The 57,671-nt window shown below is 64.0% G+C and carries 42 protein-coding genes and 1 pseudogene (1 of these 43 running past the window's edge); 10 read left to right on the forward strand and 33 right to left on the reverse strand.

From position 1 onward, the window contains the following. Positions 1 to 603: 603 nt before the first annotated feature. The 21 genes and pseudogenes from UCMB321_RS31305 to UCMB321_RS02960 form a co-directional block, all read right to left on the reverse strand. A complete protein-coding gene (locus UCMB321_RS31305; RefSeq protein WP_040063723.1) occupies positions 604 to 951 on the reverse strand; it encodes a DUF6124 family protein in 348 nt (115 codons plus the stop codon). A 554-nt stretch (positions 952 to 1,505) separates the two neighbouring features. After that, complete coding sequence (locus UCMB321_RS02865) at positions 1,506 to 1,949, reverse strand: hypothetical protein (RefSeq protein WP_040063724.1); 444 nt, start codon at positions 1,947 to 1,949, stop codon at positions 1,506 to 1,508. 28 nt (positions 1,950 to 1,977) lie between these two features. After that, positions 1,978 to 3,204 (reverse strand): beta-ketoacyl-ACP synthase, encoded by a 1,227-nt coding sequence (locus UCMB321_RS02870; protein ID WP_040063725.1) that lies wholly within the window; start codon positions 3,202 to 3,204, stop codon positions 1,978 to 1,980. Continuing rightward, positions 3,204 to 3,932: a 3-oxoacyl-ACP reductase FabG gene (gene fabG, locus UCMB321_RS02875; protein WP_040063726.1), complete on the reverse strand. Its 729-nt coding sequence runs from the start codon at positions 3,930 to 3,932 to the stop codon at positions 3,204 to 3,206. Before fabG ends, UCMB321_RS02870 begins: the two co-directional genes overlap by 1 nt. Continuing rightward, the gene (locus UCMB321_RS02880; RefSeq protein WP_040063727.1) at positions 3,929 to 4,387 is read right to left on the reverse strand and encodes a hotdog family protein; all 459 of its coding nucleotides are present in this window, start codon (positions 4,385 to 4,387) and stop codon (positions 3,929 to 3,931) included. The genes fabG and UCMB321_RS02880 overlap by 4 nt, the downstream gene beginning before the upstream one ends. Then, the gene (locus UCMB321_RS02885; RefSeq protein WP_040063728.1) at positions 4,384 to 5,580 is read right to left on the reverse strand and encodes a beta-ketoacyl-[acyl-carrier-protein] synthase family protein; all 1,197 of its coding nucleotides are present in this window, start codon (positions 5,578 to 5,580) and stop codon (positions 4,384 to 4,386) included. Before UCMB321_RS02885 ends, UCMB321_RS02880 begins: the two co-directional genes overlap by 4 nt. Beyond that, positions 5,577 to 6,059: a hypothetical protein gene (locus tag UCMB321_RS02890; RefSeq protein ID WP_040063729.1), complete on the reverse strand. Its 483-nt coding sequence runs from the start codon at positions 6,057 to 6,059 to the stop codon at positions 5,577 to 5,579. The genes UCMB321_RS02885 and UCMB321_RS02890 overlap by 4 nt, the downstream gene beginning before the upstream one ends. After that, entirely contained in the window at positions 6,056 to 6,790 is a 735-nt protein-coding gene (locus UCMB321_RS02895; protein WP_040063731.1) for a class I SAM-dependent methyltransferase, read from the reverse strand. Before UCMB321_RS02895 ends, UCMB321_RS02890 begins: the two co-directional genes overlap by 4 nt. Next, positions 6,787 to 8,034: an NAD(P)/FAD-dependent oxidoreductase gene (locus tag UCMB321_RS02900; RefSeq protein ID WP_425338523.1), complete on the reverse strand. Its 1,248-nt coding sequence runs from the start codon at positions 8,032 to 8,034 to the stop codon at positions 6,787 to 6,789. Before UCMB321_RS02900 ends, UCMB321_RS02895 begins: the two co-directional genes overlap by 4 nt. 118 nt (positions 8,035 to 8,152) lie before the next feature. Continuing rightward, positions 8,153 to 10,456: pseudogene (locus UCMB321_RS02905) on the reverse strand (MMPL family transporter); the annotation flags it as partial. Further along, positions 10,440 to 11,039, reverse strand: a complete 600-nt coding sequence (locus UCMB321_RS02910; protein WP_040063734.1) for an outer membrane lipoprotein carrier protein LolA — start codon at positions 11,037 to 11,039, stop codon at positions 10,440 to 10,442. The pseudogene UCMB321_RS02905 and the gene UCMB321_RS02910, both read right to left, overlap by 17 nt. Beyond that, complete coding sequence (locus UCMB321_RS02915; RefSeq protein WP_040063736.1) at positions 11,036 to 11,461, reverse strand: acyl-CoA thioesterase; 426 nt, start codon at positions 11,459 to 11,461, stop codon at positions 11,036 to 11,038. Before UCMB321_RS02915 ends, UCMB321_RS02910 begins: the two co-directional genes overlap by 4 nt. Next, entirely contained in the window at positions 11,454 to 12,998 is a 1,545-nt protein-coding gene (locus UCMB321_RS02920) for an HAL/PAL/TAL family ammonia-lyase (RefSeq protein ID WP_040063737.1), read from the reverse strand. The genes UCMB321_RS02915 and UCMB321_RS02920 overlap by 8 nt, the downstream gene beginning before the upstream one ends. Further along, complete coding sequence (locus UCMB321_RS02925) at positions 12,979 to 13,917, reverse strand: lysophospholipid acyltransferase family protein (RefSeq protein WP_040063739.1); 939 nt, start codon at positions 13,915 to 13,917, stop codon at positions 12,979 to 12,981. Before UCMB321_RS02925 ends, UCMB321_RS02920 begins: the two co-directional genes overlap by 20 nt. After that, positions 13,914 to 14,648, reverse strand: a complete 735-nt coding sequence (locus tag UCMB321_RS02930) for a glycosyltransferase family 2 protein (protein ID WP_040063741.1) — start codon at positions 14,646 to 14,648, stop codon at positions 13,914 to 13,916. The genes UCMB321_RS02925 and UCMB321_RS02930 overlap by 4 nt, the downstream gene beginning before the upstream one ends. Next, on the reverse strand, positions 14,641 to 16,311 hold the full coding sequence (locus UCMB321_RS02935) for an ApeI family dehydratase (RefSeq protein WP_040063742.1): 1,671 nt from the start codon (positions 16,309 to 16,311) through the stop codon (positions 14,641 to 14,643). Before UCMB321_RS02935 ends, UCMB321_RS02930 begins: the two co-directional genes overlap by 8 nt. Beyond that, a complete protein-coding gene (locus tag UCMB321_RS02940) occupies positions 16,308 to 16,853 on the reverse strand; it encodes a COG4648 family protein (protein WP_040063744.1) in 546 nt (181 codons plus the stop codon). The genes UCMB321_RS02935 and UCMB321_RS02940 overlap by 4 nt, the downstream gene beginning before the upstream one ends. Beyond that, complete coding sequence (locus UCMB321_RS02945; RefSeq protein ID WP_040063746.1) at positions 16,850 to 17,104, reverse strand: acyl carrier protein; 255 nt, start codon at positions 17,102 to 17,104, stop codon at positions 16,850 to 16,852. Before UCMB321_RS02945 ends, UCMB321_RS02940 begins: the two co-directional genes overlap by 4 nt. 9 nt (positions 17,105 to 17,113) lie before the next feature. Continuing rightward, positions 17,114 to 17,389 carry a phosphopantetheine-binding protein gene (locus UCMB321_RS02950; RefSeq protein WP_040063748.1) on the reverse strand — a complete coding sequence of 92 codons (276 nt, stop codon included), beginning with the start codon at positions 17,387 to 17,389 and terminating at the stop codon, positions 17,114 to 17,116. Continuing rightward, positions 17,358 to 18,176, reverse strand: coding sequence for a lysophospholipid acyltransferase family protein (locus UCMB321_RS02955; protein ID WP_040063749.1), 819 nt, complete (start codon positions 18,174 to 18,176; stop codon positions 17,358 to 17,360). Before UCMB321_RS02955 ends, UCMB321_RS02950 begins: the two co-directional genes overlap by 32 nt. Beyond that, positions 18,152 to 18,871, reverse strand: a complete 720-nt coding sequence (locus UCMB321_RS02960) for a beta-ketoacyl synthase chain length factor (RefSeq protein ID WP_040063750.1) — start codon at positions 18,869 to 18,871, stop codon at positions 18,152 to 18,154. The genes UCMB321_RS02955 and UCMB321_RS02960 overlap by 25 nt, the downstream gene beginning before the upstream one ends. 361 nt (positions 18,872 to 19,232) lie before the next feature. Between UCMB321_RS02960 and UCMB321_RS02965 the strand changes: the two genes are divergently transcribed. Continuing rightward, a complete protein-coding gene (locus tag UCMB321_RS02965; protein ID WP_040063752.1) occupies positions 19,233 to 20,006 on the forward strand; it encodes a ParA family protein in 774 nt (257 codons plus the stop codon). Positions 20,007 to 20,024: 18 nt separating this feature from the next. Here UCMB321_RS02965 and trxC read toward each other — a convergent pair whose 3' ends face one another. From trxC to putA, 6 genes are all read right to left on the reverse strand, one after another. Next, on the reverse strand, positions 20,025 to 20,459 hold the full coding sequence (trxC, locus tag UCMB321_RS02970; protein ID WP_040063753.1) for a thioredoxin TrxC: 435 nt from the start codon (positions 20,457 to 20,459) through the stop codon (positions 20,025 to 20,027). Between the two features lie 180 nt (positions 20,460 to 20,639). Continuing rightward, positions 20,640 to 22,103 (reverse strand): protein adenylyltransferase SelO, encoded by a 1,464-nt coding sequence (gene selO / locus UCMB321_RS02975; RefSeq protein ID WP_040063755.1) that lies wholly within the window; start codon positions 22,101 to 22,103, stop codon positions 20,640 to 20,642. A 99-nt stretch (positions 22,104 to 22,202) separates the two neighbouring features. Continuing rightward, entirely contained in the window at positions 22,203 to 25,553 is a 3,351-nt protein-coding gene (gene mscK, locus UCMB321_RS02980) for a mechanosensitive channel MscK (RefSeq protein WP_040063757.1), read from the reverse strand. 36 nt (positions 25,554 to 25,589) lie between these two features. After that, a complete protein-coding gene (locus UCMB321_RS02985; RefSeq protein WP_040063758.1) occupies positions 25,590 to 27,332 on the reverse strand; it encodes a potassium/proton antiporter in 1,743 nt (580 codons plus the stop codon). A gap of 183 nt (positions 27,333 to 27,515) precedes the next feature. Then, a complete protein-coding gene (locus UCMB321_RS02990) occupies positions 27,516 to 29,318 on the reverse strand; it encodes an acyl-CoA dehydrogenase (protein ID WP_040063759.1) in 1,803 nt (600 codons plus the stop codon). Between the two features lie 232 nt (positions 29,319 to 29,550). Beyond that, positions 29,551 to 33,504, reverse strand: a complete 3,954-nt coding sequence (gene putA, locus UCMB321_RS02995; protein WP_040063760.1) for a trifunctional transcriptional regulator/proline dehydrogenase/L-glutamate gamma-semialdehyde dehydrogenase — start codon at positions 33,502 to 33,504, stop codon at positions 29,551 to 29,553. A gap of 455 nt (positions 33,505 to 33,959) precedes the next feature. Here putA and putP point away from each other — a divergent pair, with 455 nt between their 5' ends. Further along, positions 33,960 to 35,444 carry a sodium/proline symporter PutP gene (gene putP / locus UCMB321_RS03000; protein WP_040063761.1) on the forward strand — a complete coding sequence of 495 codons (1,485 nt, stop codon included), beginning with the start codon at positions 33,960 to 33,962 and terminating at the stop codon, positions 35,442 to 35,444. A gap of 74 nt (positions 35,445 to 35,518) precedes the next feature. Here putP and UCMB321_RS03005 read toward each other — a convergent pair whose 3' ends face one another. Both UCMB321_RS03005 and UCMB321_RS03010 read right to left on the reverse strand, forming a co-directional pair. After that, positions 35,519 to 36,787, reverse strand: coding sequence for an O-acetylhomoserine aminocarboxypropyltransferase/cysteine synthase family protein (locus tag UCMB321_RS03005; protein ID WP_040063762.1), 1,269 nt, complete (start codon positions 36,785 to 36,787; stop codon positions 35,519 to 35,521). 170 nt (positions 36,788 to 36,957) lie between these two features. Continuing rightward, positions 36,958 to 37,452 carry a DUF2165 family protein gene (locus UCMB321_RS03010; RefSeq protein ID WP_040063763.1) on the reverse strand — a complete coding sequence of 165 codons (495 nt, stop codon included), beginning with the start codon at positions 37,450 to 37,452 and terminating at the stop codon, positions 36,958 to 36,960. 151 nt (positions 37,453 to 37,603) lie between these two features. On the opposite strand from UCMB321_RS03010, the gene UCMB321_RS03015 reads away from it, so the two are divergent. Next, a complete protein-coding gene (locus tag UCMB321_RS03015) occupies positions 37,604 to 38,440 on the forward strand; it encodes a 23S rRNA (adenine(2030)-N(6))-methyltransferase RlmJ (RefSeq protein WP_040063764.1) in 837 nt (278 codons plus the stop codon). Between the two features lie 142 nt (positions 38,441 to 38,582). Here the strand turns inward: UCMB321_RS03015 and msrA are convergent, their stop codons facing one another. From msrA to aceE, 4 genes are all read right to left on the reverse strand, one after another. Beyond that, a complete protein-coding gene (gene msrA, locus UCMB321_RS03020) occupies positions 38,583 to 39,230 on the reverse strand; it encodes a peptide-methionine (S)-S-oxide reductase MsrA (RefSeq protein WP_040063765.1) in 648 nt (215 codons plus the stop codon). 78 nt (positions 39,231 to 39,308) lie between these two features. Beyond that, positions 39,309 to 42,002: a putative bifunctional diguanylate cyclase/phosphodiesterase gene (locus UCMB321_RS03025; RefSeq protein WP_040063766.1), complete on the reverse strand. Its 2,694-nt coding sequence runs from the start codon at positions 42,000 to 42,002 to the stop codon at positions 39,309 to 39,311. A gap of 328 nt (positions 42,003 to 42,330) precedes the next feature. Beyond that, on the reverse strand, positions 42,331 to 44,289 hold the full coding sequence (aceF, locus tag UCMB321_RS03030) for a dihydrolipoyllysine-residue acetyltransferase (RefSeq protein ID WP_040063768.1): 1,959 nt from the start codon (positions 44,287 to 44,289) through the stop codon (positions 42,331 to 42,333). Between the two features lie 11 nt (positions 44,290 to 44,300). Continuing rightward, positions 44,301 to 46,946, reverse strand: a complete 2,646-nt coding sequence (gene aceE / locus UCMB321_RS03035) for a pyruvate dehydrogenase (acetyl-transferring), homodimeric type (protein WP_040063769.1) — start codon at positions 46,944 to 46,946, stop codon at positions 44,301 to 44,303. 382 nt (positions 46,947 to 47,328) lie between these two features. On the opposite strand from aceE, the gene glnE reads away from it, so the two are divergent. From glnE to UCMB321_RS03070, 7 genes are all read left to right on the forward strand, one after another. Then, on the forward strand, positions 47,329 to 50,268 hold the full coding sequence (gene glnE, locus UCMB321_RS03040; RefSeq protein WP_040063771.1) for a bifunctional [glutamate--ammonia ligase]-adenylyl-L-tyrosine phosphorylase/[glutamate--ammonia-ligase] adenylyltransferase: 2,940 nt from the start codon (positions 47,329 to 47,331) through the stop codon (positions 50,266 to 50,268). Between the two features lie 55 nt (positions 50,269 to 50,323). Continuing rightward, complete coding sequence (gene waaF / locus UCMB321_RS03045) at positions 50,324 to 51,358, forward strand: lipopolysaccharide heptosyltransferase II (RefSeq protein WP_040063773.1); 1,035 nt, start codon at positions 50,324 to 50,326, stop codon at positions 51,356 to 51,358. Next, positions 51,359 to 52,414 carry a lipopolysaccharide heptosyltransferase I gene (gene waaC, locus UCMB321_RS03050; RefSeq protein WP_040063775.1) on the forward strand — a complete coding sequence of 352 codons (1,056 nt, stop codon included), beginning with the start codon at positions 51,359 to 51,361 and terminating at the stop codon, positions 52,412 to 52,414. Between the two features lie 5 nt (positions 52,415 to 52,419). Next, positions 52,420 to 53,535 (forward strand): glycosyltransferase family 4 protein, encoded by a 1,116-nt coding sequence (locus UCMB321_RS03055; RefSeq protein WP_040063776.1) that lies wholly within the window; start codon positions 52,420 to 52,422, stop codon positions 53,533 to 53,535. Positions 53,536 to 53,540: 5 nt separating this feature from the next. Further along, entirely contained in the window at positions 53,541 to 54,347 is an 807-nt protein-coding gene (gene rfaP / locus UCMB321_RS03060) for a lipopolysaccharide core heptose(I) kinase RfaP (RefSeq protein ID WP_040063777.1), read from the forward strand. Positions 54,348 to 54,386: 39 nt separating this feature from the next. Then, on the forward strand, positions 54,387 to 55,841 hold the full coding sequence (locus tag UCMB321_RS03065) for a lipopolysaccharide kinase InaA family protein (protein WP_040063779.1): 1,455 nt from the start codon (positions 54,387 to 54,389) through the stop codon (positions 55,839 to 55,841). A gap of 167 nt (positions 55,842 to 56,008) precedes the next feature. Then, positions 56,009 to 57,671, forward strand: partial view of a carbamoyltransferase family protein gene (locus UCMB321_RS03070; RefSeq protein ID WP_040063781.1) — the 5' portion only. The gene runs 95 nt beyond the window's last position; the window shows 1,663 of its 1,758 coding nt (coding positions 1-1,663); its start codon is at positions 56,009 to 56,011; its stop codon lies beyond the right edge, outside the window.

Below are 57,671 nucleotides of genomic sequence, written 5' to 3' on the forward strand. Positions count from 1 at the left end.
CCCTCGTCGCGGCCCCTCCTGGAAGCCCCAACCATTGCCATTTCCAGCGTAACCTCCCCCGGTGCCAGAACCGAAGCTCTGTGGTCTTCCCGCAATGATATACAAGGGCTTGATTTCAAAAGCTTGTCCGGCTACATATCTCTCGTCCGCCATTATTAAGTCTCCGTGTGATAGTCACCCCGTTGGAAGTGTTTACTGTCGTTTATTTCTGGAGAAGTTTTCGTGAGATATGTATTGGGGTTTTGAGTGAAAAGGCTCTCTGTTCTGCAAGACAATGGCTACAAGTATTTTTTCTAGGAAGATCGCTGATTTTTAGGTGTTCGTACTTAAGGAAGCGCTGGATTTATTCGGTTTGCGCCCCTGAAATACATCGCAGATCTTGAATTATCAGACGGCAATACTTGGTTTTTTGAATAAATTAGCGCTTCCTTTAAAGGAATTTGAAGCGGACACGGTCTTGTGGCGAGCGGGCTTGCCCGCGCTGGGGCGCGAAGCGGCCCTAAAACCTGTAATTGCGATGCATCAGGTAGAACGCAGTGCCTGGTTTTGCGACTGCTACGCAGCCGAGCGCGGGCAAGCCCGCTCGCCACAAGGGGGCAACGTCTAGTGCAGCGGCAGGTTATCCAAGGACTGATCCAGCTCGGCTTTCGCCATTTCCACCAGATGCATGGCCGAGAACGCCAGCGCCCGTTTGGAACCGCTGAGACCATCGCCGGACTCGTAGGCGGTGGCCGCCGCGCAGGTCAGCAGCTCGGAGACGTGAACCAGGGATTCTTCCAGGCTTCGAGCGGGTTTGGCGTTGGGCAGACGAATAGTCTCCGGCGATGGAGGCGTTGGGCTGGGCAGATAGTGATCAAGGGCACGCTGGATGGCGGCTTGGTCCTTGAGTCGGTCGACAGAGGGGAAGACGTTGGAATCCTGAACGGGCTTACCGGGGGTAACTTTGCTCATAATTAAGCTCCAGACTAATAAAGATAGCCTGACATTTATCGAGCTTGCAGACTCGGCCGCTGATTTGGTAGCGACAAGTCCCAGGCTAGCGGCGCGATGAGCAACCCGCAAGGCGTTGGGATTTTCTAGGAAATGTCCCGCAAGGGAAAGGGAATCGTCTGCCAATTTCAGATAAAAAGCGGGAGCGCTTCGTGCCGATCGCAAGCTCGTGCTTACAGTGAGGGCAATGGTGGCAGCTGTGCGCAGGTGTGCAAGACCGAGGATATAGGACTCGGCAGACCCGAAGGTCTCCCACGCACAGCCACCATAGCAATCCAGCGTCGAACACCAGTCTACTGAACGACGCGAAAATTGTGGGAGCCGGCTTGCTGGCGATGGCATCCTCAAGAGCGCCACAGAATGCAACCGAACACGTAGACCCGTGGATCGCCAACGATAGCGATGGTGAATGTCACATCGCAATCGCCGGCAAGCCAGCTCCCACAGGGATCGCGTTCAGATCAACTGGCGGATTTCAGCTTACTGAAGCTTCGCCAGATCACCCTTCAACACTGTCACTGGGAAATCGGCTGCGCCTCACCAACCCCAATGGCACGCGCCGTGGGTTGCTCATGATGGGCGCGCAGCTCGGCCAGGATGTCCTGGTCCAGAAAGGTTACCCAGCGGATGTAGTTCCGATGGATCTTGCCGTCCCGGTAATCCATGCCGCTGCTGTCGCGGTAGGTGATGTTGTAGCCATTGGCGCTGTAGTTGATGTCGATCTCGACGTGGAGTTTCTCACGCACGGTGATCTCGGCCTGGACCTGGGCCGGGTTGACGCGCTGCACGCTCCATTCACGCTTGGCCAGGGCAGTGATAATCGCCTGTTTCACCTCCTCCTGGCTGGCTTGTACTTGCGGCGCGAGGGTGCGGGTCGGGGTGACGATGGGTTTGCTGGTACAGCCCGCCGCCATCAACAGGGTCAGGGCGACAAGTGCAGCACGAAGCAGGGAAGACATTCCGTTTTCTCCAGAGGGTTTCAAGAAATCAGCGCCAGCGCCGGAACACCAGCGAGGTGTTCACGCCGCCAAAGGCAAAGTTGTTGTTCATCACATACTCGTGGCTCATCTGCCGGAACTCGCCGCGCAGGTAATCCAGCTCGCCGCAGTGCGGGTCGATCTGGTCGAGGTTCAGGGTATGGACGTAGCTGTCACGGTTCATCATCTCGATGCTGAACCAGGATTCCAGTGCGCCGCAGGCACCCAGGGTGTGGCCGAAGAAGCTCTTCTGCGAACTGATGGGCATGCGGCTGCCGAACAGACTGTTGGTGGCCAGGGTTTCGGCGATATCACCCTGTTCGGTGGCGGTGCCATGACCGTTCACGTAGCCGATGGCGTCCGGCGTCAGGCCGGCATCTTCCAGGGCCAGTTCCATGGCCCGGCGCATGGTGCCCTGCTCCGGCCGGGTGACGTGCTGGCCGTCGGCGTTACTGCCGAAACCGACGATTTCCGCATGGATATGCGCACCACGGGCCAGGGCATGCTCCAGCTCCTCGAGCACCAGCATGCCTGCGCCTTCACCGATCACCAGGCCATCACGGCCGCTGTCGTAGGGCCGCGGGCTGCTCTGCGGCGCATCGTTTTTCAGGCTGGTGGCGTAGAGCGCATCGAACACCATGGCCTCGGTGGGACACAGCTCCTCGGCACCGCCGGCCAGCATCAGCGGCAGGCGCCCGAACTTGATCGCCTCGTAGGCATAGCCGATGCCCTGGCTGCCGCTGGTGCAGGCGCTGGAGGTGGGGATCAGGCGCCCGGTCAGGCCAAAGAAGATGCTGATATTCGCCGCCGTGGTGTGCGGCATCATGCGCACGTAGGAGTTGGCGTTGAGACCTTCGGCCACGGAGTGGATCAGCATCATGCCGAAGGCCCTGATCTCGTCGGTGCTGCCGGTGGACGAGCCGCAGGCCACGCCCATGCGCCCGTCGCGGATAATGGGGTTGCCCAGCAGGCCGGCGTCGGCCAGGGCCATTTCCGCCGCGCCGACGGCGAAGCGCGAGACCCGCCCCATGCTGCGCAGTTGCTTGCGGGTCCAGTGCGACGGCACCGCATGGTCATCGATAGGTCCGGCCAGGCGGGTGTTCAGCTCGCTGAAGCGCTCCCACTCGGGCATGTAGCGGATGCCACTGCGGTTGGCCCGGAAGTTGGCCTCGATGCGGGTCCAGTCGCTGCCCAGGGCGGTGATGCCGGCCATGCCGGTGACGACGACACGCTTCATCAGCACAGGCCTCCGTTGACCGCCAGCACTTGCCGGGTGATGTAGGCCGCCTCCGCAGACATCAGGAAGTTCACCGCGCCGGCGACTTCTTCCGGGGTGCCCATGCGTTGCGCCGGGATCATTTTCAGCAGTTCTTCCACCGGCACGTTTTCATCGAGCATGACGGTGTCGATCAGGCCCGGGGCGACGCAGTTGACGGTGATCTTGCGTTTGCCCAGCTCGATGGCCAGGGCCTTGGCGGCGCCGATCAGGCCGGCCTTCGAGGCGCTGTAGTTGACCTGCCCGCGGTTGCCGATCAGCCCGGATACCGAGGTGATGCAGACGATGCGCCCGGGAGCGCGCCGGCGGATCATCGGCATCATCACCGGGTGCAGGACGTTGTAGAAACCGTCGAGGTTGGTGCGCAGGACCTGGTCCCAGTCGTCTTCGGAGAGGGCCGGAAACGCGCCGTCACGGGTCAGTCCGGCGTTCAGCACCACGCCGTAGTAGGCCCCATGGGCTTCGACGTCGGCCTCAAGGCGGCTGCGACAGGCTTCACGGTCGGACACATCGAATTGCAGCACCCGGGCCTGGCGGCCCAGTGCCTGGACTTCGGCCTGCACGGCCTCGGCATCGGCGCGACCGCTGCGGCAATGCAGCACCAGGTCAAAACCGGCCCGGGCCAGGCGCAGGGCGATTGCACGGCCGATACCGCGGCTGGAGCCGGTGACCAGGATGGATTCAGTCATGAGGACTCCTGTGATTCGGATAGATAAGCGGCGGCCTGGGGCGGACGGAACACGTTCAGGCGCGCGGTGGCATGGATGTCGGGACCGGTCAGGTGGCATTCGAACACGCCCATGCCGTTGTCGTCTTCCAGCGTGCGCAGGGCATGGATGGTCAGTTCGCTGCCGGCGGGAAAGCGTTCCACGTTGCAGTCGAACTTGCGCGTGCCGAGCAGGAAACCCAGCTCCACCGGCCGGCCTTCGTCACGGGCGTGGCAACCGGCATAGGCGGCAACGCTCTGGGCCATCAGTTCGATACCGACCCAGGCCGGCAGGCTGCCGTCCTCGCGGTTGAACAGGCCGTCCGGGCGCACGGTGAGGCGAGTGTGGATCTGTTCTTCATCGAAGGACAGGACCTGGTCGATCAGGATCATGTCCCCGGCATGGGGCAGCAGTTCGGCGAGCGGCCAATCGATCATGGGGCGTCTCCGATAATCAGGCTGACGTTGTTGCCGCCGAAGGCAAAGGAGTTGCTCATCAGGCGGCGCAGTGGTTGGGGGGCGAGGCGGTCGCCCGGCCTGACCCAGTTCAGGGGCGCCAGCGCGGGATCGGCCTGGCCGTCCCAGATGTGCGGCGGCAGGAGGCCGGACGGGTTGTCGGCACTCAGGCTCAACCAGCAGAACGCCGCTTCCAGCGCGCCGGCGGCACCCAGGGTGTGGCCGGTCATGGGCTTGGTCGAGGAGCATGGCAGGCCTGCCGGGAACAGGCTGGACACGGCCAGGCTCTCCATGGCGTCGTTGTGCTGGGTCGCGGTGCCGTGCAGGTTCAGGTAGCCGATGTGCTCCGGTTGCAGGCCAGCCTGCTTCAGGGCCTTGTCCATGGCTTGCACGGCGCCCCGGCCCGTCGGGTCGGGGGCGGAAATATGGTGGGCGTCGCTACTGGCGCCGGCACCGAGCAGCGCAATGGCAGGGCCGTCGTCGGCCTGCCGGGTCATCAGGAACAGCACCGCCGCTTCGCCGATATTGATGCCGCTGCGGTTCACCGAAAACGGGTTGCAGCGCTGCGCCGACACCGCTTCCAGTGCGCTGAAGCCCCTGAGCGTCAGCGCGCAAAGGCTGTCGACGCCGCCGCACAGCACCGCGTCGCACAGGCCCTGGTCGAGCAGGCGCCGGGCACTCATCAGGGCCCGGGCACTGGAGGTGCAGGCGGTGGAGATCACGTAGGCCGGGCCGCGCAGTTGCAACCAGTCGGCGAGGAAGTTCGCCGGGTCGCTCAGCTCCTGCTGCTGGTAGTCATAACCCTCGGGGAAGTGCTGGTCGCGCAGGTAGCTGGCGATACCACGACTGGCTTCGTCGATGCCCGAGGTGCTGGTGCCCAGGACGATGCCGATGCGTTCGCGGCCATAGGTGTCGATGGCACGCTGGATCGGCTCGGCGATTTGCCGCGTGGCCTGCATCAGCAGTTGATTGTTGCGGCTGGCATGGGCGCCCAGTTCAGCGGGAATCGCCGGCAGTTTGCCGCGCACGGCGGCGACCGGCAGGCTGCGTTCCAGTACCCAGCCGCTTTCCGGGCGCATGCCCGAGCAGTCGCCGGCAAACAGCTTGCGCGCCACGCTCTGCTTGTCGCGGCCCAGGGCGCAGATCACGCCGAGGGCGTTCAGGTAGGCGGTCATGGGGCGGTCTCGCTCAACGGACTGATCCGGTACTGCAGGCTGTCCGGCAGGCTCAGGGTGAACTCCAGCGCCCGGCGATAGCTGACCTGCCAGCGGTCGCCCAGGGCACGCTGCTGCGGCTGCTGGCGGGCAGTCGGGTAGCTGGCGGGCAACTCGCCCGGCGGCGTCAGGGCAAAGAGTAACGCAGCGAACAGCTCGCGTGCTTGCGGATTGGGCGGCAACAGGCCATCGGCCTGCCAATCACCGTCCAGCAGGCGCTGGCGGGCCAGGGGAATGCCCAGCGGGTCCATCAGCGACCAGCGCAGGCCGTTCGCCTCGCGCTGGATCACCAGCAGCCAGTCCTGGCGCTGCCCGGCCTGTTCGCGCTCGATGTGCAATTGCAGCGGCAGGGCCAGGGTCGGCGCCTGCACGGGCAGCGGTGCCCGGCTGGCGCAGGCGCTCAGCAGCAGGAGGCAAGCCAGCAACAGGGCACGGATCATTCGGCAAGCCCGCCGAGCGGTTTGCGGGCGACCAGGTTGACCAGGGTTTCCTCACGCTGGCCCACCGGCGGCGGGTTCTTCAGGCGCAGGCGTTCCAGCAGCCCGAAGTCCTTGGCCCGGCTCCACCACAGGTACGGGTAGGAGACGTTCCGCGGGGTGAATTCGAAACCCTGGTCGCGGATCATCTCCAGGTACTGTGCCGCGCTTTTCTGCACATGCATCGGGTGGCGGAACAGCCAGCGAATCACCCAGGTGTCGATATAGGCTTCGGTGGACTCGGCGAACAGCAGGTAGCCGCCTGGCTTGAGCACCCGATAGAACTCGGCCAGGGCGCGGTCCTGCTGCACCAGGTGATGGAAGGTCTGGTGGCAGAACAGGATATCGACGCTTTGCGAAGGCACCTCGAGGCTCGCGCAGTCACTGCCGATCAGTTCGACTTCCAGGCCACGGCGCTGTGCTTCTTCGCCGCTGAGTTTCAGGCTGTGGGGATCGGCGTCGAGGCCGATCAGTCGCGCCGGGGCGAAGACCTGTTGCAGATACTGGAAGGACTTGCCCTGGCCGCAACCGACGTCGAGCAGCACCGGGTTGGCCGGCGGGGCTTCGCTGAACAGGCCGCGCAGATCGTTGATCGCCACCCGCAGCACGTGGTGCTGCCAGGTGTGGCTGCGCAGGAACCAGAAACCGAAACGGGTTTCCTCGACGTAGGTGTCGCTCAGGTAGGTATTGCTCATCTCGGGGTGCTCGCGCAGATTTCAGACAGCATCCGCAGACGGCGCCGGGGTTCACTGACAAAGGGGTTACGCTCGTCCCAGGCATAGCCGGCGAGGATCGCACTGATCATCGCGCGGATTGCCGGGGAACTGCCAGGATGGAAGATCACATCCTGGAAGGTCCCGGCGTACCAGCCTTCGACGTAGCAACGGAAGGTATCGACACCGCGCTTGAGCGGTTCGGCGAACTGGCGCTGCCAGTCGACGCTTTCGCCTTGCAGTTGGCGGTGCAACAGGCCGGCGGCCATGCTCGCCGAACGCATGGCGATGGTCACGCCGGAGGAGAATACCGGATCGAGGAACTCCGCGGCGTTGCCCAGCAGGGCGAAGCCCGGTCCGTGCAGGGTCTTCACGTTGGCCGAGTAGCCGCCGATGCTCCGCGCCGGGGTGTCCCACACGGCGTTTTCCATCACGGCCTGCAGGCTCGGGGTCTCGGCGACGAAGCCCTTGAGGCAGGCATCCAGGTCCTCGGTGCGGCCGGCAAAGTGTTCGGCGGCGGCCACCACGCCGATGGAGCAGCGCCCGTTGCTGAACGGGATGGTCCAGAACCAGATATCGCGCTTTTGCGGGTGGGTGGTGATCAGGATCTTTTCCCGATCGAAACCGGGGTGTTCGATCCGGTCTTCGACGTGGGTGAACACCGCCTGGCGCAGCGGGAAATTCGACGGTGCTTCCAGGTCGAGCAGGCGCGGCAGTACCCGGCCGTAGCCGCTGGCATCGAGGACGAAGCGTGCTTCGATCAGATACTCGCTGCCGTCTTCGCGACGGGCCTGGAGCTGCGGTTGCGGGCGCTCGAAATCAACGCTGATGATCTCTTCGCCATAGCGGATTTCCACGCCCTGCAGGGCCGCCTGATCCGCCAGCAGCTTGTCGAAATCGGCACGCTGGACCTGGAAAGTGGTCGGCTTGCCGTTGCTGAAGGTCTTGCCGAAATCGAAGGCGCTGTAGTGTTCGCCCCAGGCGAAGGCCGCCCCGTTCTTCAGCTGGAAACCGGCGGCGTTGACGGCCTCGAGCATGCCGGCCTCTTCGACGAAGTCCAGGCAGTGCGACAGCAGGCTTTCACCGATGGAAAAGCGCGGGAAGTGCTGGCGCTCGACGATCAGCACGTCGTGGCCATTGCGCTTGAGCAAGGCGGCGGCGATGGCGCCGGAAGGGCCGGCACCGATCACCACGACTTCGCGACGTTCCATTTCAATCATTGGCACACGGGCTCCTTGCGGGGTCGACGGTCTTCAAAGGGATGGGCTGGGGATCATCCTGGCCGGCGGTCGTGACCGGGTGATCCTCCCGCGACGGCTGCCCCGGCGTCGTGGTGTTGTCGGCCCGACGTGCGGCCCAGGGAGCGAGCAGGAAGCTGAAGGCCAGCCCCAGGCTGACCGCCAGGCCGAAGTTGCTCACCGCCGGCGTGCTGGAAATCGCCAGCAGGCCGAACGACAGCCAGGTGGTCAGGGCCGCCAGCAAGGTGCCCAGCAGGCTGACGGCGGCGCCGCCGACTTGCTCGCGCATCAGGATCGCATAGTCGACGCTGATGGCGGTCACCAGCAGCAGGCCGAACAGGCTGAACAGCGTTAGCGGCTGGCCGAGCCAGCCGAGGCTGGCCAGGCTGCACAGGGCCGCCAGCAGCGGCAGGGCGACGATCCGCAGGGCACCGCCGAAGCCGAACGGCAGGATCAGCAACAGCACGATCAGCACGCAGGAGGCCAGTTTCAGTTCGGCGGCGCTGACCTGGGTGGCGGCGAAGACCCGGTTCAGTTCGCCCAGCCGATCCACCAGGCGTACGCCCGGCAGCCCCTCGGCTTGCGCCCGCAGCAGGTCGGCGTTGTTCAGCCCGCGCAGGCTGACCATGCCCGCCACGCCGTCGGCCTGCGGCCCCAGCCAGAGCAGGCGCCAGGGTTCGGACAGCGGGCCTTTGAGGGCGCTGTCGATATCCTGGATCGGCAAGGCTTGCAGCTGGGCCAGTTCGCTTTGCAAGGCACTGGCCGGGACGCCGAGGTCGAGCAGGGGTTGCCAGAACCCTGGCAGTTGCTTGAGCGAGTCCTGTAGCTGCTGCTGTTCCCGGGGCAGGCTGACCACCTGGTCCAGCGACTGATAGCCCTGGAGCTTGCCCTGGCTCACCAGTTGATCGAGCCGTTCGCCGAGGGCCGTCTGGCGCTCCAGCAACTGCTGTTGGTCGGCAGCCTGTACCAGGAAGAACTGGCTGGTGGGCTGGTAGCCGGTGATCCGCGCGACCGCCTGGGCCTCGGCCTGCAGTTGCGGCGGTGCGGCGACCCATTGGCGGATATCGTTCTTGCTGGTCAGTTGCCACAGGCCGCCGGCACAGAACAGCGCCAGCAGCGTCAACAGCAGGCGGTTGCCGACCTTGCGCAGCAGGGCTTCACGGACCCTCAGCAAGACTTCGCAGACCCGCAGCGGCCACTGCGCCGGACGCAGGTCGCTGCCCTTGAGCAACGCCGGCAGCAGGCACACGGCGGTCAGGTAGGCACCGAGCAGGCCCGCGGCGGAGAACACGGCGATCTGGGTCAGGGCTGGAAACGGGGTCCAGGCCAGGGCCAGGTAGCCGATGCAACTGGTGGCCAGGCTCAGGCTCAGCCCGGGCAGGGTGATGCGCAGGGCCGGCCAGCTGTGCCAGGGTTTCAGGCTCCAGCTCTTGGACAGGTAATGCAGCGGATAGTCCACGGCCACACCGATCAGGCTGGCCCCCAGTACCAGGGTCATCACGTGCAGATGACCGAACAGCGCCACGCAGGCCACCGTGCCGAACAGCATGCCCACCAGCACCGGAACGAAGGCCAGTAACACCCGCCAACGGCGGAAGGCCAGCAACAGCAGCAAGAGGATGCCGAAGGTGGCGCCGCCGCCGACCCAGGTGATTTCCCGAGTCGCCTGTTGCTGGCCGCTGGCGGCATACAGCAGGCCGCTGGCGGCGAGCAGTTGCGCGTCGTCTTGCCCGGCCTCTTCGCGGCTGTGCTTGAGCAGTTCGGCGACCTGCACCGGCAGCTTCATGTCGAAGGCGTTGCCCCGGGTCCGGGCGCGCAACAGCACCCAGCTTTTACCGTCGGCCTCGGCGATCAATGCGCCGCTGCCGATGTCGAATTGCACCGCGCCGGGTTTCGGTCGGCTGTCCTGGATGCGTCCGGTCAGGCCGAGCCAGTCGTCCTGGCTCGGCACCAGGCTGATCCCGGCGAAGGGATCGAACAGGGCCTGGACCCGCTGCTGGATGAACGCCGCGGGGTGTTCGATCAACTGTTGCCGGTCGGCGCGGGCGAGCATCGCCAGCCGGCTGGCCAGCAGTTGTTCACGCAAGGCCGGCAGGTCGGTCTGCAAGCTCCACTGCACCGTTTCGAACAGTCCGCTGGCCTGCCAGCGCTCACCCAGGCGTTGGGCCAGGGCAATGGCTTTCTGCCGGTCGGCCTGGCCCACCAGCACCAGCATTTCCCGGTTCAACGGTTCCTGCATGCGCTGTTCGGCCTTGAGCTCCAGGGCGTTGGGCGTCGAGCCCGGCACCAGTTCCATGAGGTCCGCCGACAGCGGCGCGCCATGGCGCCATTGCCAACCGGCGAGCGCCAGCACTGCCAGCAGCAGGATCAGGAACAGGCGCGGCAGCAGGCGTTCACTCGGCAAAGTCATGCTGCTCCGCGTCGCTCAGGGGCCGGTTGGCGTTGCTGTCCTGCATGCGCAGGACCGTACTGTCGCCCTGGGTTTCCAGCAGTTCGATGCGCTGCACCAATTCGCCACCGTCGATATTGATTCGGGTGAAGATCTGCTTGAGCAGCGCCGAGCGTGGTATCAGGGTCAGTTGCCATTGCTTGGCGTCGCCTTGCAGTTGCAGTTCGAAATCCCGCTGCAGGCCGCTGCTGTCGCCTTGCAGCACGGCGATGAACAGGCGGTTCTGCTCGGCGCCGGCACTTTTGTTCGGGACCATTTGCCAGCCGCTCGGGTCGCGCCGGGCGATGCCCTTGGCGTTGATCCGGTAGTCCTGCTGCAACGGTGTCTTGAGCAGCCAGAGCAGGCCGTGGTCCTTGGCGAGGACGAAGGTGCCCTTGCTGGTCAGCGGCTGCGGCAGGGCGCGCAGGTGCTTTTCCTGGATGAAGCCGCCGTGGATCACCGAAGGCTTGGCCAGCTGCTCGCTCAGCTGTTGCAGGTCGAAGGCCGACGCGTGGGCGGGCAGTGCCAGGCAGAGCAGTAGAACGATCTGGATCAGGCGGCTCATGCCAGCACCTTCTCGACGGCGGCGACGAAGACTTTGGGCGAGGCCAGTTGCATTTCCCGGCTCTGCATATCCACCGCCACTTGCACGGTGCTGGCGCGGGTCAGGCGTTCGCCGCTGGCCAGGTCGGTGATCAGGTAGTTGACCTTCAGGCGGTTCTCCCACTCCACCAGGTTGGCCCGCACATTGATCTTCTGGCCGAACACCGCCCCGCGCACATAACGCAGTTGCAGGTCGATCACCGGCCACGCGTAGCCGGATTCGCGCATCTGCGTGTAGTTGTGGCCGATATGGTCCAGCAGCGCGCAGCGGGCGACTTCCAAGTACTTCACGTAATGGCCGTGCCAGACCACATGCATGGTGTCGACGTCGAAGAACGGCACCAGGATCTCGGTATCGACATGCAGCACGCCACGGCTACGCATGCAGCCTCCAGTGTTGCTCGGCGATACGTTGCAGGCACAGGCGCAATTCGCCTTCGAGGGCGCGGTCTTCGATCACCGGGGCAAAGTCCTTTGCCAGGGCTTCATGCATGGCCGCCAGGGCCGGTGGCAAGGGGCGCGCATCGCTGGCCTGGCTGCGCAGCCAAACGCCCTGGTTGGCGGCTAGCAAGGTGGCGGCGGCGACCTGTTCGGTCAGCTCCAGCACCCGGATCGCGTCGCGGGCGGCAATGGTGCCCATGCTCACCTTGTCCTGGTTGTGGCATTCGGTGGAGCGCGAGAACACGCTGGCCGGCATGGTGTTTTTCAGGGCTTCGGCGGTCCAGGCACTGGCACCGATCTGCACGGCCTTGAAGCCATGGTTGAGCATCGCGCGCTCGGCGCTGGCCCCGGAGAGGTTGCTCGGCAGGCCGTGGTTGTAGCGCACGTCCACCAGCAGGGCGAGCTGGCGATCGAGCAGGTCGGCGACGTTGGCCACCAGGGTCTTGAGGCCGTCCATGGCGAAGGCGATATGCCCGCCGTAGAAGTGCCCGCCGTGGAGCACGCGCTCGGCGTCGGCATCGATGATCGGGTTGTCGTTGGCGCTGTTGAGTTCGGTCTCGATGAACGAGCGCAACCAGCCCAGGCTGTCGGCCAGCACGCCGAGGACATGCGGCGCGCAGCGTAGCGAGTAGCGATCCTGCAAGCGGTGCAGCGGCGCGGTCGGCGCGTCGATGGCCAGGTCCTGGCGCAGCCAGGCGGCGACTTGCATCTGCCCCGGGTGCGGCTTGGCGGCAAACAGGCGCTCGTCGAAATGCTCCGGGTTGCCCTGCAGCGCCACCACGTTGAGGGCGGTGATGCGGGTCGCCAGTTGCAGCAGGTAGTCGGCGCGGGCAAAGGCCAGGCAGGCCAGGCCGGTCATCACCGCGGTACCGTTCATCAGCGCCAGGGCTTCCTTGGGCCGCAGCACCAGCGGCTCCCAGCCGAGCTCGCGGTGCACGTCGCAGGCCTGGCGGCGTTCGCCGCGAAACAGCACTTCGCGCTCGCCGGACAGGGTCGCGGCCACGTAGGACAGTGGCGTCAGGTCGCCGCTGGCGCCGACCGAGCCCTCTTCGGGGATCAGCGGCAGGATGTCCTGGTCGAGGAACGCCTGCAGGCGCTCCAGCAGTTCCACGCGCACGCCGGACACGCCCTGGCACAGCGACTGCAAGCGCGCCGCCAGCACGGCACGGGTGGCCTGCGGGTCGAGCAGCTGGCCCAGGCCGCAGCCGTGGAAGGTGTAGAGGTGACGGGGCAGGGCCTCGACATGGTGCAGCGGCACCGCCACCACGCAGGAGTCGCCGTAGCCGGTGGTGACGCCGTAGATCACGCCTTCCTTGTCCAGCAGGGAGTCAAGGAACTGCGCGCCCTTGGCAATGCGCTGGCGGAACGCCGGGTCGCCTTGCAGTTGCGTGGGCACCTGACGGTTGGCCAGGGCCAGCACGTCTTCGATGCGCAGCGGGAGTTCGCCGAAGGTGACCGGCTCAAGCGGATGCGTTGTCATCGGATTTCCAGAAAGGGTAGAAATTGAACCATTGGAGCGGTGCCAGCAGGCAGTAGTGGCCCAGGCGCTCGGCGTAGCGGGCGGCCCAGTGGGCGACGACCTGTTCGCGGTCGCTGCGTTTCCACTGCACCGCCTCGGTGAAGGGTTCGAGGGTGATACGGTAGCGGCCCTGCAGTTTCACGCAGAACAACAGGTTGACCGGGCATTTCAGCAAGCCGGCCATCAGCCACGGGCCTTGCGGGAACGCGGCGGGATGGCCGAGGAAATTCACCCGCACGTGGCGTCCGCCATGCAGCGGCACGCGGTCGCCGGCAATCGCCAGCCACTCGCCACGGTCCAGACGCTGGCTCAGTTGCAGCATGGTCGCCGGGTCCAGTTCGCTGACCTGGATCAGCCGCAGGTTGGTCGCCCCGGCCTCGCCCAACAACCGGTTGAAGCGTTCGGCGTGCTTGGTGTGCACCAGCACGTTCATGGTGACCTTTTCGCCCAGTTCGGCGAGGGCGCGGCAGACTTCCAGGTTGCCCAGGTGCGCGCCCACCAGCATCTGTCCGCGTGCGCCACGCAATTGATCGCGCAGCAGGGCCGGATCGATGATCTCGAGCTGTTCGAGGCGCAGCTTGCCGTTCCACACGTCGAGCTTGTCCAGCAGCGAGTCGGCAAAGGCCATGAACTGCCTGAAGACCTTCATCCAGGTCGGTCGCAGGCCGCTTTGACCACTCCAGTCGGCCAGCCGCTGCTGGTATTGCCAGGCACTGTGCCGGGCACCGCGGCCGAACAGAAAAAAGTACAGGACGATGCCGTGCAGCAGCGGGCTGAGCAGTTTGCGGCCGAGGACCTTGACACCGAAGGCGGTCAGTTTCATCAGCCAGAAGCTGCCGCGTTCCTGGTGGTCGGCCCAGTGTTTTGGCTGGTCGATCATGTCCGCCACCGTCGCCAGAGGATGCTCGGCAGGCGCACCAGCATGCCGAAGAACATCCGGGTATGCATGTTGGAAATCAGCACGTTGTCGTGGAACAGGCGAAAGTGCGAGAGACCGTCCTGGGGATAATGCACCTTGACCGGCAGCCAGCGCATGGACTGGTTGCGCCAGGCCAGGCGCACGAGGATTTCCGAGTCGAAGTCCATGCGCTTGCCCAGCTTCGCCGAGTCGATCAGCGCCAGCACCGGTGGCAGCGGGTAGAGCCGGAAGCCGCACATGGAGTCGCGGATCTGCAGCGACAAGCTGTTGATCCAGACCCAGACGTGGGTCAGGTAGCGGGCATAGAGCCGGACCTTGGGGACGCTCTCGTCGTATTGCGGGTAGCCACAGATCAGCGCTTCGGGATGGTTGCGCGAGGCTTCGAGGAAGATCGCGACGTCGTGCAGGTCGTGCTGGCCGTCGGCGTCCACCTGCAGGGCGTGGCTGAAGCCCAGGCGCGCGGCCTCCCGCAGCCCTGTCATGAGTGCGGCGCCCTTGCCCTGGTTGAAGGGTAGTTTCACCAGGGAGACCTGTTGCTGTTCGGCGAGTCGTTCCAGCACCGCCGCGCAAGCCGGACTGCTGCCATCGTCCACCAGCACGCAGGGCAGGCCGGCCTGCAACAGGGCTTCGACCACCGCGGGGACGGCGGCTTCATGGTTGTAGACCGGGACAATGGCGCAAGGCTTATGCATGGGGGGCCTCCAGCACGATGCGTCCGCTGGAGCAGGCGGCCGTCGCATTGCGGAAGGCGAAGTGGAGTTTGCTGCGTTCGCGGTCGAAGCGCAGGCTCAGTTCGAGCCGGTCGCCCGGGCGTACCAGTTGCTGGAACTTCAGCACTTCCATGCCGGCGAATTTCGCCGGCAGGTCGAGCAATTGCCGGCCCAGGTCCAGCGCCCAATCCACCTGCACCACCCCGGGCAATACCGGTGTCACCGGGAAATGCCCGCTGAAATAGGCCAGGTCCGGCGGCACTGCCAGTTGCAACAGCCATTCATCGTCGTCTGCCTGCCGGGCCAGCACCTCGGGTCCTTTGGGGCGCGGGGCGCGGAGCAAGGCTTCGACTTCCGCCTGGGGCAATTTCCCCTGGGCATTGAGCGGCAACTGGCGCAGCAGGCGCCAGCGGCGTGGCAGGGCCAGGACTTCGCAGTGTCGCAGCAGGTGCTGGCGCAGGCCGTCGGTCAACGCGCGTCGGCCCTGATTGCGCAAGGCATGCAGGCCATCCTCGCTGAGCACCAGCAAGGCCCCCAGGTAAGCGCGGTTTTCCTGGACCACGGCCAGGCGCGCCTCGGCGACCCAGGCATGTTCCACCAGGGCCTTTTCCAGCATCGGCAGCGAAATGCGTTTTTCTTCCAGCTTGACGATGCGGTCCAGCCGCCCCAGCAGTTCGAAACGGCCGTCGGCCTCGAAGCGCGCCGCGTCGGCGGTGTGCTCGACATGGCCGGCGGGCAGGTAGGGCGAGGCCACGCGCAAGGCGCCGTCGCTGTCCTGGGTCAACTGCACATCGGCGAACGGCTGCCACAGCGAATCGCCCTGGCGCCAGGCAATGCCGCCGGTTTCCGAGCTGCCGAAGATTTCCGTCGGCCATTGCCGCAAGCGTTGCTGCAGGCTGGACGCGGCCTCGGGCGGGAGTGCGCCGCCGGAGGAAAACACCCGACGCACCTGACTCAAGGCCGGCCAGTCGAGGTTGTCGCCCATGCGCTTGAGCAGGGCCGGGCTGGCGACCCAGGCGAACTGCGGGTGTTCACGGCTGGCGCACTGGAGGTCTTCGGGGAAGGCCAGTTGCTTGCGCACAAAGGTACGGCCGGCGCACAGCGGCCAGAGCACGCGGAACAGCAAACCGTAGATATGCTGGGTGGCGACGCTGCCGATGAGGCAGGCCTGGTCGAGGTCGGCGCCCCAGAGCTGCTCCAGGGCCAGGACTTCATTGGCCAGCTGGCGCAGGCTTTTGTCGATGCGCTTGGGCTCGCCGCTGGAGCCGGAAGTGCACAGGCTCAGGCGGCAGGTATCCAGGTCGAGTTCGGCGCGGTCCAGGGGCTCGGCGTAGAGCGCTTCGAGAGCGGCGCTGTCGGTCAGCCACAGGTCGACGTCCGCCGCCCAGCGTTGGCGGGTCTGCTCTTGCAGGTCCGCGGGCAACAGCACCCGAACGCCGGCGCGCCAGGCGCCGAGCAGGGCAATCGCCAGCTCCCCGGCATCTTCCAGGTACACGGCGATATGTTTTACTCCGCGCGCGCGCAAGCCGGCCGCCAGGCCCAGGGCCCGTTGCGACAGCTCGCTGTGATCCAGCGGCGGATCGAAGGTGACCGCACGCGGTCCGTGCGACTTGAGCAACAGTTGCTCAAGGTTTATCCAGTTCATGCGTGGCCTCTTACCCGTTGTCGTACCAGCCACTCAATGGCAAACAGCAAGCCCATCAGTCCGTAGGAGATCAGGCCGGTGTACAACATCCACCAACTCAGCGGCGCCCAGACGGTCAGGGCGGCGGCGATCAGGCCGTTACAGAGAAAGAACAGGCTCCAGATCCGGGTCACCTGCCTCGTATAGTTGATCGCCGCGTCCGGCAGTTGCGGTTCCCTAAGGCGGGCCAACCGCTCGACCACCGGCGGGCCGAATTTCAGGCTCAGGCCAAACAGGCCGAGCATGAAGGCGCTGATCAGCACCGGGTACCAGCGCAGCAGCAACGGGCTGTTCAACAGCGCCAGCAGGCCGCAGAACGCGATGGCGAACAGGGCCATCCACAGGCTGCCGGGCCGCCGTTCGCCGGTCAGGGCACGGGCCAGCCACAGGCCGCCGAGCAACAGCCCGAACTGCCAGGGGGCGAAGTGCTCCATGCCGAAATACACTGCAAAGGGGTACAGCAGGCCCGCCAGCAGCAGACCCAGGCCGATCAGGCGTTTCATGCGGCCGGTTGCACCAGGCGAAAGACCGCCTCGACCACATCGTTGACGGTACGCACCGACTTGAATTCCTCGGCGGCGATTTTCTTGCCGGTCTGACGCTTGATGTGGTCGATCAGGTCCACGGCATCGATGCTGTCGATTTCCAGGTCCTGGTACAGGTTGCTGTCCAGGTTGACGCGCGCGGGTTCCAGTTCGAAGAGTTCGACCAGGGCATCGCGCAGGGTGCTGAAGATATCCTCACGGGTTTGCATGGTACGGCCTCACTCTGCCTGTTTTGCCGTGACGAAAGCCGCAAGGCTGGCCACGTTGGAGAAATGGTCGCGGGTGTCCTTGGCGTCCGCATCGATCTTGATACCGTAGCGTTTCTGGATCGCCAGGCCGAGTTCGAGGGCGTCCACCGAGTCCAGGCCCAGGCCTTCGCCGAAGAACAGGGTTTGCTCGTTGCCGATGTCTTGCGCGCTGATGTCTTCCAGGCCCAGGGCCTCGATGATCAGTTCCTTGATCTCAAGCAGCAGGGCGGGGGTTGGATCGCTCATCTGAGGCGAGCTCCTTAATAAAGTAATGGTGCAGATAATCGTTCAGTTTGCGCGAGGCCCGGGGCGTGGGGCCCAGCGCGGCAAAGCTTTGTGGGTCTATATCGGCGCCGACATGGAAACTGAAGTGCACGCGGCGTCGGGGTATGCGATACCAGGGTTCGGCCTTGGTCAGGGTGGTAGGACTGACCTTGATCACCACCGGTGTGATGATTCTCGCACCGCGCAGGGCAATCGCGGCGGCGCCGCGATGAAAGGCCGGTGCCGCGCCCGGCGTGGTCCGGGTGCCTTCGGGGAAGACGATCAGGGTCTGGCCGTCTTGCAGGGCGCCGGCGGCGGCGTCGAGCATGTCGATGCTGCCGTTGTTGCTGATGTATTCGGCGGCGCGCACGGGCCCGCGGGTAAAGGGGTTTTGCCAGAGGCTCTGCTTGACCACGCAGTTGGTATGGCGCACCAGGCCGATCAGGAACACCACGTCGATCAGCGACGGGTGGTTGGCGATGATCATCTGGCCAGGGCGTCCGAGTTTCTCCGCACCGATGACTTCATAGGTCAGTACGCCGGTGCGGGCCATGAAGCGGATGAACAGCCAGGAAAGCCGGCTGATCGTTTGTCGTGCGCGCAGGCGCTGACGTTCGGCATCGCCCGGCAGGCAGCTGAGCAAGGGCAGGATCACCAGGCGCAGGCACAGGCCGCTCAACCCGAAGAGGGCGAAGCTCAGGGCGGTGGCCAGCAAGCGCCAGTAATAGGCGTCGCGGCGCTTGCTCATGGTCGGCGTTGCCAGTTCCATACCCGGTTTTTCCATACGTGTCGGCAAGTGGGGTGTTGGCCCAACAGGGTACGCAATAGATCGAGGGCATGGGGCCACTGGGTCGGGTTGGGCTCGTCCTGGCCGCTTTCGAGGGACAGTTGCCACTCGTCGCCTGGCGTCAGTAGCAGGCCGAGGGCATAGGGGAACGGCACGTCGTCGATCCAGCGGTGGTAGGCCTCGGGCGGTTGCTCTTCGGCGATCACCAGCAAGACCGCGGGCGCCCCTTCATCGAGCAGCGCGGCGGCTTCGAGGATGCCATGCTCCAGGCCGTCGCCGTTGGCGGCCAAGGCGGTCATTTCGCAGGTCGAGCCACGCAGGATCGACCACAGGCCAATCACTGCGTTGTGCACCGAGAGGCTGAACTGGGTGGGTGACAACGGCTGGTCGGCGGCCAGGTCGCAGAGGATTTCGAAGGTACGTGGGGTTTCGCCGTGCCGGGAGATGAACACCAGCGGCAGTTGTGCGTGTCCCTCGGCCAGTGGCCAGCCGACGCTGAACGCCATGCGCGCCAGGCGGCTGAGACGGCGGCGCTGCATGGCCGGCAGGAAGGACACGTCCGGTGCCGCATCGCTGGGCGTGGGGATGCCGGGCTGGCGGCTCCAGGCCTGCCAGTCGTCCACACTTTCCAGGCCCGGAGCCCAGGCGCGCCATTGGGCGATGTTGAAGTTGATCACTGAATGTCTTCCCGCCCCTGCGGGCTTCCTTGAACGCCATGGTTGATCCCTGAACCCCTACCAACCCTGGTGTGGCGCTACGGCCGAGTGGCGCGCATTATCCCGGTGCGCAAGGCCTGTAGCAAATTTTTGGTTACATTTTGCTCGATTAAATTGACGAAATGCGAGCGGACTGATGTCAGCTGGCTATTATTCGTATTTTTTTTGATACGTCTGTCAGCGATTTCGTATTTTGCTGGGAAAGTGCTCGGCCTGAGTGAGGTTATTGCGATGGGCGGCGTAGTACTCGTCCCAGCAAGGTGGCGCGGCAGCGGTCAAGCCCTCTACACTCGGTCATTCATTGATACACGGAGGTCTTGTCATGCGGCGTGTGGTGTTCAATCAGAAAGGCGGGGTCGGCAAGTCGAGCATTGCCTGCAACTTGGCGGCTGTCAGCGCCAGCGAGGGCTATCGGACCCTGCTGGTGGATCTCGATGCCCAGGCCAACTCCACGCAATACCTCACCGGGCTGACCGGCGAGGAGATTCCCATGGGTATCGCCGACTTCTTCAAGCAGATCCTGTCGTCCGGGCCGTTCTCGAAGAAAAACCAGGTGGATATCTACGAGACGCCCTTCGACAACCTGCACGTGATCACCGCCACGGCCGAACTGGCGGACCTGCAGCCCAAGCTTGAGGCCAAGCACAAGATCAACAAGCTGCGCAAATTGCTGGACGATTTGTCGGAGGATTACGACCGGATTTACCTGGATACGCCGCCGGCGCTGAATTTTTATGCGGTTTCTGCGTTGATTGCAGCCGATCGTGTATTGATTCCCTTCGATTGCGACAGTTTCTCCCGGCAGGCGTTGTATGGCCTGCTGGCCGAGATCGAAGAGTTGAAGGAAGACCACAACGAAGACCTGCAAGTGGAAGGGATCGTGGTCAACCAGTTCCAGGCGCGGGCGAGTCTGCCGCAGCAGATGCTCGACGGCCTGATCGCCGAGGGCTTGCCGGTATTACCGGTGTACCTCGCCAGTTCGGTGAAGATGCGCGAGTCCCATGAGGCGAACCAACCGCTGATCCACTTCGATCCGCGGCACAAGCTGACCCAGCAGTTCGTCGAGCTGCACGCGCTGCTGGAGCACAACGCCTGACCCGCCTTTGCGCGGGCCTCAGAGACCTTGGCTGCGCAGCCAGGCCAGCAACTGCGGTAGCGGGAAGGCGCCGCTCTGGCGCGCCACTTCCTGGCCGTTTCTGAACAGGATCAGGCTGGGGATCGAGCGAATCCCCAGCTGTGCCGACAGCTGCGGATTGGCCTCGCTGTCGAGCTTGGCCAGGCGGCACTTGCCGGCCAACTGCGCCGCCGCCTGTTCGAACACCGGCGCGAAGGATTTGCACGGTCCGCACCAGTCCGCCCACACGTCCACCAGCAACGGCAGGTCGCCCTTGATCTGGCTGGCGTAGTCGCCCTGTTTCAATTCGAACGGTTTATCCAGCAGGACCGCGGCCTTGCAGCGCCCGCATTTCGGCTGGTCGCCCAGGCGCTCGGCGGGGATGCGGTTGAGGCCGTTGCAATGGGGGCAGGGGATCAGTAGTGGTTCGGACATAAGGGGGCTCCAGGGAAGTGGCCAATACCCCCTTATCTGGAGCTGGGTGCGGGTTTTATCAAGCCTTGTTGCATACCCTCACATTTTCAACCGTCGGCGTTCGACCCGGGAATCTAGTCAGGGAGAACGCACCGTCAGTCGGATTGGCGCTATAGCAAATTGCGATACATCTGAGCCTGCTCACGAAGAGCAACTGATCTCCAGATGCTTGCCCCACTCCGGTGGTCGTTCGGCGTATCGCTCCATACCTGGTTGCTCTTCGAACGGCTTGCTCAATACGGCATGGAGTCGCCGAACTTCCTCGTAGTCGCCACCTTCCGCCGCCTCGATGGCGTTCTGCGCCAGGTAGTTGCGCAGGATGTACAGCGGGTTGACCGCGTGCATCCGCGCCTTGCGCCGGGCCTGGTCCTGATCCGGTTCGCGGGCGACCCGGGCCTGGTAGCGCTCGGCCCAGGCGTCGAACCCCTTGATATCGATGAAGTCATCGCGCAGGCGCGCCGTGGCCTGGGCGGCTGACTCATCTCCCAGGCGTCGAAAGAACAAGGTGTAGTCGACGCCACCGACCTGCATCAGTTGCAGCAGGCTTTCCACCAGTTTCTGGTCGTCGTCTTCGGCGCAGGTCAGGCCGAGGCGGCGGCGCATCAGGTCCAGGTAGTGGGCCTGGAACAGCGGCAGGAACAGGCCCAGCGCTTCACGCAGGGCCTCGACGCTGATGAATGGCGTCAGGGCCTGGGCCAGCGCGCTGAGGTTCCACTGGCCGATGGGCACCTGGTTGCTGAACGAGTAGCGGCCCTGGTCGTCGGAGTGGTTGCAGATGAAGTTCGCATCGAAATCATCGAGAAAGGCGAACGGACCGAAGTCGAAGGTGATGCCCAGGATCGACATGTTGTCGGTGTTCATCACGCCGTGGCAGAAACCGTAGGCCTGCCACTTGGCGATCAGTTCGGCATTGCGCTCGACGATCTCGCGGAACATCGCCAGGTAAGGCTCCGGCTGTTCCAGGCATTCGGGGAAATGCATCGCCAGCACATGCTCGCCGAGCTGCTTCTGCTGCTCCGGTTGCCGGGTGTAGTAGAAGTACTCGAAATGACCGAAACGCACATGGCTGGGCGCCATGCGCAGGAGCATGGCGCCGCGCTCCTGTTTCTCGCGCCAGACCGGCGTGTCGGAGCCGATCACGCACAGCGCGCGACTGCTGGGAATGCCCAGCGCCTGCAGGGCTTCGGAGGCGAGGAACTCGCGGATCGACGAGCGCAGCACCGCCCGTCCGTCGCCCATGCGCGAATAAGGCGTTTGCCCGGCGCCCTTGAGGTGCAGGTCCCAATGCTCGCCCGCGTCGTTGTAGACCTCGCCCAGCAACAGTCCGCGACCGTCGCCCAGGCGCGGGTTGTAGAAACCGAACTGATGCCCCGAATAGACCATCGCCCGGGGTTCGGCTTTGGCCCAGAGCTTGTGGCCGCCGAACAGCTCGGCGAACACCGGCTCCTCGGCAATGGCCGGGTCCAGGTCGAGCAGGGCCATGGCCGCCGGACTCACCGCCACCAGCCGCGGATTATCGAGGGGTTCGGGCAGGATATGGGTGGAGAACCCGTCGCCCAGGCGGGCGAAGCGGTTATCGAAGGTCAGTTCGTCGAGGGCTTTCAACGGCCGGCTCCAGGGGAATGTCCAAGTATTCTGCTGGGATTAGCCGGCGGGCGCCAGCGGCGTCATGCAAACCACATGAGCGCCGCGTTTTTTCAGGTCTCAGTCGAGCTTGTCCGGCGGCGGCAGTCGCTCCGGCTTGGCCGCTGTAGTCGGCCCTGGCGCGGGCATTTCGCCTTCCGCCGGCACCAGTTTGTATTCCTGGCCGTTCAGGTTCTTGAGGTAGACCTCCATCTGCCGGAACGAGATGTGGATGTGCTCTTTCTTGAACTCGCGGTTGATGAAGCGGTTGACCTCGTCGATCACCGGGTTGCGGTCGCCCAGGTCACGCACGTGCATGCGCAGTTCGTGGTCCAGGCTGCTTTCGCCGAAGTTCAGGAAGAACACGTGGGGTTCGGGGTCCTTGAGCACCCGCGGGTTGTCCTGGGCGGCCTTGAGCAGCAGCTCCTTGACCCGGTCCAGGTCCGAGCCGTAGTCCACGCCGAGCTTGAGGGTCACGCGGGTGACGGTGTCGGTCAGCGACCAGTTGATCAACTGTCCGGTGATGAAGGTCTTGTTCGGGACGATGATGTCCTTGCGGTCGAAGTCGGTGATGGTGGTGGCGCGGATGCGGATCTTGCTGACCGTGCCCGACAGGGTGCCGATGGTGATGGTGTCGCCGATCCGCACCGGACGCTCGAACAGGATCATGATGCCGGAGATGAAGTTGGCGAAGATTTCCTGCATGCCGAAACCCAGGCCCACCGACAGCGCCGCCACCAGCCATTGCAACTTGTCCCAGCTCACGCCCAGGGTCGAGAGGGTGGAGACGAAGCCGATGCCGGAGATGATGTAGGACAGCAAGGTGGTGGTGGCGTAGGCGCTGCCCTGGGCCAGTTCGAGCTTGGACAGCACCAGTACTTCGAGGAGACCCGGCAGGTTGCGCGCCAGGGCGAAGGTGATACCGATGATCGCCAGGGCGCCGATGACGTTGCCGATGCTGATCGGCACCATGCTCATGGTCGCGCCGGTGCCGCTGGTGTATTCGTAGAGGGTGATGTTGTCCAGGTAGGAGAACACGCTGATCAGGTCCGACCAGACCCAGTACAGCGCCGCGACGAAGCCGCCGAGCAGGGCCAGGCGGATCAGGCGCATGGATTGTTCGTTGACCTGTTCGATGTCCAGGGTCGGCTCTTCGATCACCGGCTCGCCGTCGCCGGCCTCCTTGGCCGCCTGGCGTTTGCTCAGGGCGCGCTGGTAGGCCAGGCGCCGGGCCGCCACCGCCAGGCCGCGCGCGAAGGTCGCCTCGATCACCAGCCACAGCATCAGCAGGTACAAGGTCTCGATCAGCCGGTCACTGAGTTTCAGCGCGGTGTAGTAGTAGCCGAAGCACACGGCGATGAACAGCGCGATGGGCATGGCGGTGAAGAGCACGCCGATCAGTTTGCGGAACAGCGAGGCGCTGCCGTGGTTCGGGGTGCCCAGCAGCAGGCGACTGAGCAGCCAGGCCATCAGGCTGTAGCAGGCCAGGACCACGGCGATACCCAGCACGTCGTCGGCCAGCGAGGCCGGTTGCAGCTCGGCCACGGAGACGATGGCCACCAGCGCCAGGACCACGATGCCGAGTCGGCGAATCCAGCCCCGGAGAAATTCGACCTGGGGTTTTTCCCAGCGGAAATGCAGTTCGGCCACACCGCCCGGCGCGAGAATCCGGTAGGCGGTGTAGAACACCAGCCAGGCCAGGGATATCTGCAGCAGCGCGGCGCCGAGGCTGGCGTTCTGGCCACGGGCGTCGATCTGCAGGGCATAGCCGCACAGGGCCAGTGCCAGGGCGATCGGCATCGCCAGCGCGATGTTGACCAGGAGCGCCAGCGGTGTGTGCCACTGGCTGTCGCGTTTGAAGTGGCCGATGTCCTTGTGCACCTTGCTCAGGCGCGCATACAGCGACTTGCGCCGCCACAGCAGGGCGCCGATCAACAGCAGCAAGGGCAGGAACAGCAGCGGGCGCTGTACCAGGCCGTCGGTCAGCTCACTGAAGCTGGAGGCCCAGGGCAGGGTGGTCACCTGTTTTTGCAGGCGTGCCGGGACGCTGGAGATCCATTCCGGGTCCAGCGGCTTGTTGCTCGGGATCCAGAACATCTGCTCGTCCAGCGTCGCGCGCAGGCTCTGGGCAGTGCTGAGCAGTTGCTTCTGGTTCAGTTGCAGGGTGATGGATTCGTTGAGCAGGGCACTCAGTTCGCGGTTCAGGCGCTCCAGCAGGTCGCTGCGGGTCACCACCAGGTCCAGCAGGGTCTTGCGCAGTTGCGCATTGACCTGATCCGGCGGCTGGTTCGCCAGCAGGCTGTCCACGTAGGTGGCCGGGCTGCTGATCAGCTCCCGCTGCTGGTTGACCTCGAACTGGTAGAGGCGGATATCGGCGATCTCGTCGGCCAGGTCCTTGTCCACTTGCAGGCGCGGCAGCGCCTGTTTCTGCTTGTAGAGGATCTTCGACAGCAGCAGGCTGCCCTTGAGCACGCTGATCTGTTCGTCCAGGGCCTGGTCGCTCTGGGTCACGCTGTCGAGCTGCTGTTTGGTCTGCAGGTTCTGCTGGGTCAGCTCGTTGAGGCGGTCGGTGCTCTTGAGCAGGTAGTCGGAGAGCTTGAGGTTGGTGGCGCTTTCGGTGGCCAGCACGCTGCTGTCACCGGCCTTCTGCGCTTCGATGGATTGCTGGGTGACGGTCTGCTGGGACTGGGCCAGGCGCTTCTGGTTGATCAGCGACTGCATGTCCTGGATTTCCTGCTCCAGGCGCGCGGTCTTTTCCATCAGCAGGTCGTGCTGGCTGTTGCCCAGGTCCTGCAACTGGCTGTTGCCGGCCAGTTCCTGGCGGCGCAGCAGGATCAGCGCGTTGATCGAGGCCTGCTCGGCATTCAACTGGTTGCGCTGGTCGGCGTTGAGGGTCTTGCCGTTGTCCTTGCCCAGCTTGAGGATGCCGTTGATCTGCTGGATGCGGGTCTGGCTGTTGCTGATTTCCGACTGTGCGCGCTCGGGGCGGGTCTGGGCGGTGATGATCAGGGTGTTGGCATCGGCCAGGGCTTTTTGCAGGTCGCCCTGTTGGGCGGTGCGCTCGGTGAGCGATTGTTCGAGCTGCGGGACCGACTGGTTGGCATAGCGCTGGGCCACCGGTACCACTTTGGTGACCTTCAGGCGCGCCAGTTCGCGCTGGTTTTCGACGGTCTGGCGCGGCGCGTCGGCGACTTGCTGCTTGGTCGCGGTCAGGCGCTTTTCGTAGTCGTCCTGGCTCGACAGCCAGGTCAGCGTCTGCTGCAGCACGAGTTGCAGGGCTTTCTGATCGGCGTCGGGCAGCTTGCGCTCGGCGATCTTGTCCAGGCTTTGCTGGACCGATTCACGGGTGGGCGGTTCGGCCGCTTGCAGGGCGCCGACGGAAAGACTCAGGCCCAACAAGGCCGTGACAAGAAAAGTGCGCAAGAAAGACATAGGTACCGGTCAAGCAGCGTAAAGAAAGTGGGCAGTTTAGAGGAAGAGACCCGGACCCGGGCGACTTCCTTCGGGGAATCTGACGCCGACTTTGGCGATCTTGTTCCCGTCCATGACGGCAACGGTCCAAAGTGTGTTGTTCCACTCCACCTGGTCGCCGACGATCGGCGCGCCCCCGACCTTGTGGGCGATGAAGCTGCCCAGGGGGGTATTCGGGTCCACGCCTTCGAGTTTCAGGCCATAGAGTGCCGAGACCGCGCCCAGCTGGGCGTCGCCTTCGAGCACGAAGTCGCCGAAGAAGCGCAGGTCCAGCCCGCGCTGCGGCGCCTGGCTGAAGAGCTTGCCGAGGGCCGGCAGGTTGTGTTCGTGACCGATCACACAGAGCAGGTCATCGACTTCCAGGGTGGTACTACCCGACGGATGGAGCAGTTGCTGGCCGCGGAACAGCGCGGCGATGCGGGTGCCCTCGGGCATTTTCAGCTCGCGCAGGGCGGCGCCGATGCACCATTTTTCAGCCCCCAGGCGATAGATGAACAGCTCCCATTCGCTGGTGACATGCACTTCCAGGGCGGAGCGGGAGATGGGCGCGGGTTCCGGCGGGACCGTGACTTTCAGCAGCTTGGCCACCCACGGCAGGCTGGTCCCCTGCACCAGCAGCGAGACCAGCACGATAAAGAACGCCAGGTTGAAGTACAGCTGCGCATGGGGCAGGCCGGCCATCAGCGGGAACACCGCGAGAATGATCGGGACCGCGCCGCGCAGGCCAACCCAGGAAATGAAGGCCTTCTCCCGGCCATGGAAGGCCCGGAACGGCAACAGGCCGAACAGCACCGACAGCGGGCGGGCGAACAGGATCATCCACAGGGCCAGGCCCAGGGCTGGCAGGGCGATGGGCAGCAGGTCATGGGGCGTGACCAGCAGGCCCAGCACCAGGAACATGCCGATCTGCGCCAGCCAGGCCATGCCGTCGAGCATGTGCAGGATGCCGTGGCGGCTGCGCACCGGGCGGTTGCCGATCACCAGGCCGCACAGGTACACGGCGAGGAAGCCGCTGCTGTGCAGGGCGTTGGCCAGGGCGAAGACCACCAGGCCGCCGCTGATCACCAGGATCGGATACAGGCCGTTGGCCAGATTGATGCGGTTGACCAGTTGCAGCATCAGCCCGCCGCCGGCCAGGCCGATGATGGCGCCGATGCCGAACTCGCGAATCAGGTGGCCGAGCAGGCTCCAGTGCAGGCCGGTCTCGCCGCTGGCGAGCATGTCGATCAGGGTCACAGTGAGGAATACCGCCATCGGATCGTTACTGCCGGACTCGATTTCCAGGCTGGCGGTTACCCGTTCGTTCAGGCCCTTGCCGCCCAGCAATGAGAACACCGCCGCGGCGTCTGTCGAGCCGACGATGGCGCCGATCAGCAGGCCCTGGATGAGGTTCAGGTTGAACAGCCAGGCGGCGGCCATGCCGGTCAGGCCGGTGGTGATCAGCACCCCGACGGTGGCCAGCGACAGCGCCGGCCAGAGCGCCACGCGGAAACTTGCGACCCGCGTGCGCAGGCCGCCGTCGAGCAGGATCACGGCGAGGGCGAGGTTGCCCACCAGGTAGGCGGCGGGGTAGTTGTCGAAGATGATGCCGCCGCCGTCGACACCGGCGGTCATGCCTACGGCCAGGATGATCACCAGGATCGGGATGCCGAGGCGCGAAGACAGCGAGCTCACCAGGATGCTTGCGCCTACCAGCAACGCGCCGATCAAGAACAGGCTGTTGATGGTCGTCGCATTCAAAGGCAGTACTCCAGGAAAGCTAGAAAGGCTGGGCGCGGACTGATCCATGCAGTCTGCGTGCCAGCGATTCTAACCTGTTGAAATGTGCCGCTGTCAAAAGCTTTGGGGTTGAGTCGAGCGATGAGCGTTATCGGGTTGTGGCGAGCGGGCTTGCCCGCTCGCCACAGGTCGTGTAGTCAGGGGTCAGAACCACTCGTCCTGCATGGCCAGGCAGGTGTCGTCACGGCTTTCCAGAATCGCCAGTTCATGATGGCAGCCCGGTACTTCCCAGGTGAGGAAGTAGCGCGCGGCCTGCAGCTTGCCCTTGTAGAAGGGCAGGTCCGCCGGATTGCCCCTGGCCAGCCCTTCTTCGGCCCGGACCGCCTGTTCCAGCCAGCGCCAGCCGATGACCGTATGCCCGAAGGCCTTGAGGTACAGCGCCGAGTTGGCGAGGCTGCTGTTGACCTTGCCCTGGGCCAGGTCGGTCAGCAGGCCCAGGGTCACGCTCTGCAGGCGCGCCACCAGCGCCTCCAGCGGCTGGCGCAAGGCATCCAGCGAGGTGTGCGCGGCGGCCCGTTGCGCCGTGTCGGCGATCAATCGAATCAACTGCTTCAGCCCGGCCCCGCCGTTCTGCGCCAGTTTGCGCCCCAGCAGGTCGAGGGACTGAATGCCGTGGGTGCCTTCGTGAATCGGGTTCAGCCGGTTGTCGCGGTAGTACTGCTCCACCGGGTATTCGCGGGTGTAGCCGTGGCCGCCGAGGATCTGGATCGCCAGCTCGTTGGCTTTCAGGCAGAACTCCGACGGCCAGGATTTGACGATGGGGGTCAGCAGGTCGAGCAGTTCATGGGCCTGCCGGCGTTCCTCCTCGGACGCCAATGTGCTGGTGTCATCGAACAGGCGCGCGGCGTACAGGCCGAGGTCGAAGGCGCCTTCGACGTAGGCTTTCTGGGTCAGCAGCATGCGCTTGACGTCGGCGTGCTGGACAATCGAAACCGGCGCGGTGGTCGGGTCCTTGCTGTCGGGCAGGCGGCCCTGCGGGCGTTCCCGGGCATACTCCAGGGAATACAGGTAGCCGGCATAGCCGAGCATCACCGCACCCATGCCGACGCCGATCCGTGCTTCGTTCATCATCTGGAACATGTAGCTCAGGCCATGGTGCGGCTTGCCCACCAGATAGCCGACACAGTTGCCGTTATCGCCGAAGTTCAGCGCGGTGGAGGTGGTGCCGCGCCAGCCCATCTTGTGGAACAGCCCGGCCAGCAGCACATCGTTGCGCGGGCCGAGGCTGCCGTCGTCGTTGACCAGGAACTTGGGCACGATAAACAGCGAAATGCCCTTCACCCCGGGCGGGGCGTCCGGCAGCTTGGCCAGGACCATGTGCACGATGTTTTCCGACAGCGGATGGTCGCCGCCGGAGATGAAGATCTTGTTGCCCTTGAGTCGGTAGCTGCCGTCGGCGGCAGGTTCCGCGCGGGTACGGATATCGGACAGCGAAGAGCCGGCGTGGGGCTCGGTCAGGGCCATGGTGCCGAAGAAGCGCCCGTCGATCATCGGTTGCAGGAAGCGGTGCTTTTGCTCGTCGCTGCCGAAACTCTCGATCAGGTTCGCCGCGCCCATGGTCAGGAACGGGTAGGACGTCGAGGCGGCGTTGGCCGACTGGAAGTGGGCGAAGCAGGCCTGGGACAGCAGGGTCGGCAACTGCATGCCGCCCGCCTCGAAGCTGCGCGCGGCATTGAGAAAGCCGGCCTCCAGGAAGGCGTCGACGGCCGGCTTGACTTCCGGGATCAGGATGGCCTCGCCGTTTTCGTAGCGCGGTTCGTTTTCATCGTTCTTGCGGTTGTGCGGGGCAAAGAACTTTTCGGCGAGGGTGCGGGCGGTACCGATAGCTGCATCGAAGGTTTCCCGGGAATGCTCGGCGAATCGCTCGCGCTGGGTCAGGCCCTCGGCATCGAGGACTTCGTACAGCTCGAAAGCCAGATTGCGGGAACTGAGCAGCATCTCGGACATGGCGGCCTACCTGTTGGGGAGTGGGCCGAGTCTAGGCGGCTGAATAAGTGGTGCCTAGCAAGATTGATATGGGTGATGGAGGGGCAGAATTCAGAGAGGTGTGTTGCCTGGGCTGGTTCTAATGTTTGTAGGAGCGAGCTTGCTCGCGATGGACGTCAACGATAACGCGGGGTATCTGATACTCCGCGGTGTCTGGACTACCATCGCGAGCAAGCTCGCTCCTACAAATTGCTTAACCGATCGTCATCAGGCTGGCGTTACCGCCTGCCGCTGCGGTGTTGACGCTCAACGCCCGCTCGATCACCAGGCGCTCCAGCGCAATGCCGGTTTCACCCTGGGACAGGCCATGCACGCCGACAATGGCGCCGTTACGCTGGGCGACCTGCTGGCAAACGTCGCGCAACTGGTCGGAATGACCGTGGTGCAGCACCGCATCGAACACCACCTCGTCCTTGCTCCAGTCGGCCACGCGGCGGATGCGCGCCTGCACCTCTTTCGGCAAGCGTGCGTAGAGCGCCTTGGCCGCTTCGCCTTCCGGCCAGACCGCCGAGCCGCCCACGGCCAATACCGCCGCCAGTTGCGTCAACAGGTCGCCTTCGATTTCCGCCAGGCACAGCACATGCTCGCGCGGCAGGATGGCGTAGCTGTTGCGCTCGCCCGTCGGACCGTTGAGTACACGGGTAATACCGCTTTGCGACTGCGCGGCGAAGGTCACGCACAGCGCGCCGAGGTCTGCCAGCTTCTGGCTGTCGGCCCAGGCCTGCAGGGCGTTGAGCGGCTGGAGCAGCGTTTCGCGCAGGCGCCCATCCGGTGCGACCAGGGTGTCGCCGCGGGCGAAGGCCTGTTCGATGGCATCCGTCGGTCGCGTCGACAGCAGGCGATACAGGTACAGCGGCCCGCCGGCTTTCGGCCCGGTGCCGGACAACCCTTCGCCACCGAACGGTTGCACGCCGACCACGGCGCCGACGATGTTGCGGTTCACATAGACGTTACCGGCGTGGACATTGTCGATCACCTTGGCAATGGTCTCGTCGATGCGGGTGTGCACGCCGAGGGTCAGGCCGTAGCCGGACGCATTGATCTGCGCGATCAACTGGTCGATGTCCTTGCGCTTGTAGCGCACCACGTGCAGCACCGGGCCGAAGATCTCCCGTTGCAGTTCGTCGAGGCTTTCCAGTTCGATCAGGGTCGGCATGACGAAGGTGCCGCGCTTGCATTCCTCGCCATCGGCGATGGCCATCTGATACACCGTGCGGCCTTTGTCGCGCATCGCCTGGATGTGTTTCTCGATGCCGGCCTTGGCCTCGGCATCGATCACCGGGCCGATATCCACCGACAGGCGCTCCGGGTTGCCCAGGCGACTTTCGGCCATGGCGCCCTTGAGCATTTCGATCACGCGGTCGGCGGAATCCTCCTGCAGGCACAGGACGCGCAGGGCCGAGCAGCGTTGGCCGGCGCTGTCGAAGGCCGAGGACACGACATCGATCACCACCTGTTCGGTCAGCGCCGAGGAGTCGACGATCATCGCGTTCTGCCCGCCGGTTTCGGCGATCAGCGGAATCGGTCGGCCCTGGGTGTCCAGGCGACCGGCGACATTGCGTTGCAGCAGGCGCGCCACTTCGGTGGAGCCGGTGAACATCACACCCTTGACCCGTTCGTCACCCACCAGGCGCGCGCCGACGGTTTCACCACGGCCTGGCAGCAGTTGCACCACGCCTTCGGGGATGCCGGCCTCGAGCAGCAGGCGCACGGCCTGGGCGGCGATCAGCGGGGTCTGTTCGGCGGGCTTGGCCAGTACCGGGTTGCCGGCGGCCAGTGCTGCGGCCACCTGGCCGCTGAAGATCGCCAGCGGGAAGTTCCACGGGCTGATGCACACCACCGGGCCCAGCGGGCGGTGGGCGTCGTTGCTGAAGTCGTTGCGCGCCTGCACCGCGTAGTAACGCAGGAAGTCCACGGCTTCACGCACTTCGGCGATGGCGTTGGCGAAGGTCTTGCCGGCCTCGCGGACCAGCAGGCCCATCAGCGGCTGGATCTCGCCTTCCATCAGGTCGGCGGCGCGTTCGAGGATCGCCGCGCGTTCGCTCGGCGGGGTGGCCTGCCAGATCGGCGCGGCGTTCAGTGCGCACTGCACCGCATTGTCGGCGTCCTCGGTCGTGGCTTCCTGGACATAGCCCACCAGGTCGCGATGGTCCGAGGGGTTGAGCACCGGCGCCGGCGTTTCGTTGCTGACAACGCAGCCCAGCAGCGGCACGGCTTTCCAGTCGTTGTGGGCGCTGGCCAGCAGCGCGCAGGAGAGCGACGCCAGGCGATGTTCGTTGGCCATGTCGATGCCGGCGGAGTTGGCCCGGTCGCGGCCATAAAGGTCGCGCGGCAGGGGAATGCGCGGGTGCGGCAGGCCGAAGCCGCCTTCCAGGGTCGCCATCTGCTCGATGCTGGCCACCGGATCGGCCACCAGTTCCTGAATCGAGATGGACTGGTCGGCAATGCGGTTGACGAACGAGGTGTTGGCGCCGTTTTCCAGCAGGCGGCGGACCAGGTACGCCAGCAGGGTTTCGTGGGTACCGACCGGGGCGTACACGCGGCACGGACGGTTCAGCTTGCCTTCGGAAACCTTGCCGACCACCTGTTCGTAGAGGGGTTCACCCATGCCGTGGAGGCACTGGAATTCGTACTGGCCCGGGTAATAGTTCTGCCCGGCGATATGGTAGATGGCCGACAGGGTGTGGGCGTTGTGGGTGGCGAACTGCGGGTAGATGACTTCCGGTACCGACAGCAGTTTGCGCGCGCAGGCGATATAGGACACGTCGGTGTACACCTTGCGGGTATAGACCGGATAGCCTTCCAGGCCTTCGACCTGGGCACGCTTGATTTCGCTGTCCCAGTACGCGCCCTTGACCAGGCGGATCATCAGGCGATGACGGCTGCGGCGAGCCAGGTCGATCACGTAGTCGATCACATACGGGCAGCGTTTCTGGTAGGCCTGGATCACGAAGCCGATGCCGTTCCAGCCGCTCAGCTGCGGTTCGAAGCACAGGCGCTCCAGCAGGTCCAGGGACAGCTCGAGGCGGTCGGCCTCTTCGGCGTCGATGTTCAGGCCGATGTCATATTGCTTGGCCAGCAGGGTCAGCGCCAGCAGGCGCGGGTACAGCTCGTCCATCACGCGTTCGTACTGGGCGCGGCTGTAGCGCGGGTGCAGCGCCGACAGCTTGATGGAAATGCCCGGGCCTTCGTAGATGCCACGACCGTGGGAAGCCTTGCCGATCGAATGGATGGCCTGCTCGTAGGAGCCCAGGTATTTCTGTGCGTCGTGCTCGGTCAGTGCCGCTTCGCCGAGCATGTCGTAGGAATAGCGGAAGCCCTTGGCTTCGAACTTGCTGGCGTTGGCCAGGGCTTCGGCGATGGTTTCGCCGGTGACGAACTGCTCGCCCATCAGGCGCATGGCCATGTCCACGCCCTTGCGGATCATCGGCTCGCCGCTCTTGCCGATGATGCGGCTCAGGGAGGAGGTCAGGCCGGCTTCGTTGTGGGTGGCAACCAGCTTGCCGGTCAGCAGCAGGCCCCAGGTGGCGGCGTTGACGAACAGCGACGGGCTGTTGCCCAGGTGCGGTTGCCAGTTGCCGGTGCTGATCTTGTCGCGGATCAGGGCGTCACGGGTGCCTTTGTCCGGGATGCGCAACAGGGCTTCGGCCAGGCACATCAATGCCACGCCTTCCTGGGACGACAGGGAGAACTCCTGCAGCAGCCCCTGGACGATGCCGGCACGGCCGCCGGCGCTCTTCTGGTTGCGCAATTTTTCGGCAATCGACGCGGCCAGCTTGTGGCTGGCTTCGGCCATCGGCGCCGGCAGGCGGGCCTGCTCCAGCAGCATGGGTACCACTTCCGGTTCCGGACGGCGGTAGGCGGCGGTGATGGCGGCCCGCAGGACCGATTGCGGCAGGATGCTTTCGGCGAATTCCAGGAAGCACTGATGGGCGTGGTCGCTAGGGACGTCGCCGCCGTCTTCGGCGTCGCTACGGGGCGCGCCGTTGATTTCACCCAGGGTTGCACCGCTCTCGAGCTTTTCCAGGTAGTTGAAAATGGCTTGCTTGATCAGCCAGTGGGGCGTGCGGTCAATCGAGTGGGCCGCGGCCTTCAGGCGCTCGCGGGTCGGGTCGTCGAGTTTGACCCCAAGGGTGGTCGTAGCCATTTTCTTATCCTCATGGTTACCACGATCGCGTGGCATCAGCTGGCGGAAAGAGTAGCGCTGGCTCGATTGAGGTGCAACCGGGTGCAACCCTTTTTTTGCAGGAAAAAACGGCGGCAGATCAGGAATTATTTTCCCGTTTGGGTTTATGGCCTTTGGCCCGAGGTTTTCCGGGTGCCAAGGGTATCTCCTGCACTGAAAAGGGGCGGTAAACCGTCGGAAAATACGCAAAATTCAATAGGTGCAACTTATTCCGGTGAAATGGGTTGCACCTTATTCGGCTTGTTGAATAGCATCCCACGCCGGAGTGCAACCTCCTACATGTCGTAGGTAGCGGCTGACGTTTTTCCTGAGGAAATATCGGTCATAAATGCCCGTCACCTTTAAGCGTCTGACAGACATCATTCTTTGCGGCGGTCGGACTGCCGCTCAATAAAAACAATGCCAGGGATTTTTCAATGAGTGTAAGCAACCCAACCCTGATCACGTTCGTGATCTATATCGCCGCCATGGTGCTGATCGGCCTGATGGCTTATCGCTCGACCAACAACCTTTCCGATTACATTCTCGGCGGCCGCAGCCTCGGCAGCGTGGTCACCGCGCTGTCGGCCGGTGCTTCCGACATGAGCGGTTGGTTGCTGATGGGCTTGCCCGGGGCGATCTACCTGTCCGGCCTGTCGGAAAGCTGGATTGCCATCGGCCTGATCGTCGGTGCCTACCTGAACTGGCTGTTCGTCGCCGGGCGCCTGCGGGTGCAAACCGAGCACAATGGCGATGCGCTGACCCTGCCGGATTATTTCTCCAGCCGCTTCGAGGACCACGGCGGCCTGCTGCGGATCATTGCGGCGCTGGTGATCCTGGTGTTCTTCACCATCTACTGCGCGTCGGGGATCGTCGCCGGGGCGCGTCTGTTTGAAAGCACCTTTGGCATGTCCTACGAAACGGCGCTGTGGGCCGGTGCGGCGGCGACCATCGCCTACACCTTCATCGGCGGTTTCCTGGCGGTCAGTTGGACCGACACCGTGCAGGCCACGCTGATGATCTTTGCGCTGATCCTGACGCCGATCATCGTGCTGCTGGCCACCGGCGGCATCGACACCACCTTCCTGGCCATCGAGGCCAAGGACCCGGCCCACTTCGACATGCTCAAGGGCACCACCTTCGTCGGTATCCTTTCGCTGATGGGCTGGGGCCTGGGCTACTTCGGCCAGCCGCATATCCTGGCGCGCTTCATGGCGGCGGATTCGGTCAAGTCGATCGCCAAGGCCCGGCGCATTTCCATGACCTGGATGATCCTGTGTCTGGGCGGTACCGTGGCGGTGGGCTTCTTCGGTATCGCCTACTTCTCGGCGCATCCCGATGTGGCCGGCCCCGTGGGCGAGAACCACGAGCGGGTGTTTATCGAGCTGGCGAAGATCCTCTTCAACCCGTGGATCGCCGGCGTGCTGCTGTCGGCGATCCTGGCGGCGGTGATGAGCACCCTGAGCTGCCAGTTGCTGGTGTGCTCCAGCGCCCTGACCGAAGACTTCTACAAGACCTTCCTGCGTAAATCGGCTTCCCAGCTGGAGCTGGTCTGGGTCGGTCGCGCCATGGTCCTGCTGGTGGCGCTGGTGGCCATTGCCCTGGCGGCGAATCCGGAAAACCGTGTCCTGGGCCTGGTGAGCTATGCCTGGGCCGGCTTCGGTGCAGCGTTCGGCCCGGTGGTGCTGATCTCGGTCATCTGGAAGGACATGACCCGCAATGGCGCCTTGGCCGGGATTCTGGTGGGCGCGATCACCGTGATCGTCTGGAAGCATTTCAACCTGCTGGGGTTGTACGAAATCATCCCGGGCTTCCTGTTCGCCAGTCTTGCGATCTATGTCGTCAGCCGGATGGGCGCGCCTTCGGCGCTGATGCTGCAGCGTTTCGCCGCGGCGGAGCAACAGTTCCGCCGGGAACACTGATCGGGAGGGGCTGAGCCCCTGACCCCCAGGTGATCAGAAATCGGCCCGTCTCCCTGGAGGCGGGCCGTTCCGGTTCAGGCACGTAGCGCTTGTTGCAAGTCCTCGAGGATGTCCTCGATCGCCTCGATACCGACTGACAAGCGAATCATTTCCGGTTTCACGCCGGCCTTGGCCTGTTCGGCTGCGTTCATTTGTCGATGGGTGGTGGAGGCCGGGTGGCAGGCCAGGGACTTGGCGTCGCCGATATTCACCAGGCGCTTGAAGATCTGCAGTGCATCGTAGAAGCGCACCCCGGCTTCATAGCCACCCTTGAGACCGAACGAGAGGATCGCCGAAGGCTTGCCTTTCATGTACTTGAGCGCCAGCTCATGGTGCGGGTGGTCCGGCAGGCCGGCGTAACTGACCCAGGCGACTTGCTCGTGAGCCTTGAGGAACTGCGCCACCTTGATCGCGTTGTCGGTATGCCGTTCCATGCGCAAGGCAAGAGTTTCCAGGCCTTGCAGCAGCAGGAAGGCGTTCATTGGCGCCAGTGCCGCGCCGGTATTGCGCAGCGGCACTGTCCGGGCGCGGGCGATAAAGGCCGCCGGGCCGAATTTTTCCGTATAGACCACACCGTGATAGGCGGCTTCCGGGGTGTTCAGGCCGGGAAACTTTTCCGGGTAGTCGGCCCAGGGGAAGGTCCCGGCATCGACAATTACCCCGCCCAGGGCGTTGCCGTGGCCACCGACGTACTTGGTCACCGAGTGCACGACGATGTCGGCGCCGAACTGGATCGGCTTGCACAGGATCGGCGTCGCCACGGTGTTGTCGACCATCAGCGGTACGCCGCGGGCGTGGGTCACTTCGGCAAAGCGCTGGAGATCGACGATATTGCCCGCCGGATTGCCGATGCTTTCGCAATAGACCAGCTTGGTGTTTTCGTCGATCAGCTCGGCGATGGCTTCGGCAGAGTCGTCGCGGGCGAAGCGCACCTCGACCCCGAAACTCGGCAGCAGGTGGGCGAAGAGGGTGTAGGTGCCGCCATAGAGCTGCGGCGTGGAGACGATATTGTCGCCGGCGCGGGTCAGGGCCTGGATCGCGTAGTGGATGGCCGCGCTGCCGGCGGACACCGCCAATCCGGCGATCCCGCCTTCCAGGGCGGCGAGGCGCTGTTCCAGCACGTCGTTGGTGGGGTTCATGATCCGGGTGTAGATATTGCCCGGTACGTCCAGGTTGAACAGGTCGGCGCCGTGCTGGGCGTTATCGAATTCGAAGGCGACGTTCTGGTAGATGGGCACGGCCACGGCCTTGGTGGTCGGGTCCGACTTGAAACCGTGATGGAGCGCAATCGTTGCGTCTTTCATAAAGTCTCGACTCAGTGAAATTCCATTAATGAGCACTGCCAGGCAGGTGCGGTCGCTTAATGGTCTCGTGTGTCTGAGTCGCCAATGACCTCGGGTTTCGTGCCCGTGGTCGGACCGCAAACCGGCGAGCCAGTGTCCGATACTGGCGCGCAATCGGCAAGTGATCTGGTTTAAGCCAGCTCGTTGTCCGCCTGATTGACGAAGATCAGCACGCCGAGGATCGCCATGTAGAACTTGAAGGCCGGTTCCTGGCCATTCCAGGTCTGCGATTGCCACATCAGGAACCACTCGCCGCCGACCACCATGAAACCGAAGAACCAGACCAGGAAGCCCACGGTTGCGCCGCTGACGACCCACTGCTTCGCCCGTCCGAAGGTGACGGCCTCGGCCTTGCGCGCTCGCCACAGCGACAGCGCACCATAGGCCAGCAGCACGGCGGTCAGGCCTTCGCCGAAGATGATCAGCCAATAGGCGGCGTGCCAGAGGGCGGGGCTGGTGATCGCGCGGTACATCGCGGCATTGTCCGGGAAGGTGGTGTCCATGCTCAGCACGTGGCGGACAAAGGCGAAGTTGGAACCGTAATCGGTGATGTTGTTGAAGGTGACCATGAAGGCGAAGGTCGCGAGGGCCAGGGTGAGGACAATCTTGGCGTAGCGGGTGGTCATGGCTCGGATCCTTCTTTCCGATAAGCGGGAAAACGACCTTATCACTGCACTGCCCTGGGAATATGTCAGACGCTTCCGACGCCTGCGGTGCGCTGCGACCTGACGTACGCCCGGGCACAAGGTAAACTTCGCCTCCTTCGCAGGAGTCGCCATGAACTACCGTCACGCCTTTCACGCCGGCAATCACGCCGACGTCTTGAAACACCTGGTCCTGACCCGCCTGATCGCCCTGATGGCGCGCAAGGAGCAGCCGTTCGCCTACCTCGACAGCCACGCCGGCATCGGCCTGTATGACCTCAAGGGCGACCAGGCCAGTCGCACCGGCGAATACCTGGAAGGCATTGCCCGGCTGTGGGGTGAGCAGGATCTGCCCGCCGTGACCGCCGATTACATGCGGGTGCTGCACGAGATGAACCCGGATGGCGAATTGCGCTACTACCCGGGCTCGCCGGAACTGGCGCGGCGTTTGAGCCGTGCACAGGACCGTGTGTTGCTCAATGAAAAGCACCCGGAAGACGGCAAGCTGCTCAAGGACAACATGAAGGGCGACCGGCGCGTGGCGGTGCACCTGGGCGAGGGCTGGCACGTGGCGCGGGCGTTGTTGCCGGTGGTGGAGAAGCGGGCGGTGATGCTGATCGATCCGCCGTTCGAACAGCTGGATGAAATGCAGCGTTGCGCCGCCTCGCTCAAGGAAGCCATCGGCCGCATGCGCCAGACGGTGGCGGCGGTCTGGTATCCGATCAAGGATCAGCGTGCCTTGAAGCGTTTCTATCAGGACCTGGCCGGTACCGGTGCGCCGAAGTTGCTGCGGGTGGAACTGCTGGTGCATCCGCTGGACACGCCGGCGAGCCTGAACGGGTCGGGGTTGGCGATCGCCAATCCGCCGTGGGGGCTGGAGGAGGAGTTGCGTGAGCTGTTGCCGTGGCTGGCGCAGAAGCTGGGTCAGACCCAGGGTGACTGGCGGCTGGACTGGCTGATCGCCGAGTAGGTCGTGTCGGGACGCCAGGCTTTCCCGATGTTACGGACGCACCGGGATCTGTGGGAGCGGAGCTTGCCCGCGAAGCTTTTAGCGATCTCGCGGGCCTCTTCGCGGGCAAGCACCGCTCCCACAGTGGGGGTGGGGCGGTGAATCAGATCGGGCAGGTCACGCCCGTGCCGCGAATCCCGCAATAGCCTTCGGGATTCTTCGCCAGGTATTGCTGGTGGTAGGCCTCGGCGTAGAAGAAGGTCGGCGCTTCGTCGATTTCCGTGGTGATGGCGCCGTGGCCGGCCTTGCTCAGTTCGGCCTGGAACACCTGCTTGCTCTTCAATGCGGTTTCCAGCTGCTCCGGTTTGGTGGCGTAGATCACCGAGCGGTACTGGGTGCCGATGTCGTTGCCCTGGCGCATGCCCTGGGTCGGGTCGTGCAGTTCCCAGAACAGTGCCAGCAGCTCTTCGTAGCTGACGATCTCCGGCTCGTACACCACCAGCACCACTTCGCTGTGGCCGGTCAGGCCCGAGCAGACTTCCTCGTAGGTCGGGTTCGGCGTGAAGCCGCCGGCGTAACCCACCGACGTGCTGTACACGCCCGCGCGCTGCCAGAAGCGCCGTTCCGCGCCCCAGAAACAGCCCAGGCCGAAGATGGCGAATTCCACGTTGCCGGGGAAGGGGCCCAGCAGCGGGTTGCCGTTGACGAAGTGTTTGTCCGGGACCGCCATCGGGGTTTCGCGGCCAGGTAGAGCTTGTTCTTTGGTTGGGAGCACGTTTTTGTTCACCAGTATTTCCGAGCGCAAGACCATGTCGCAGTCCTCTCAGTCAGGTTGGGATGAGCGATACAGAAAGATAGACCAACAGTGTGCCCGAGTGTTACAGCGCTGTCAGGCCAAAGGGCCGCGCGGGTAACGTTTGAGCTGCTGGATCAGTTCGAGGCCGGGGATGGGGCGGTCGAACAGGTAGCCCTGGCCGACGTCGCAGCGGTGGCGACGCAGGAAGGTCAGCTGTTCACAGGTCTCGATCCCTTCGGCCACCACCTTGATCTTCAGGTTGTGGGCCATGGCGATCACCGCGGAGGTGATTTCCATGTCGTCCTGGTTGTCCGGGATTTCGTGGATGAAGCTGCGATCGATCTTGATGATGTCGATCGGGAATTTCTTCAGGTAGCTCAGGGACGAGTAGCCGGTGCCGAAGTCGTCCATGGCCAGGGTCAGGCCGAGCTTTTTCAACTGGTCGAGTTGCTGGTGGGTGTCTTCGGTGGCCTCCAGCAGCAGGCCTTCGGTCAGTTCCAGTTCCAGCAGGCTCGGCGGTAGCTGCTCCTCCTTGAGGATGCTGGCGATGGAGGCCACCAGGTCCGGGTCGGAGAACTGCTTGGGCGACAGGTTGATCGCCACCTGCAGGTTGCCCAGCCCACGCGCGGTCAGTTGCTTGCTCATGCGGCAGGCCTGGCGGGCGACCCACTTGCCGATCGGGATGATCAGGCCGGTTTCTTCCGCGACGCTGATGAACTGGTCCGGGCGGATCATGCCGCGTTCCGGATGGTTCCAGCGCAACAGCGCTTCCATGCCCAGCAGGCGGCCGCTGCGCAGGCAGAGCTTGGGTTGATAGAACACGTCCAGTTCGTTCTGGGTCAGGGCGCGGCGCAGGTTGTTCTCGACGAACAGCTTGTAGCTGGCCTCGGCGTTCAGTGCCTCGGTGAAGACCTGGACCTGGTGCTTGCCGTTGGCCTTGGCCTTGTGCAGGGCCAGGCCGGCGTTGCGCATCAGGGTCTGCGGGTCACGGCCGTGCAGCGGCGCGCTGGCCAGGCCCACGGAGCCGGTGACGCTGATCAGCTGGTTGTCGACGAACATCGGTTTGTCGAGGGTGATCAGCAGCTGGCTGGCGACCTGTTGCCCGGTTTCCAGGTCGGTGTCGTCCAGCAGTACCGCGAATTCGTTGCTGGCAAAGCGTGCCAGGCTGCCGCTGGGGCTCAGGCTGTTGCGCAGGCGCCGGGCCAGGCTGATCAGCAGTTTGTCGCCGGTCTGGTGGCCGAGGCTGTCGTTGATCCGCTTGAAGTTGTCGATGTCCACCAGCAGCAGGCTGATGGGCGAATCGCTGTCGCGGGCGAAGCGTTCGTCGAGGTTGCGGATGAAGGCCGGACGGTTGCCCAGGTTGGTCAGGTTGTCGGTGTAGGCCAGGCGCTCGATGCGCTGTTGCGCCAGCTTGGTCTGGGTGATGTCTTCGTAGATGCCGATGTAGTGGGTCAGTTCGCGGTTGTCGCCATAGACCTTGGAAATCGACAGCTGGCCCCAGTAGGGCTCCAGGTTCTTGCGCCGGCTCTTGAACTCGCCCTGCCAGCTGTTGCTCTTGGCCAGGCTCGAGGTGGCATCGAACAGCAGTTCGCTGAGATTCTCCAGGGCCGGCAGTTCGGAGAGCTTCTGGCCGTGGACTTCCTCGGTGCTGTACTGGGTGATGGCGGTGAAGCTGGGGTTGACGTATTCCACCACGCCGTCGCTGCTGACCAGCAGGAAGGCGTTGGCGCTCTGTTCCACGGCGCGTTGGAACAGGTGCAGGGCGCTGGTGGCGGCCCGTCGGTTGTGGTTGTTGATGACCTGGGCGAACTGGTCCGCCAGTTCACCGGCAAAGGCGATTTCGTCGGACTGCCAGGCGCGGGTCTTGCCGCTCTGTTCCAGGCACAGCACGCCGACCACCTGGCCGTCGATGCGGATGCTGGCGTCGAGCATGGCGTTGGTGTCCCGGGGGCGCAGGCTTTCGGCCATCTCCCGGGTGCGCGGGTCGTGCATCGTGTTGTGGGCGTCAATGGCGCGGCTGGTGTGCAGGGCTTCCAGATAGTTGGGAAAACCGCTGACGTCGATGACATCCGGCAGTACGTATTGCTGGCGATCACGGTGATAGGCGCAGATCGGGACCAGGCGATCGCCTTCGAGGTTCCAGATGCTCGCACAGTCGATTTCGTAGATGTCGCAGGCGCAACGGGTGATCAGTTCGGCGGCTTCGAGCAGGGACTTGCCGGCGCTGTAGCGCTGGCGCGCCAGGCGCAGGATCAGGTCCTGCTGGGCGCGCACCCGGTCCAGGTGCAGCAGCTGTTCCTGCTGGGCGCGCTGGTTCAGTTCCAGGGCGATCTGCAGGCGGCTGTTCTGGGTTTCCAGGTCGGCGGTCGGCAGGGTCGGCTCCTGGCCGACCAGGCCCTCGACCACCAGCAGGTAGCCGCGTAGCAGGTGGCGGTTGTGTTGCTTGTAGGCTTCACCGACTTCCAGCAGGCTCAGGGGCCCCTGGGTGGTGTGCAGGGTGTAGCGGATCAGGTAATGCGGGTTGTCGACCAGTTGCTGCTGGATGGTGTCGTGCAGCCGGTAACGGGCTTCGGGCTCCATCAGGCTGGCATAGGGCGAGCCGACCAGGGCACAGAGCTCGATGGCCGGGAGGCCGAACTGGCGCTCGCAATTGGGGTCGAGAAACAGCAGTGCCCAGCTTGCTTCATTCAGCCGTTCGAAACGCAGCATGCCGAGCCGCGAGGGCACCGGTAACTGCGTGACTACCTCGGCCGCCAATCTATTGGCGACATCGGGTTGGCTTTTCATTGATAGCTCGCTTCAAGAGTACGGGTCACGCTGGGTAAAGACCGTTTTTCTGGCGTGTTGGGCAAGGTTGCATTAAGCGGGTCAGGCTGACAAGCAGAACAGTGGCTCTGTGCCTTCAATGTATCGGCCGAGAGGAGAATTTCTTCAGTGAACGGGCCTGGCCACCGGTCTATTTCGCGGTGTTCCCGGTGTTTGCAGGGCGTTTGCGGGGTTACCCGGGACGCGGGCAAAAAAAGCCCCGCCAAGCGGCGGGGTTGAGGTACGAGCGTGGCGCTCGGAAATCGATGCACGGATCCGGTCTCCTCGAAGTAGGAGACCGGATTCGCGGTTACAGCAGGATGGTGCGGATATCCGCCAGCAGGTCGCTCAGGCGCTTGGTGAAGCGCGCGGCGGCGGCGCCGTTGATCACGCGGTGATCGTAGGACAGCGACAGCGGCAGCATCAGCTTGGGCTGGAAGGCCTTGCCGTCCCAGACCGGCTGGATGGTGGCCTTGGAGACACCGAGGATCGCCACTTCCGGCGCGTTGACGATCGGCGTGAAGCCGGTGCCGCCAATGTGCCCGAGGCTGGAGATGGTGAAGCAGGCACCCTGCATCTCGTCGGCGGAGAGTTTCTTGGTCCGGGCCTTTTCCGCCAGGGAAGCCGCTTCGGCAGCGAGTTGCAGCAGGTTCTTCCGGTCGACGTCCTTGATGACCGGTACCAGCAGGCCATCCGGGGTGTCGACGGCGAAGCCGATGTTGACGTACTTCTTGCGAATGATCGCCTTGCCGCTCGGGGCCAGCGAACTGTTGAAGTCCGGCAGTTCCTTGAGCAGGTGGGCGCAGGTCTTGAGCAGCAGCGGCAGGATGGTCAGCTTGACGCCGGCCTTCTCGGCCGCGGCTTTCTGGGCCACGCGGAACGCTTCCAGCTCGGTGATATCCGCCGAGTCGAATTGGGTCACGTGCGGCACGTTCAGCCAGCTGCGGTGCAGGTTGGCGGCGCCCGCCTGCATCAGGCGGGTCATCGGCACTTCTTCGATTTCACCGAAGCGGCTGAAATCCACCACCGGGATCGGCGGGATGCCGGCACCGCCGGTTGCGCCGGCAGCAGCAGCGGCCGGTGCTTCCTTGGCCTTCTGCATCATGGCCTTGACGTAGGCCTGCACGTCTTCCTTGAGGATGCGACCGTGCGGACCGCTTGCGCTCACGGCGCTCAACTCGACGCCGAATTCACGGGCCAGTTGGCGTACCGCCGGACCTGCGTGAACCTTGGCGCTCGAATTGACCGGTGCGGCCGCCGGAGCGGCAGCGGGTGCAGGTGCCGCGGCAGGTGCCGCTGCCTGGGCCGGAGCAGCCGGTGCCGCCGCCTGTGCAGGCGCGGCTGGGGCGGCAGCGCCCTTGACCTTCAGTTTGAGGATCAGGTCACCGGTACCGACTTCGTCGTCCAGCTTGATGGAAACGCTTTCCACCACGCCGGCGGCCGGTGATGGGATTTCCATGCTGGCCTTGTCGGATTCGAGGGTGATCAGCGACTGATCGACCTCGACGGTGTCACCGGCCTTGACCGAGACTTCGATGATCTTGGCCTTGCCTGACGAACCGATGTCCGGCACGTGGATGTCCTGGACGCTGTCGGCGACCGCGGCGGCCGGTGCAGCGGCTGGCGCCGGAGCGGCAGCAGGCGCGGCGGCGGCCTGGGTCGTTGCTGGAGCTGCGGCTGCGGCTGGCGCTGCGCCGGCCACTTTCAGGACCAGGATCAGGTCGCCGGTACCGACTTCGTCGTTGAGCTTGACGTTGATGCTTTCCACGACGCCGGCGGCCGGCGACGGGATTTCCATGCTGGCCTTGTCGGACTCGAGGGTGATCAGGGATTGATCCGCTTCGATGCTGTCGCCGACCTTGACCGAGATCTCGATGATCTGGGCCTTGCCCGACGAACCGATGTCCGGCACATGCACTTGTTGCACCGAGGCGGCGGCAGGCGCAGCGCTCGGCGCGGCAGCCGGTGCGGCGGCAACCGGAGCAGCAGCCTGGGCGGCAGGCGCCGGGGCAGCCGCAGGAGCCGCGGCAGCGGCGCCCTCGACTTCCAGTTCCAGCAGTTCGTCGCCTTCTTTCAGGCGGTCGCCCAGCTTCACTTTCAGGCTCTTGACGATGCCGGCTTTCGGCGCGGGCACTTCCATGCTCGCCTTGTCCGATTCCAGCGTCAGGATGCTCTGGTCGGCTTCGATGCGATCGCCGACCTTCACAAACAGTTCGATTACTTCACCTTCACCGCTGCCGATGTCAGGTACGCGAATGAGTTCGCTCACAGGGTGTCTCCTCAGCAGTCCAGTGGGTTGCGTTTTTCCGGGTTGATGCCGAACTTGGCGATGGCCTCGGCCACCACTTTAGGTTCGATGTCACCACGGTCAGCCAAGGCTTCCAAGGCTGCCAACACCACGAAATGACGGTCGACTTCGAAGAAGTGACGCAGCTTCTTGCGGCTGTCACTGCGGCCGAAACCGTCGGTGCCCAGGACTTTGAATTCCTTGGACGGGACCCACTGGCGGATCTGTTCGGCAAACAACTTCATGTAGTCGGTAGAGGCGATCACCGGACCTTGGCGGCCGGCGAGGCATTCTTCGACGTAGCTGCGCTTCGGCTTCTGGCCAGGATGCAGGCGGTTGCTGCGTTCCACGGCCAGGCCGTCGCGACGCAGTTCGTTGAAGCTGGTGACGCTCCACACGTCGGCGCCGACGTTGAACTGCTCGCGCAGGATCTTCGCCGCTTCACGCACTTCGCGCAGGATGGTGCCGGAGCCCATCAGTTGCACGTGGTGAGCCGCTTCCCGGGTGTCTTCCTCGAGCAGGTACATGCCCTTGATGATGCCTTCCTCGGCGCCGGCCGGCATGGCGGGCTGCTGGTAGGACTCGTTCATCACGGTGATGTAGTAGAAGACGTCCTGTTGCTCTTCGGTCATCTTCTTCATGCCGTCCTGGATGATCACCGCCAGCTCGTAGCCGTAGGTCGGATCATAGGTGCGGCAGTTCGGGATGGTGGCGGCCAGGATGTGGCTGTGACCGTCTTCGTGTTGCAGACCTTCGCCATTCAGGGTGGTGCGGCCGGCGGTACCGCCGATCAGGAAGCCACGGGTGCGGCTGTCGCCGGCGGCCCAGGCCAGGTCACCGATGCGCTGGAAGCCGAACATCGAGTAGAAGATGTAGAACGGCAGCATCGGCTGGTTGTGGCTGGAGTACGAAGTACCGGCCGCGATGAAGGAGCTCATGGCGCCCGCTTCGTTGATGCCTTCCTCGAGGATCTGGCCCTTCTTGTCTTCCTTGTAGAACATCACCTGGTCTTTATCGACTGGCTCGTAGAGCTGGCCGACGGAGGAGTAGATGCCCAACTGACGGAACATGCCTTCCATACCGAAGGTACGGGCTTCGTCCGGGATGATCGGGACGATGCGCGGGCCGATTTCCTTGTCCTTGACCAACTGCGCGAGGATCCGCACGAAGGCCATGGTGGTGGAGATTTCACGGTCGCCCGAACCGTCCAGGATCGCCTTGAGGGTATCCAGTGGCGGAGTCGGGACGTTGAAGCTCTGTGCGCGGCGCTGTGGCACGAAACCGCCCAGTGCGGCGCGACGCTCGCTGAGGTAGCGGGCTTCGGCGCTGTTGGGTTCCGGCTTGAAGAACGGCAGGTTTTCCAGCTGGTCATCCTTGACCGGAATGTCGAAGCGGTCGCGGAACAGCTTCAGGCTTTCAACATCCACCTTCTTGGTGTTGTGCGCGGTGTTCTTCGCTTCGCCGGCACCGGTGCCATAACCCTTGATGGTCTTGGCCAGGATGACGGTCGGTTGTTCCTTGTGGTTGACCGCTTCGTGGTACGCCGCGTAGACCTTGTACGGGTCGTGGCCGCCACGGTTGAGTTTCCAGATCTCGTCGTCGGACAGATCGGCAACCATCGCCTTGAGTTCCGGCGAGTTGAAGAAGTGTTCACGCACGAACGCGCCGTCTTTGGCCTTGTAGTTCTGGTACTCGCCGTCGATGACTTCGTCCATCCGGCGTTGCAGGATGCCGTCGACGTCCTTGGCCAGCAGTGGGTCCCAGAAACGGCCCCAGATGACTTTGGTGACGTTCCACTGGGCGCCACGGAACACGCCTTCGAGTTCCTGGATGATCTTGCCGTTGCCACGCACCGGCCCGTCGAGACGTTGCAGGTTGCAGTTGATGACGAAGATCAGGTTGTCCAGCTTCTCGCGGCCGGCCAGGGAGATCGCGCCCAGGGATTCCGGTTCGTCGCACTCGCCGTCGCCCAGGAAGCACCAGACTTTCTGCTTGCCTGGCTGAATGAAGCCGCGGGCTTCCAGGTACTTCATGAAGCGTGCCTGGTAGATCGCCTGGATCGGACCCAGACCCATGGAGACGGTCGGGAACTGCCAGAAGTCAGGCATCAGCCAAGGGTGCGGGTAGGACGACAGGCCCTGGCCGTCGACTTCCTGACGGAAGTTGTTCATTTGCTCTTCGCTGATGCGACCTTCCATGAACGCACGGGCGTAGACGCCTGGCGAGGTGTGGCCCTGGAAGTAGATCAGGTCGCCGCCGTGTTCGTCGGTCGGGGCCTGGAAGAAGTAGTTGAAACCGATGTCATACAGGGTGGCGCTGGAGGCGAAACTGGAGATGTGACCGCCCAGGTCAGAATCTTTCAAGTTCGTGCGCATTACCATGGCCATGGCGTTCCAGCGCACCAGCGAGCGAATGCGGCGTTCCATGAACAGGTCGCCAGGCATGCGTGCTTCGTGGGTGACGGGAATCGTGTTGCGGTACGGCGTGGTGATGGCGTAGGGCAGTTGCGAGCCGCTGCGGGTCGCGAGTTCGCCCATACGGGTCATCAGGTAATGAGCACGGTCTTCGCCTTCTTTGTCGAGAACCGATTCCAGGGCGTCCAGCCATTCCTGGGTTTCGACGGGATCGAGGTCTTGCATGGCTTGCTCCAGGGCGGAAAGGCTTCCAGAATCGGTTGCCTGAGTTTGCGACTGGCCTTGTGGGCAGACGACATAAATTCTTGGATGTCCGGAGGTTGTTCCGGAGTTCTGTAGTTTTACTACAAATCGTCGGCCATTTCAGCCTTTCGAATGTATAGACGAGTAGTAAAACTACAGGGCGATGAGTAAAAACTTCCTGCTATGTTGTGAGCGTAATCGATATTGTTGGTTGGGAATGAGTCAAGGCAAGCGCTTTTTTGAGGCTGGCTGCCAAAAAATTACCATTATCAGCTATTTCTAACTTTTGTTCGACAGTCCTTTTCAGAGCGTGTTTCTCGCGATCACAGACTGCCGCTGATTGTTCGATCACCAAGGATAGACCATGAGCCTTCCAACGTTGGCCGACTTGCCGGCCATTCTTCTGCCTGTCGCCGCTCGTGCCGAGCAGTCGTTTCGTGCGGCCGTCGCGGCCCTGGACGATGATCACGGGCTGGCCCAATGGACCGAGCAACGCTGGGCGCAGTTCGCCCGGGTCGGCGCGGCCAGCGACTTCTTTATTGAACAGTCGGTTCGTGACCCTTTGATGTTGCTGGAGCTGGTGCGGTTCGGCGACCTGGATCGCGGTTTTGCGCCGGGGGAGATGTGCGGGCAGATCGCCGCGGCGTTGCAGCAGGTCGACAACGAGGATGAGCTGGGCCGGGTCCTGCGGCGCCAGCGCACGCGCCAGCAGGTGCGGATCATCTGGCGCGACCTGACCCGCCAGGCGGACCTGGTGCAGACCTGTCGCGACCTGTCGGACCTGGCCGACGCCAGCATCGACCAGGCTTATCAATGGTTGTACCCGCGGCATTGCCAGCAGTTCGGCACACCCACCGGGCGGCGCAGCGGCCAGGCGCAGCAGATGGTCATCCTCGGCATGGGCAAGCTCGGAGCCGTGGAGTTGAACCTGTCCTCCGATATCGACCTGATCTTCGCCTACCCGGAAGGCGGCGAGACGGTCGGGGTCAAGCGCCCGCTGGACAACCAGGAGTTTTTCATCCGCCTGGGCCAGCGGCTGATCAAGGCTCTGGACCCGATCACCGTCGACGGCTTCGTGTTCCGCGTCGACATGCGCTTGCGCCCCTATGGCTCGGCCGGTGCCCTGGTGCTGAGCTTCAATGCGCTGGAACAGTATTACCAGGATCAGGGGCGCGACTGGGAGCGCTACGCGATGATCAAGGCCCGGGTGGTGGCCGGCGACCAGGTGGCGGGCGCGCACCTGCTGGAGATGTTACGGCCCTTCGTCTATCGGCGTTACCTGGACTTCTCGGCCATCGAAGCGCTGCGCACCATGAAGCAGTTGATCCAGCAGGAAGTTCGGCGCAAGGGCATGGCCGAGAACATCAAGCTGGGTTCCGGCGGCATTCGCGAGGTCGAGTTCATTGCCCAGGCCTTCCAGCTGATTCACGGCGGGCGTGACCTGAGCTTGCAGCAGCGGCCCCTGTTGAAGGTGCTGGGGACCCTGGAGGGACAGGGTTACCTGCCGCCGGCGGTGATCGGCGAGTTGCGTAGCGGTTATGAGTTCCTGCGCTACACCGAGCATGCGATCCAGGCGATTGCCGACCGCCAGACCCAGATGCTGCCCGACGGCGAAAAGGACCGGGCGCGCATCGCCTTCATGATGGGCTTCGACAGTTGGGCGGCGTTTCATGAGCGGTTGATGCACTGGCGTGGACGGGTCGACTGGCATTTCCGCCAGGTCATTGCCGACCCGGACGAAGAGGACGGTGCGCAGAGCGAAGTGGTGGTCGGCGGCGAATGGTTGCCGCTGTGGGAAGAGTCCCAGGACGAGGAGGCGGCCTGCCGGCAGTTGCAGGAGGGCGGTTTCAAGGATGCCGCCAAGGCACTGAAGCAACTGACGGTGCTGCGTACCAGCCCGCAGTTGCGTGCCATGCAGCGCCTCGGTCGGGAGCGGCTCGATGCCTTTATCCCGCGCCTGCTGGCCCAGGCGGTGGAACATGCCGATCCGGACCTGGTGCTGGAGCGCGTGCTGCCGCTGGTGGAGGCCGTGGCCCGGCGTTCGGCCTACCTGGTGCTGCTCACGGAAAACCCCGGGGCCTTGCGCCGCTTGCTGACCTTGTGTGCCGCCAGCCCCTGGATTGCCGAGCAGATCACCCGTTTCCCGATGCTGCTCGACGAGTTGCTCAACGAAGGCCGGCTGTTCAAGCCGCCCCTGGCGCCGGAGTTGGCCGCGGAGTTGCGCGAGCGGCTGACGCGGATCCCGGAAGACGATCTCGAACAGCAGATGGAAGCCTTGCGTCACTTCAAGCTGGCGCATCGCCTGCGGGTCGCGGCCTCGGAGATCTCCGGCAGCCTGCCGCTGATGAAAGTCAGCGACTACCTCACCTGGCTCGCCGAGGCGATCCTCGAACAGGTGCTGGCCCTGGCCTGGCGCCAGACCGTCGCCCGGCATGGTTCGCCACGGCGGGTCGACGGCAGCCTGTGCGACCCGGGCTTCATTATTGTCGGCTACGGCAAGGTCGGCGGGATCGAGCTGGGCCATGGTTCGGACCTGGACCTGGTGTTCATCCATGACGGCGACCCGAATGCCGAGACCGACGGCGCCAAGCCCATCGATACCGCGCAGTTCTTCACCCGCCTGGGGCAGCGGATCATTCACCTGCTGACCACCCAGACCAACTCCGGCCAACTCTATGAAGTGGACATGCGCTTGCGTCCGTCCGGTGCCTCGGGCCTGCTGGTCAGCTCCCTGGGCGCCTTCGAGCGTTACCAGCAGAACGAGGCCTGGACCTGGGAGCATCAGGCGCTGATCCGCGCCCGGGTGCTGGTGGGGTGCAAGGACGTGGGCGCGGCGTTCGAGAAAGTGCGGGCGGCGGTGCTGGGGCGTGAACGGGATCTGCCGACCTTGCGCCAGGAAGTCAGCGAGATGCGCGCCAAGATGCGTGACAACCTGGGGAGCAAGGCCACCGCGGCGGGGACGGCGGCCAATGCCTTCGAGGCCACGGCGCCGTTCGATATCAAGCAGGATGCCGGTGGTATCGTCGATATTGAATTTATGGTGCAATACGCGACATTGGCCTGGTCGAAAGCGCACCCGGCGTTACTCCGCTATACCGATAATATTCGCATTCTCGAAGGGCTGGAGGAAGCCGGCCTGATTCCCGCCACGGATGCCAACCTGCTGCGCGAGGCCTACAAGGCCTATCGCTCCGCGGCCCACCGCCAGGCATTGCAGAAAGAGGCGGGGGTGATCGCCGGCGATCAGTTCGCGGTCGAGCGCCGCGATGTCATGCGGATCTGGACCGAACTGGGGCTAAGCTGATTGATATTTTGGAGGCGGGGAGGCTAATGCCTCCCCGCATCGTTTGTGGAAGCCTATGAATATTCTGATCGTTGGGCCCAGCTGGGTCGGTGACATGGTGATGGCTCAGACACTGTTCCAGTGCCTGAAGCAGCGTCATCCGCAGTGCGAGATCGATGTGCTGGCCCCGGAATGGAGCCGCCCGATCCTCGAGCGCATGCCCGAAGTCCGGGCCGCCTTGAGCTTTCCGCTCGGCCACGGTGTTCTGGAGCTGGCCACGCGGCGGCGCATCGGCAAATCCCTGGCCGGTCAGTACGACCAGGCGATCCTGCTGCCCAACTCGCTGAAGTCGGCCTTGGTGCCGTTTTTTGCCGGCGTGCCGAAGCGCACCGGCTGGCGCGGCGAGTTGCGCTTCGGCCTGCTCAACGATGTGCGCAAGCTGGACAAGGAACGTTATCCGCTGATGATCGAGCGCTTCATGGCCCTGGCCTACGCGCCGGGTGAGAGCCTGCCGACGCCGTATCCGCGCCCCAGCCTGCGGATCGACCCCGCCAGCCGCGACGCGGCGCTGGCCAAGTTCGAACTGAGCCTGGACCGCCCGGTGCTGGCGCTGTGCCCGGGGGCCGAGTTCGGCGAGTCCAAGCGCTGGCCGTCGGAGCACTACGCGAAGGTCGCCGAGGCGCGGATTCGCGAGGGTTGGCAGGTCTGGCTGTTCGGTTCGAAGAACGATCATGCGGTCGGCGAGGACATTCGTCAGCGCTTGATCCCGGGCCTGCGGGAGGAGGCGGTGAACCTCAGTGGCGGCACCTCCCTGGCCGAGGCCATCGACCTGATGTCCTGCGCCGATGCGGTGGTGTCCAACGACTCGGGACTGATGCACGTCGCCGCGGCGTTGAACCGTCCGCTGGTGGCGGTCTACGGCTCGACGTCGCCGGCTTTCACCCCGCCGCTGGCGGACCAGGTGGAAATCGTCCGCCTGGGCCTGGAGTGCAGTCCCTGCTTCGACCGCACCTGCCGCTTCGGCCATTACAATTGCCTGCGCCAACTCGAGTCGACCCCGGTGAACGAAGCCTTGCAGCGTTTGCTCGGCACTCCGGTCGAGGTCCACTAATTGCGCGTATTGCTGGTCAAGACCTCTTCCCTGGGCGATGTGATTCACGCCTTGCCGGCGCTCACCGATGCGGCGCGGGCGATTCCCGGGATCCGTTTCGACTGGGTGGTCGAGGAGGGGTTCGCCGAGGTCCCGGGCTGGCACCCGGCGGTGGACAAGGTGATTCCGGTGGCGATCCGCCGCTGGCGCAAGAATATCTGGCAGACGATCAAGAGCGGCGAGTGGCGGCGTTTCAAGCAGAGCCTGCGCGCCAACCAGTACGATCTGGTGATCGATGCCCAGGGTCTGGTGAAAAGCGCTTTGCTGACCCGTTATGTCAAGGCGCCGGTGGCCGGGCTGGACAAACAGTCGGCCGGCGAACCCCTGGCCAGCCGCTTTTATTCGCGGCGCCTGGCGGTGGCGCGCGGTCAGCATGCCGTCGAGCGCGTGCGCCAGTTGTTTGCCGTTGCGCTGGGGTATGACCTGCCCAAGGGGTTGGGCGACTATGGCTTGAATGTCGACAAGCTGATCGAGTTGCCGCGCAAGGCCCCCTTCGTGGTGTTTCTGCACGGTACCACCTGGGACACCAAACATTGGCCGGAAGCCTACTGGCGCGAACTGGCCGTGCGCTTGGGGCCGTTGGGCGTGTCGGTGAAGCTGCCCTGGGGCAATGCCGAGGAAAAAGCCCGGGCCGAGCGTATCGCCCGCAATCTGAAACATGTCGTGGTCCTGCCCAGGCTGAACCTGGCCGGGGTCGCGAAAGTACTGGCCAATGCCAGTGCCTGCGTGGCGGTCGATACCGGTCTCGGCCACCTGGCCGCCGCGCTGGATGTGCCGACGCTGTCGCTGTTCGGTCCGACCAATTCGGCCCTGACCGGTGCCTATGGCCGGTCGCAGATCCATCTGGCGAGCAACTTTCCCTGTGCGCCCTGTCTTCAAAGGACCTGCACCTACGTGCCGACCGCGCAGGACCAGCAGCGCTTCGATCTGAAGCGCGAGTGGCCGTTGTGCTTCACGCGTTTGAACCCCGAGCGTGTGGCAAGCCGACTGAGCGCACTGTTAATGACCGAGGAATAGCACTGATGCATCTGGCTTTTGTACTGTACAAATACTTTTCCTTTGGCGGCTTGCAGCGTGACTTCATGCGCATCGCCTTGGAATGCCAGCAGCGCGGGCACCGGATCCGTGTCTATACCCTGCAGTGGGAAGGCGATATCCCGCCTGGCTTCGATGTGCGGGTGGTGCCGGTCAAGGCGTTGTTCAATCATCGGCGCTATGCAAAGTTCAGTGCCTGGGTAAAAGCCGATCTGGCCAGGGATCCGGTGGACCGGTTGGTCGGTTTCAACAAGATGCCCGACCTGGATGTCTATTACGCCGCCGACAGCTGCTATGAAGACAAGGCGCAGAATCTGCACAATGCGTTCTACCGCCTCTCGGGCCGCTATCGTCATTTCGCCGAGTATGAGCGGGCGGTGTTCGGCAGGGGGGCGAAGGCTGAAATCCTGATGATCTCCGAAGCCGAGCAACGGCTGTTCATCAAGTATTACGACACGCCCCTGGAGCGCCTTCACATGCTGCCGCCGGGGATTTCCCTGGATCGCCGGGCACCGGCCAACGCCGCCGAGATACGCGCCGGGTTTCGCCGTGAGTTCAAGCTGGCGGACGATGAGCTGCTGATGGTGCAGATCGGTTCCGGGTTCAAGAAGAAAGGCGTCGATCGCAGCCTCAAGGCCCTGGCCGCGTTGCCGCCGGCCTTGAAAAAACGCACCCGGTTCCTGGTCATCGGCCAGGACAATGCCAAGGCTTTCCAGGCGCAGAGTGTGGCGCTGGGATTGGGTGAGCAGGTGCAGTTCCTCAAGGGTCGCAGCGATATCCCGCGTTTCCTGTTGGGCGCAGATTTGCTGATTCACCCGGCCTACGACGAAAATGCCGGTATGGTTCTGCTTGAAGCCCTGGTGGCCGGGTTGCCGGCGCTGGTGAGCGGGGTCTGCGGTTATGCCCATTACATCGCTGAAGCTGACTGCGGCCTGGTGCTGGATGAGCCTTTCGAACAGGCCCAGCTCAATCGATACCTGGAGCGGATGTTGTCCGATCAGGCCGCGCGCCTGACGTGGAGCCGGCATGGCCTGGCCTTTGCCGAGACGACCGACCTCTACAGCCTGCCGCAGTGCGCGGCGGATAAGATCCTGGCGGAGTAAAACCGATGAAGTTGATGCTGGCCGAACCGTTCAAGCGCTTGTGGGGCGGACGCGATGCGTTCGCCGAGGTGGAGCGCCTGGAGGGGGAGGTTTACCGTGAGCTGGAAGCCCGCCGTACCTTGCGTACGGAAGTCGCCGGCCGGGGTTATTTCGTGAAGATCCACCGTGGCATCGGCTGGCGCGAGATCTTCAAGAACCTGATGACCGCCAAGCGGCCGGTCCTCGGTGCGGGCCAGGAATGGCAGGCGATCCAGCGCCTGCAGGAAGCCGGGGTGCCGACCATGACCGCCGTGGCCTATGGCGAGCGTGGCCGCAACCCGGCGGACCAGCACTCGTTCATCGTCACTGAGGAATTGGCGCCGACCATCAGCCTCGAATTCTACTGCATGGATTGGCCCAAGCAGCCGCCGGAGCCGCGGCTCAAGCGTGCGCTGATCGCCGAGGTGGCGCGTATGACCGGCATGATGCACCGTGCCGGGGTCAATCATCGCGACTGCTATATCTGCCACTTCCTGCTGCATACCGACAAGACGGTGACCGCCGACGACTTCAAGCTCTCGGTCATCGACCTGCACCGTGCCCAGACCCGTGCGGCCATCCCGCTGCGTTGGCGCAACAAGGATCTGGCGGGACTCTATTTCTCGGCGCTGGATATCGGTTTGACCCGGCGCGACAAGCTGCGCTTCCTGAAGGGCTACTTTCAGCAGCCGCTGCGCCAGATCCTGCGGGATGAAGCGCCGCTGTTGGCCTGGCTGGAGCGCAGGGCGGAAAAACTCTACCGGCGCAAACAGCGCTACGGCGGCGCACTCTGATGTGGCTGCGCCTGCGTCGTTCGTGAAGGGAAATCGTTGATGCATTTGTCTGAATTGAAAGCGGCCGGACGTGCTCCGGCATTGCCCCTGGGCGTGGAGTTGGAGGACGCCGCCGGCAGCGCGCAACTGCAGTTGTTGAGTCTGTTGCGTGTGCTGCCTGGCCGGCGTTATGTCGGTGCCGGGGTCTGGCGTGGGCGTACGGTGCTCGCCAAATTGCTGGTGGGGCGCAAGGCGGCACGGCACTTCCAGCGTGAACGACGGGGTGCCCGACTGTTGGCCGAGCAAGGCCTGAGCACGCCGCTGTTGTTGGTCGATGGCCTGAAGCAAGGCGAGGGCGGCTGGTTGCTGTTCGAGTTTCTCGACGGCGCCGAGAGCCTGGCTGATGCCTGGAGCAAGGTTGAATCGCTGCCGCTGCTGGCCGATGAGCAGCAACAGGTGTTGGCCAAGGCGCTGACGGCGATTGCGCAGATGCACGGCAAGGGCCTGTGGCAGGACGACCTGCACCTGGACAATCTGCTGCTCCAGGACGGCAAACTGTATTTGATCGATGGTGCCGGGATCCGCGTCGAACAGGCGGGCAAGCCTTTGTCGCGGCAGAAGGTGCTGGAAAACCTCGGGGTGTTTTTCGCCCAGTTGCCCAAGGCGCTCGAACCCTTTATCGAAGAGCTGCTGGTGCATTACCTGCTGAGCAACGGCGAGCATGCGTTACCGCTGGAGGCCTTGCTCAAGCAGGTGGACAAGGTGCGTGGCTGGCGCTTGAAAGACTTCCTGCGCAAGGTGGCGCGCGAGTGCACGCTGTTCAGTGTCCGCGATGGGGCGTTCGGCCTGCGGGCGATTCGTCGCGAAGAAGAAGCGCTGCTGGGCCCGGTGCTGGAACAGGCCGATGCGCTGCTCGCGCAAGGCCCGCTGTACAAGAATGGCGGCTCGGCAACGGTGGGGCGGGTCGATATCGACGGCCGTCCGCTGGTACTCAAACGCTACAACATCAAGGGTTTCAGCCATTGGCTCAAGCGTTTCTGGCGGCCGACCCGGGCTTGGCATTCCTGGCGCGAGGGCAATCGCCTGGAGTTCCTCGGGATCGCCACGCCCAAGCCGCTCGCCGTGCTGGAGCGCCGGTTTTTCTGGCTGCGCAGCCGCGCCTATCTGCTCACCGAACATCTGGCCGGGCCGGATGTGATCGAGCGCTTTGCGCCGTACGTGGAGTCGGGCGAAGTGCCGCCGGCCGAGCTCGAGGCGCTGGAGCAGTTGTTTGCCGAGTTGATTCGCGAACGTATCAGTCACGGTGATTTCAAGGGGCATAACCTGTTCTGGCAGGATGACCGCTGGGTGCTGATCGACCTGGATTCGATGCGCCAGCATGCCTCGCCGCACAGCTTTGCCAAGGCCTATGCCCGGGATCGCGCGCGTTTCATGCGCAACTGGCCGGCGAGCAGCGCGTTGTATCAGGTGATTGATCAGCGCTTGCCCCGGTCGAGCGCGTTCCCCCAGGGCTGAGCTGGGAAGAGGGGTAGGCGAAGCGAGATTGATCGTCTGCCCAGTGTCAGTTCCCTTGGTAATCCTTGCTATAATCCCGCCCTTTAGCTGTTTGCCGCCCTTGGCGGGAACACATTTTCTCAGGCGCATTGCCGCCTGCATGCAGACTTTCAAGAGGCTAGACCCCTGTGGCATTGACGATTCTTGGCCTGTCCGGCGCCCTTAGCCATGATCCTTCCGCCGCCCTGTACATTGACGGCAAGCTGGTCGCGGCCGCTGAAGAAGAACGCTTCGTGCGCGATAAGCATGCAAAGAACCGCATGCCCTACGAGTCGGCGAAGTTCTGCCTGGAGCAGGCCGGTATCAAACCGTCCGACGTCGATGTGGTGGCCATTCCGTTCGCCCCTATCAGCCTGTTCGGCAAGGCCCGCTGGCAATACGCCAAGCGCTATTGGTACGCCCCGGATCGCGCCCTCGATGCGATCCTGATGGGCAACCGCCGCTACAAGCGCTATCGCAGCAAGATCGTCTGGTGCCTGGAGCAACTGGGCTTCGATCCGAAGAAAATCAAGATCGAACCGGTCGAGCACCACCTGGCCCACGCATCCAGTGCCTACCACTGTTCCGGGTTCAAGGAAAAAACCGCGATCCTCGGTATCGACGGCAAGGGTGAGTACGCCACCACCTTCTTCGGCTACGGTGAAAACGGCAAGATCCACAAGATCAAGGAGTTCTACGATCCGGACTCCCTGGGCGGCCTGTACGGCGCGATCACCGAGTTCCTCGGCTTCGATATGCTCGATGGCGAGTTCAAGGTGATGGGCATGGCCCCTTACGGCGATGCCAGCAAGTACGATTTCTCGCGCCTGGCTTCGTTCGAAAACGGTGAACTGGTGATCAACACCGACTACGCCAACGTCGTCGGCCTGCGTCGCTACAAGGAGAAGGGCAAGGGCTTCTTCTTCACGCCGAAACTGATCGAATGGCTGGGCCCCAAGCGCCAGGGCGATGTGGCCGACGAGCCGTACATTCACTACGCCGCCAGCATCCAGGCGCTGTTCGAGAAGATCTCGCTGCAGATGATCGACCACTACCTGGGCGATGTTCTCAAGGAAACCGGCAAGCTGGCGTTTGCCGGCGGTTGTGCGCTGAACGTCAAGCTGAACCAGAAGATCATTGCCCGCGACGACATCAAGGAGTTGTTCGTGCAACCGGCTTCCGGCGACGCCGGTACGGCGGTGGGCGCGGCGGCCTACGTGTCCCACGCTCGCGGTGTGCCGGTGGAGAAGATGGAGCATGTCTATCTCGGCCCGTCCTACAGCAACGAAGACGTGATCGCCGCCTGCGCGCGTCACGAGAACGCGCCGAAGTGGCGCAAGCTCGACAACATGCCGGAGCAGATCGCCAAGATCATGGTCGACGGCAATCCGGTGGCCTGGTTCCAGGGCCGCATGGAGTTCGGTCCGCGGGCCCTGGGCGGTCGTTCGATCATCGGTTGCCCGAGCGTCGCCGGCGTGGCGGATCGGATCAACCACCAGATCAAGTTCCGCGAGCGCTGGAGGCCTTTCTGCCCGTCGATGCTCGACACCGTTGCGCCGCAGATGATCAAGATCGATCACCCCGCACCGTTCATGACCTTCACCTTCGAAGTGGCTGAAGAGTGGAAGACCCGTGTGCCGGAAGTCGTCCATGAGGACGGCACCTCCCGGGCCCAGGTGCTCAAGCGCGAATACAACCCGCGCTACTACGACATGATGAAGGCGCTGGAGGTGCTGACCGGCAACGGCGTGTCGCTGAACACCTCGTTGAACCGTCGCGGCGAACCGATGATCTGCTCGCCCACCGATGCCC

The organism is Pseudomonas batumici, assembly GCF_000820515.1.
Taxonomy (GTDB): domain Bacteria; phylum Pseudomonadota; class Gammaproteobacteria; order Pseudomonadales; family Pseudomonadaceae; genus Aquipseudomonas; species Aquipseudomonas batumici.

Bases quoted from the DNA above. Each gene is read 5' to 3' on its own strand.
- UCMB321_RS03065 (WP_040063779.1), top strand. From the start codon at position 54,387: ATGCATTTGTCTGAATTGAAAGCGGCCGGACGTGCTCCGGCATTGCCC.
- UCMB321_RS02920 (WP_040063737.1), bottom strand. From the start codon at position 12,998: ATGACAACGCATCCGCTTGAGCCGGTCACCTTCGGCGAACTCCCGCTG.
- UCMB321_RS31305 (WP_040063723.1), bottom strand. From the start codon at position 951: ATGAGCAAAGTTACCCCCGGTAAGCCCGTTCAGGATTCCAACGTCTTC.
- putP (WP_040063761.1), top strand. From the start codon at position 33,960: ATGAGTGTAAGCAACCCAACCCTGATCACGTTCGTGATCTATATCGCC.
- UCMB321_RS02865 (WP_040063724.1), bottom strand. From the start codon at position 1,949: ATGTCTTCCCTGCTTCGTGCTGCACTTGTCGCCCTGACCCTGTTGATG.
- UCMB321_RS03025 (WP_040063766.1), bottom strand. From the start codon at position 42,002: ATGAAAAGCCAACCCGATGTCGCCAATAGATTGGCGGCCGAGGTAGTC.
- UCMB321_RS02965 (WP_040063752.1), top strand. From the start codon at position 19,233: ATGCGGCGTGTGGTGTTCAATCAGAAAGGCGGGGTCGGCAAGTCGAGC.
- UCMB321_RS03055 (WP_040063776.1), top strand. From the start codon at position 52,420: ATGCATCTGGCTTTTGTACTGTACAAATACTTTTCCTTTGGCGGCTTG.
- UCMB321_RS02990 (WP_040063759.1), bottom strand. From the start codon at position 29,318: ATGTCCGAGATGCTGCTCAGTTCCCGCAATCTGGCTTTCGAGCTGTAC.
- UCMB321_RS02915 (WP_040063736.1), bottom strand. From the start codon at position 11,461: ATGCGTAGCCGTGGCGTGCTGCATGTCGATACCGAGATCCTGGTGCCG.
- UCMB321_RS02925 (WP_040063739.1), bottom strand. From the start codon at position 13,917: ATGATCGACCAGCCAAAACACTGGGCCGACCACCAGGAACGCGGCAGC.
- waaF (WP_040063773.1), top strand. From the start codon at position 50,324: ATGAATATTCTGATCGTTGGGCCCAGCTGGGTCGGTGACATGGTGATG.
- UCMB321_RS02885 (WP_040063728.1), bottom strand. From the start codon at position 5,580: ATGACCGCCTACCTGAACGCCCTCGGCGTGATCTGCGCCCTGGGCCGC.
- rfaP (WP_040063777.1), top strand. From the start codon at position 53,541: ATGAAGTTGATGCTGGCCGAACCGTTCAAGCGCTTGTGGGGCGGACGC.
- glnE (WP_040063771.1), top strand. From the start codon at position 47,329: ATGAGCCTTCCAACGTTGGCCGACTTGCCGGCCATTCTTCTGCCTGTC.
- UCMB321_RS02930 (WP_040063741.1), bottom strand. From the start codon at position 14,648: ATGCATAAGCCTTGCGCCATTGTCCCGGTCTACAACCATGAAGCCGCC.
- UCMB321_RS02955 (WP_040063749.1), bottom strand. From the start codon at position 18,176: ATGGAACTGGCAACGCCGACCATGAGCAAGCGCCGCGACGCCTATTAC.
- msrA (WP_040063765.1), bottom strand. From the start codon at position 39,230: ATGGTCTTGCGCTCGGAAATACTGGTGAACAAAAACGTGCTCCCAACC.
- aceE (WP_040063769.1), bottom strand. From the start codon at position 46,946: ATGCAAGACCTCGATCCCGTCGAAACCCAGGAATGGCTGGACGCCCTG.
- UCMB321_RS03015 (WP_040063764.1), top strand. From the start codon at position 37,604: ATGAACTACCGTCACGCCTTTCACGCCGGCAATCACGCCGACGTCTTG.
- UCMB321_RS02910 (WP_040063734.1), bottom strand. From the start codon at position 11,039: ATGAGCCGCCTGATCCAGATCGTTCTACTGCTCTGCCTGGCACTGCCC.
- UCMB321_RS03005 (WP_040063762.1), bottom strand. From the start codon at position 36,787: ATGAAAGACGCAACGATTGCGCTCCATCACGGTTTCAAGTCGGACCCG.
- UCMB321_RS02895 (WP_040063731.1), bottom strand. From the start codon at position 6,790: ATGAGCAATACCTACCTGAGCGACACCTACGTCGAGGAAACCCGTTTC.
- UCMB321_RS02945 (WP_040063746.1), bottom strand. From the start codon at position 17,104: ATGCAAACCCGTGAGGATATCTTCAGCACCCTGCGCGATGCCCTGGTC.
- fabG (WP_040063726.1), bottom strand. From the start codon at position 3,932: ATGACTGAATCCATCCTGGTCACCGGCTCCAGCCGCGGTATCGGCCGT.
- UCMB321_RS02935 (WP_040063742.1), bottom strand. From the start codon at position 16,311: ATGAACTGGATAAACCTTGAGCAACTGTTGCTCAAGTCGCACGGACCG.
- UCMB321_RS03010 (WP_040063763.1), bottom strand. From the start codon at position 37,452: ATGACCACCCGCTACGCCAAGATTGTCCTCACCCTGGCCCTCGCGACC.
- putA (WP_040063760.1), bottom strand. From the start codon at position 33,504: ATGGCTACGACCACCCTTGGGGTCAAACTCGACGACCCGACCCGCGAG.
- UCMB321_RS02880 (WP_040063727.1), bottom strand. From the start codon at position 4,387: ATGATCGATTGGCCGCTCGCCGAACTGCTGCCCCATGCCGGGGACATG.
- UCMB321_RS02870 (WP_040063725.1), bottom strand. From the start codon at position 3,204: ATGAAGCGTGTCGTCGTCACCGGCATGGCCGGCATCACCGCCCTGGGC.
- trxC (WP_040063753.1), bottom strand. From the start codon at position 20,459: ATGTCCGAACCACTACTGATCCCCTGCCCCCATTGCAACGGCCTCAAC.
- mscK (WP_040063757.1), bottom strand. From the start codon at position 25,553: ATGTCTTTCTTGCGCACTTTTCTTGTCACGGCCTTGTTGGGCCTGAGT.
- UCMB321_RS02890 (WP_040063729.1), bottom strand. From the start codon at position 6,059: ATGATCCGTGCCCTGTTGCTGGCTTGCCTCCTGCTGCTGAGCGCCTGC.
- UCMB321_RS02940 (WP_040063744.1), bottom strand. From the start codon at position 16,853: ATGAAACGCCTGATCGGCCTGGGTCTGCTGCTGGCGGGCCTGCTGTAC.
- UCMB321_RS02950 (WP_040063748.1), bottom strand. From the start codon at position 17,389: ATGAGCGATCCAACCCCCGCCCTGCTGCTTGAGATCAAGGAACTGATC.